The following is a 46,633-nucleotide window of genomic DNA, read 5'->3' on the forward strand; positions in this document are numbered from 1 at the left end:
GATAAAATATAGAAACACCTTACGGAAGAATATGGTTATGATAAAGATCTATTGTAAATCTTCCTGCCGTAATATTTTTAAACATGGAGAATACCACAAAGTTAAAAATCACCAAAAATATAATGAAACTATGGATGGCAGCTTTCATCCCTTTAGAAACCACAAACATGGTATTTGGAATTAGAATATAGGAAAATGCCAGAAAAGTTCCCGTTAATCTGGATGAAAAGATAGGGTTATTTCTAAAGATAAAATAAAAGCAGATTCCTATTACGGTATAATTCCGGTGATATTCGTAATAAGGATATTTTTCTTTCATTTTTGTATCAAAAACAAAGAGGAAGGCTGTACAAATAGCCAACATTACCTCCGGAATTCCAAACCCTCCGTTCAGCCTCTCTACAGATTCATTAACATAACCGTTGAAACCGTCTATCAAAGTATTCTCGGACGCTATACTTCCCAGTAAATCTCCAAAATAACGGTATACCTCAAATGGAGAAAGGAATACTGATATCAGAATAAAAATAAGCATCCACATTTTATTCAGTGGAATTCTGGCTACCCAATACATCGGAAGCATCAGATAACAAACATTATGAATACCTGCTGCAAGGTAAATCCATAAAAGATACATCCACAAATTCCGCTCTTTAATATACCGGATGGCCCAATATGCCATGAAACAGCCTAAATTTTGTCTGATCTGACCACTCTCTCCAATAAAGAATCCCGGAATAAAGACAAAAAGCAAAAAGGTGAAAGGATAGTGCGTATTCTCTTCAACAAATTTTGTTTTAAAAAATGTTACCAATGCTGCGATTACAAACGTTAACATGTAAAAGGGAGCATCAAAAATATTGAGAAGAATCTTATTAATCAACACATAGAGCCACTCCTGTTCCACAACCTGAGGACCTTTTATTGAAAGTGCCGAAAGAAAAATACTCAAATAATCTTTCGTATCCGAATACACATAAATTCCTACATAACTTCCATAATCCGGCCCTACATCATCACGAAACCCTGCAATAATAACAAGATAAACCGCCAAAATATAAAGCGCCCCTTTGTTCGTTTTCTCGGAATACACTTCGTGAAAACTGAAAATCAACATATAGATGATTGCAATGATATAATATGGGTGCAATAAACTCATTAGACGGATATGGTATTTTTAAATTGATATGAAGTAAAAATAAATCCCGTAAGAATCAAAGGGATAAATAATCTGACTTCCCAGAAAAGCCCTACCATGGCAATCATGACCAGGTAAGGAATGGCAAAGAACAGATATTTTCTGATCAATATTTTTCCTTCATCATTACACAACAGGTAACTGAAATATAAACTTAATGTTCCAAACAGAAGACCGCTTATATTAAAAGGGCTGCTGAAATTATCCAGGAAATAAATTCCTTCCACAAAAGACACATCCTGATGAATCATCATCCTAAGTCCTGCGTAAGGAATAATAAAAGCAACCACCAAAAATATAAGCTCTTTGATGAAAGTAAAATCCTTCTTTTTCAATTTTTCAAAATCAATACACATTGCAGCAAAAAAAGAAATGTTCAGGCATGAAGTTTCTCTTGCCAACGTAGAAATAAATACCACCGCACATAAAAGAATAAAATCTATGGTTTTCCGCTTCTGGAAATATTTCAACGTAAGTAATGCTCCTGAAAGATAAAAGAAAATTGCAATAGAATCACAATTAGTGGGAACATACTGTACAATAACAATAAAAAAAACAGCCAGCAAGTGAATCATTCTCCTGATATTCAAATGTAAAAGAACTCCTGTAGGACTTAATTTGAATAGTGAATGTAAAACAATTGAAGACAGCACAAAAAAGAAACTGTTAATCAAAAAAATACTGTGATAAAACAAAGTTCCTTGTTTTAAAAGAAAGTTCTTCAGAAAAGGAAGGTAATTATTTACGATGAGGGTTACCACCTCTGTAGCATGTACACTCAGATAATTGGGGATTACTCTGTAAGCATATACAGAGGAGAACATAAAGCCCGGAGCCTTCTCCATGGTTTTTAATCTTACATACGAAGATTCAAAGCCATAATAAGACATCGCAAACAGCAAAAACGGGAGTACTGCTACAAATAGAAATCCGTTTATTTTTTCATCATTTTTTGTCAACATATCAAAAACAGATTCTTATTTTTTTAATAATAATTTTGGTTTAAAATACATTTTATCAAAGGGGAACTTTTGCAAAAGTAGAATATTTTTTCATTCTGCCTAGAATATTTTGTTGATTTTCAGCCAAAACTTATCCCTAAACTATTTTGATGTAATCCTTAAAAATTTAAATTTGCAGACTTGATTCAAATGCAATGCATCGCTTTTTTATATTTTTATATTATCTGATTTCCAGAAACAAAATTCTTTCTGTTTTTACAGCATTGGGAATTGCTCTCTTATGTCTATTCTTTGCTTCTAAGATTAATTTTGAAGAAGATATCAATCAGATCATTCCTAAAAATGAAAAATCCGATCTTACGGCAAAGGTGCTTAAACAGCTTAATTTTTCGGACAAGATCATTGTTATCATAGAAAACAAATCCGGTGAAGACAGCTTTCAGCTTTCTGAAACGGCCGATACTTTTTTACAAAAAACAGAGACTTTACAAAAGTATATTGCCTCAATCCAGGGAAAAGTGAATGATAATGAGATTTCTGAAACCTTTGATTTCGTGAATCAAAACCTGCCTTTATTTCTCAATCAAAATGATTATCAAGAGATTGAAAGGAAACTTCAAAAAGATAGCATTGCCAAACAGGTAGAGGATAATTACATCTCTTTGGTTTCTCCTACAAGCCTTGTGACCAAAGAATTTATCAAAAAAGACCCTCTGGGATTAACCTTTCTGGGAATTAAAAAATTAAATGCACTCAATATCAGCAAGGATTTCAAATTGGAAGACAGCTATATTGTAACCAAGGATGGCAAAAACCTTTTGCTTTTTATTGAACCTAAAAATAAAAGTAATGATACAAAATCCAATGAAGCTTTTATTGACCAGCTTAATACCATAAAAGATAACCTGAATAAACAGTTCAAAGGAAAAACAGAGATCAGTTATTTTGGTTCTCCGGTGATTGCAGTGGCCAATGCCAAACAGATCAAAAAAGACATTCAGAATACGGTTGTGATTTCTATGACGGTACTGCTGATTCTGTTGATCTATTATTTCAGGAACTTGTTTACTCCAATTATAGTCTTCCTGCCAACAGTATTCTCTGTTTTACTGGCCTTATTGGTCTTGTATTTTATTAAAGATAAAATTTCGGCCATTTCATTAAGTGTTGGGGCCATCCTTATTGGGATTACCATAGACTATGCCCTGCATATTCTTACCCATTACAAGCATAATAACAATATTGAGGAGCTTTATAAAGAAATCACACAGCCAATTATTTTGAGTAGTGCTACTACAGCTGTTTCCTTTTTATGCTTGGTATTTGTACGCTCCGAAGCCTTAAAGGATCTGGGACTTTTCGCTGCCATCACGGTAATTTTATCCTCTATTACCGCATTGATTATTGTTCCACAGCTTTATAAACCTAAACATACCAAAGAGAAACTTAGCACCAATTTTATTGATACAATAGGCTCATATCCATACGAGAAAAATAAACCTTTGATTATTGGATGTTCCATAATCATTGTAGCATGCTTATTTGGATTCAGACATGTTGGGTTTAATGAAGACATTGGAGATCTGAATTACATTCCGAAAGAAATGAAAATCAGTGAAGCCAAACTCCAAAAACTATCGGATATTACTTCAAAATCCATTTATACGATTTCTTATGGAAACTCAGAAGAACAGGCTTTGGCGAGAAACTCCCAATTAAATACATTCCTGGAACAAGAGAAAAAAGAGGGTAAAATCCTCAGCTATAATTCTATTGGAAGTATTGTCCTGTCGGAAGAAGATCAGCAAAAGAAAATTGAGGAGTGGAAAAGTTTCTGGAATGATAACAAAAAGAATCAAACCGTTTCTGAGCTTATCAGCAATGGGAATAAATTTGGATTCAACAGTTCTGCTTTTGATAATTTTAATGAGGTTTTAAATAAAAACTATTCTACGTTAGGCATCAAAGACTATGAAAAAGTAAAAGCACTTCAGATTTCAGAATTCATGAGCAATGAAAACGGTTTTTATACAGTTTCCAATGTAGTGAAGGTAGATGAGAAAAAAAGAGATGCTTTCATCAAAGATATTGAAAAGAAACATGATGCTATTGCCATTGACCGCCAGCAGATGAATGAAAACTTTTTAGGGTTATTAAAAAGAGACTTCAATACCCTGATTAATTATTCTCTTCTTGCTATCGTCTTAACCATCATTATCTTCTTCAGAAATTTTGAGCTGACTGTTTTGACCATGTTCCCTATTGTACTGACCGGAGTGGTTACTGCCGGAATTCTTTATTTCTTAGGACTGGAATTAAATATTTTCAGTACGGTAGTCTGTACATTGGTCTTCGGAGTGGGTGATGATTTTAGTATTTTCCTTACCCAGGCCATGCAAAAGGAGCACACAACCGGAAAGAATGAGCTTCCTACTTATAGAACTTCAATTATTTTAGCAGTATTTACCACCATTTTATCCATAGGATCTCTGATTTTTGCCAAACATCCGGCTTTGCATTCATTAGCATTGGTTGCCTTGATCGGAATGTTCTCCGTGATTATCATCACTTCTACCCTATACCCATTCTGGTTCAGATTATTAATCACCAACAGAGCAAAAAAAGGACTTTCACCAATAACATTCAGATTATTGATCGTCTCCCTCTTCAGTTTTTTATATTATGGGCTTGGAGGCATGATATTTTCAGCCATAGGAAGTTTCTTTGTGAAAAATTCAAAGGGTAAAACGCTGAACATTATCAAAATTATTTTGGCTAAGTTTTTAACTTCTGTCCTTTATTCGAATCCATTTGTAAAGAAGAAGGTCATTAAAAATCCGAATGAGAACTTCAGTAAACCGGCAGTCATTATTGCTAATCATACCTCTTTCCTGGATACATTAGCTATTGCAATGGCCACTCATAAAATCATTTATTTAGTCAATGATTGGGTATACAAATCTCCGGTCTTCGGAAAACTGGTAAGGGCACTGGGCTTTTATCCGGTTTCCCAGGGTATTGAAAACGGAATGGATAAATTAAAGGAAAAAATAGCACAGGGATATTCTCTTGTTGTTTTTCCAGAGGCAGAACGCTCTTATACCAATGATGTGAAAAGATTTCATAAAGGAGCCTTTTATCTTGCAGAACAGTTTGAGCTGGATATTCTTCCTTTGTATATTCATGGAAATTCTGAAGTACTTCCGAAAGGAGATTTTATTATCTATGATGGCAGCATTATTGTAAAAGTAGGAAATAGAATCAGTAAAGATGATGTAAGCTTTGGTAAAAACTATTCTGAAAGAACGAAAAAGATTAATGCGTATTATAGAGAAGAATTTGCTCAACTGAGAGAAGAGATTGAAGACGAAAATTATTTTAAAAAGCAGTTATTATTAAGCTATCTATATAAAGACAATGAAGTTGTAACAGAAGTAAAGAAAGACTTCAACACCAATAAATCAGCTTATTTTGAACTGAATAAACACATTCCTGCCGATGCCAACATCCTGCATATTGCTGATGATTTTGGACAAAAAGATGCTTTACTCACCCTATATCAGGCCAGTAGAAGAATTTTTTCAAGGATTATAAATGAAGATAAAAGAGCAACTGCTTCTCATAATTATCTGGTAAAAAGGAGAAAGATCAACTATATAAAGGATGTGTCTGAAGTAACGAAAAGCATTGATGTTCTCCTGATTTCGGATGATAATTTTGATCTCAATGAAATTCAAAATCTTCCTGAAACGATCATTTTTATCAATACCACAAAAACAGTAATAGAAAATAAAAATTATATATTAGAATTTAGTTCTGAATCATTAAAAGTATTTAAAACTAAATAATAAATATGAAAAACATATTTTTGTAAACGCTAAAAAGATTCCATGAAAAAAAATATACTTGTCATATATTATTCTCAAACCGGTCAGCTGGAGGATATTATGAGAAATATTGCCAAGCCTTTTGAAGCTCAAAAGGAAGAATATGATATTAACTATTATAATATTAAGTTGAGGGAAGACTTCCCTTTTCCTTGGCCAGGTGATGTTTTTTTCAACACTTTTCCGGAATCTTATTTACAGATCCCCAAAGAAATTGTTCCCCCTTCAGAAGAAATACTGAACAAAAAGTATGACCTCATCCTGTTCGGATATCAGGTTTGGTATCTTACCCCCTCTATTCCGATCATTTCATTTTTGAAGAGCGGCTATGCAGAGCGCATCCTTAAAGACACGCCTGTAGTTACCGTTTCCGGAACAAGAAATATGTGGATGCTCTCACAGGAAAAGCTGAAAGTATATTTAAGAGATTTAAAAGCCCAACTTGTCGGAAACATTGCATTAGTAGACAGACATGACAATTATACCAGTGTACTGACTATTCTCCGCTGGCTGACTACAGGGCAAAAGGAAAAATCCGGACTGCTTCCGGCAGCAGGAGTTTCGGATGAAGAAATTTCAGGTTCGGTAAAATATGGAGAGATTATCAAAAAGCATTTTAAAAACAATGATCTGAACAATTTACAACCGGATCTTGTAAAAAATGGAGCCGTCGAAATCCGCCCGTTTTTAGTACGTGTAGAAAAGGTAGGGAACAAGATTTTCACAGTATGGTCTAATCTGATTATCAAGAAAAAAGAGAAACGTCCATTGCTGATAAAATTCTTTAAGGTATATTTGATGGCAGCGATATGGATTATCTCACCAATCGTTTTGGTATTACACCTGCTTACAACCCCTATATTTTGGTTTAAAAGACAAAAACAAAAAAGATATTTACAAGGAATTAATTTAAAATAGAATGTACGACGTATTTATAACAAAAGCTTCAAAATATTTACCCAATGAACCGGTATCAAATGAGGAAATGGAGACATATCTTGGGCTTATCAATGACGCACCTTCTAAAGCCAGATCACTTATTTTAAGAAATAATAAAATCACGACAAGATATTACGCTTTAGATAAAGAAGGAAACCCTACGCATTCCAATGCGCAGCTTACTGCCAAGGCAATTGAAGGACTTTTTGATGAGAATTTCAAGAAGGAAGATATGAAGTTACTATCCGTAGGCACTACTTCTCCTGACCAGATTCAGCCCTCACATGCTTCTATGGTTCATGGTGAACTGAACATCGGGAAATCTATTGAAATCAATACTGCCACCGGACTTTGCAACTCAGGAATGAATGCCCTTAACTACGGATTCCTCTCAGTACGAGCCGGTGTACAGGAAAGTGCTGTATGTGCGGGTTCTGAAAGAATGTCTGCATGGATGACGGCAGATAAATTCAACCATGAAGCTGAAAATTTAAAATTATTGGAAGAAAGACCTATTATCGCTTTCAAAAGAGAATTCCTTAGATGGATGCTCTCTGATGGAGCTGGTGCTTTCTTACTAGAAAATAAACCGAGAGAAAACGGGATCTCTTTAAGAGTGGAATTCATCGATTTCTATTCTTATGCCCACGAAATCGAGGCATGTATGTATGCAGGATGTGAAAAACAGGAAGACGGAAGCTTAAAATCATGGGCAGATTATCCATCTGATTCATGGTTGAAAGATTCTATTTTTGCCATTAAGCAGGATACGAAAATCCTTGATAAATATATTCTTGTAAAAGGGGCGGAAAGTTTAAGAGCTTCCTTTGACAAACACAATCTTGATCCTGAAAAAATAGACCACGTATTGGCTCACATCTCTTCAGGATATTTTAAAGATGGATTGAAAGAAGAATTTGCTAAAAAAGGAATGGACTTCCCTGCTGAAAAGTGGTTCTACAACCTTTCTGACATCGGAAATATCGGTGCCGGATCTATCTTTGTAGCATTAGAGGAACTCATGAACTCCGGAACATTGAAAAAAGGAGAAAAAATACTTCTTTGCGTTCCTGAGAGCGGAAGATTTGCCTATTCTTGTTCTTTATTAACAGTCTGCTAATGGAAAACAGACTCCCCACATCCGATCAGGGTTTTGTAGAAAGCCTTATTCCACAGCGTGCACCATTTGTTATGGTACATGAGCTATCAGAATATTCTGAAAGCCACCTTATTTCCGGATTTGAAGTAAAGGAAGACAATCTATTCATTCAGGATGGATTTTTTCAGGCTTCTGGATTGATTGAACATCAGGCACAAAGTGTAGCTCTTCATACAGGGTACAAGTATCATTTGCTTGGAAAAGATGCTCCTACCGGATACATTGGAGCCATCAAATCTTTTGAAGCCGCAATATTACCTAAAATTGGAGATCAACTGAAATCTGAAGTAACCATCCTCAATGAAGTAATGGGAGTAACCCTTGTAGACATCATTACTAAATTAAATGGTGAAGTGATTGCAAAATCTCAAATGAAAACCGCTGTAAAATAATTTTAATGGAGATCAGGGAAGAAAATATCATCAATATACACCACTTTTTACCGCATCGCGAGCCAATGCTGATGGCAGACTATATCCTGGAACTGACCAAGGAAAAAGTAGTGACTTCCTTTGAAATAAAAGAAAACAATATCTTTGTTCATAACAATGAATTTGTAGAAGCCGGCTTAATTGAAAATCTGGCCCAAACCTGCTCATCTATCCTTGGACAAAGCTTCTTCGAAAATCCGGAAGCAGATACCAAAGTGATAGGCTTTATCACCAATATCAAAAAGATTGAGATATTCGGACTTCCCAAAGTAAATGACAAAATCATTTCAAAAGCATCGTTGATTTCCCAGTTTGAAAATATCTGCCACATCTTCTGCGAGACCTTTAACAACGAAGAATTGTTGATCAGAGCAGAGATTAACCTGTTTATTCAGGAGGTAAAATCGTAAAAAGAAAGAAAAAGACTATAAAAGCTGTACATTTTGTGCAGCTTTTTTGTTTTACAAGGATTGATATATTCTTTATTACTTTTAATACTATGATCGCAAAGGAAGCACTGATTATTTTTGATTGAGGGTTGTTACCTATAAAACAATTAGGTTTTGGCTAAAGCCAAATGAATTTTATCTTTTTATTTAGGCGGGCTAAAGCCCACCTCTATTGAATTAAAACCCAATAAATTTATCCAAGGCTTCTCTTGCTGAGTGAAACGCCTTTGCGATCAAAAATCCCCATAATGAATGATTCTTTGCGAACTCTTGCGCTAAAAAATACAATCCTTTAAAAGACCCATAAATCATTGTGACTATTTGTGGAGTTATGGGTGACATTTGTGTTTAAAAAACGTCATATTTCACGTGAAACATTCTACAAATCCGTGGAACATTCACTATCAGACAAATACCTTATTCAAACAAAAAAGTGGAACATTTCTGCTCCACTTTACCTATTATTAAAACTAAAATATTAGTATCCGAAGATCTCTTCAAGTGATACCTCCTGGAATTGTCCCATTTTATTGATAGATTCCATATTCAGGTTTTCTTTCTTACCGATAATTGCGGTATTATATTGTACAGGTTTCACTTCTGTATTGTAGAATCCTGTCAACTGAGGCAATGTCAATCCCTGAATCTCAGCATACGTATCTTTTCTCAGGTCATAATCAACGCCTAATTTTTTCAAAGCTAACTGACTGAAGAAAATATTGGTTCTGTTGATCCTGTTGGAAGCAATCTGCTTCAGTGCAGAACCTCTTGCATTTTCAAACTGCGTTGGAATCTGTGGCAACTCAGCCATAAGCTCACTCATTGCATTTACAGCTAAAGGAAGTTTGTTAGACTGCGTTCCAATATAATTGGTAATATAGTTAGCATGTCCTTTTTCTGAAGCATTTGCATAAGAAACATACGCAGAATAAGCTAAAGACTTACTTTCTCTGATTTCCTGGAAAACGATAGAAGATAATCCTCTTCCGAAATACTCATTGAAAACATTGGCTTTACCGAAGTTGCTTAGATTTACAGGACTTCCTTTCGCTACTTTAGCCATTTCCATCTGTACCATGTCATAATTGGTGAAATATACATTCCCTGTTGTGGCAGGTTCTGCATATTCCTTAGCTTTTGCCGGTTGCAGACTTACATTGGTAATATAAGGTTTTACAGCACTCTCCATACCTGCCTGGTCTTGCCCGTAAAGCAATACCTGATAAGGATATTGGTTCAGTGTTTTTACCTTTTTCATTAATTCTGCAGCATCAATACTTTCAAGGCGGGCTTTAGAAATAACATCCGTCATTCTTGAGTCTTTCCCATATTTTGCATAGTTGGAAAGAGCACCCATAATTCTTACTTTATCCTTTTTAGCTACTTCTCTGGCTTCAAGAATTGTTTTTACAGTTTGGCTGTAAATAGCTTTATCCGCTTTTACGTTGGTCATCCAGTGATTCATTAGCTCCACTCCTTTCTTCATATTACTTTCAAGTCCTGATAAAGTAACAGTAGTTTGATCATTAGAGGTTCTGAAACTGTAAGAGATTCCTAACTTATAGAACTCTTCCTTCAATTGCTCCGGAGTATATTTATCTGTTCCAAGGTATTCGAAAAGAGTTCCCGCTAACGAAAGCTCCTTATCATGATCTGTTCCGAAAGGGAAAACATAGCTTACCTGGGCAATCTCATTGTATTTATTCTTTACAAAGCTTACCGTTTTATCTTTTACTTTTGAAGTCTGAATTGCTGTTTTATAATCGATAAATTCTGGTTTGATCTCAGTAACCTTAGTATTTAAAATATCTTTAAGGAAAGGTGATTGAGCCTCTCTGTTCAGCTTAATAGGAGTAATTCCTGGATTTTCTACACGAACAAGCTTATCATTCACTCCTTTTTCTTTGTAAACTACTACATAGTTATCCTTAAAGAAATCATTTGCAAACTTCACCACATCAGCTTTAGTGATCTTTTCATACTGGTTGATCTCATCTAACTCCTGTTCCCACGTTCTTCCTTTAATATAAGAATCATAAAGCTCAGTAGCCAATCCATCAGCGGTTTCCCAACCTTTCATACGCTGAACCTTTTTGTCATTGACAATAGCTTTCAGCATCCAGTCTGGGAATTGACCTTTTTTAACCAAATCAAGCTGATCCAGTAATAATTTCTTAGCCTCATCAAAACTTTGACCATCCTTAGGAGTCACGACTAATCCGAATGTTCCATACATTTTGAATGGAGATTCGTACGCCCCGGCACCTAACGTTTTCTGCTTTTGATTAATATTAAGATCAATTAAACCGGCATCACCTCTGTTGCTTAAAATCTCCGCAACAACATCTGCCAGTCTAGCCTCCTGGCTTCCATAAGAATCTGTTCTCCATGCCATAGTCATTCTTGGCGTAGATGGGCTTTTTACAGTTCTGGAAACAATCTGAGTCATTGGCTCCTCTGTGACCATCTTTTTCATTGGAAGCTCCTTGTATTTGAAAGTCCCGAAATATTGGTCAACTAATTTTATAGTTTTGTCAAAATCAAGATCTCCAACCAGTACAACCGCCATGTTGTTAGGTACATAATAAGTATCAAAATACTTGTGGATGGCTACCATTGAAGGACTTTTCAAATGCTCAGAAGTACCGATAGTCGTTTGCTGTCCGTTCGGATGCTTTGGAAAAAGAGCTTCCATTAATGCATAGTTTACCAAACGGCCGTCGTTATCCTGAGCTCTGTTGTACTCTTCGTACACTGCTTCCAATTCAGTATGGAAAAGGCGAAGGACTAATTCCGAAAAACGTTCTTTTTCAACCCTTAACCATTTTTCAAGTTCATTCGATGGAATATTGTTTTTGTAAACGGTTTCATCCAGCCAGGTATGAGCATTTGTTCCCGTAGCTCCCAGTGAAGAAATAGCTTTATCGTATTCATTCGCAATCGCAAATTTTGAAGCCTCCTGGGAAACCTCATCAATCTTTTTGTAAAGCTCTTTTTTCTTTGCCGGATCTTTTTCAGCTTTATGCTGCTCATAAAGATCAGAGATCTGTTGTAATAAAGCTTTTTCCTTTGCCCAATCCTGAGTTCCCAAGTGGGAAGTTCCTTTGAAAACCATATGCTCTAAGTAGTGGGCCAATCCCGTATTATCACTCGGATCATTATTGGATCCCGTTCTTACCGGAATATAAGTCTGGATTCTCGGAGCATCTTCATTTTTTGCCAGATAAACCTTTAATCCGTTTTTTAGGGTATATATTCTTACCCCTGCCTGGTCGTTCTTTACTGTTTCATAAGTATAGCCCTGGGCATCTGTTAGTTTTTGAGTATCGAATTTCTGAGCCATAGCACTAAGCATACAGAAAAGCGAAACAGAAATAAAAAATTTCTTCATAGTGGTTATTTAATTTTATATTCAAATTTCTAATCCATTAGTCTTATGATATGAGGTACTTGTTACAGTTTACCTAATTATAAACATCCTTCATAAGTATTAACAGTATTTCTTAAGATTTCATTACATCCTATTAGTTAAACATCCTTACCGTAAAAACAGAAAAAAACAAATATTTTTCTCAATATGTGAGATTACAAAACGATTTCACCCTTCATTAAAACGAAGAAAAACGGCAATCAGTTCTATCATTAAATTTTGAATAAAAACTTCATACAACCTTTATTTCAAAGTAATCTTATAATCAAATCAGGTATAATTTTCATATTATGTATTTTCACTATTTTAGCCACCTGATTAAAATAATCAAAAACAGATGAATCCTATTTCATCCGGAACCTAAAAAAATTAAACATTATTCAGATGAAAAAACAAAACCTGCCTCAAGACGAAAGTAATCTGAAATCCGCCAACATGACAGAAGTATTGTATGTAACGGATGAAAATGATAATTACACCACCGCAAACAGTACGGGCTGGGATGCAAAAAAGGCTGCTTTGGATGAATCTATGGAATTGATCTATGAAAGAATTGAAGAAGCAAAGCAAAACGTTGCCAATAATACAGTAAGCCCTATCGTTTATTTTATGGAATTTAATAAAATGGACTTAGGAGTACTGGCCTCTTATGTAGGAATGTGGCAATGGAGGGTAAAAAGACATTTTAAGCCCAACGTATTTAAAACACTAAGTAAAACTGCGCTGAAAAAATATGCCGATGCATTTGGAATTTCAGTCAATGAACTAAAAAACTTCGACGGGAAATAAATAAAGTGATTCGTTCCATTTTATTTACCTATGAAAAAGATATAAACTGCAAATGAAATTAAACTTTGAACACCATCAGACTGCGCATTGCGAAAACGGTGTTGCTTCTAATCTACTGCTTAACAGAGGACTAAAATTAAGTGAACCTATGATTTTCGGGATCGGTTCAGGATTATTTTTTGTCTACCTTCCCTTTTTAAAGGTGAATTTTGCTCCGGGCTTCAGCTATCGTCCGATGCCGGGTGCTATTTTCAGTAAAGCAGCGAAAAGATTAGGAATTAAAATCAAAAGAGAGAAATTCTCCAATCCTCTGGATGCCCAAAAAGCATTGGAAAGAAACTTAGAACAAAATATACCTACAGGACTTCAGGTAGGTGTTTTCAACCTCACCTATTTCCCTGAAGAATATAAATTCCATTTTAATGCCCATAATCTTGTTGTATATGGTAAAGAAGATGGAAAATTCCTTATCAGTGATCCGGTGATGGATTACACCACAACCCTTACGGAAGCAGAACTGGAAAAAGTAAGATATGCTAAGGGAGCGCTTCCTCCAAAAGGACACATGTACTATCCTATTTATATCCCAGAAGATGTTCATCTGGAAGAAGCTATAAAAAAAGGAATCAAAGACACCTGCAAAAATATGCTGGCTCCGGTACCATTGATTGGGGTAAAAGCCATGAGATGGGTGGCAAAAAGTATCCCGAAATGGGCAGAAAAGAAAGGAACAAAAGTAACCAACCATTATCTGGGTCAATTGATCAGAATGCAGGAAGAAATCGGAACAGGAGGTGGCGGATTCAGGTTTATTTATGGAGCATTTCTTCAGGAGGCAGCTGTTATCCTTAAAAATGACGAACTAAAAGAGCTTTCAAAAGAAATCACTTCTATTGGTGATCTTTGGAGAGATTTTGCGGTAGATATCGCCAGAGTGTATAAAAATAGAAACTCTAAAAGCAATATTTACAACGAATTATCGAAGACAATGCTTCATATTGCAGATTTAGAAGAAGCTTTCTATAAAAAACTGAGAAAAGCGATCTGATATGGCAGAGAATATGATTGAGATTAAAAATCTATATAAAAAATACAAAAATTCCGACGAATTTTCTGTGAATGATATCTCTTTGAATATCGACAAAAATGAGATCTATGGAATTCTTGGACCCAACGGAGCAGGGAAAACCACTTTGATTTCCATGCTTTCGGGATTAATTAAGCCTACTTCAGGACAATTCACAATCAATGGGCTGTCTCCACAAAAAGACAGTTTTAAGATCAGACAGATCACAGGAATTGTTCCCCAGGAATATGCTCTTTATCCCACCCTGACAGCCAAAGAAAACTTAATGTTTTTCGGAAGTTTATATGGTTTAAAACATAAGCAACTTACCAAGGCCATTGACGATTCCCTGGAAATTATGGGACTTTCAAAATTTGCCAATAAACAGGTAGGACAGTTCTCTGGAGGAATGAAACGCCGTTGCAACCTCATTGCCGGAACTCTTCACAATCCGAAAGTTTTATTTTTAGATGAACCTACCGTGGGAGTAGATGTACAGTCTAAAAAAGTAATCATTGATTTCCTTTTAGAACTGAATAAAAACGGAACATGCATCATCTATACTTCCCACCATCTTTCTGAAGCAGAAGAATTCTGTACCAAGATTGCTATTATTGACAGAGGGAGAATTCATGCCGTGGGAACTCCTGAAGAACTAGTTTCACAAATTGCCCATGCAGAAAACCTTGAAGATGTTTTCATTTCATTAACCGGAAAAGAATTAAGAGATGTTGTTGTATAAACTGTGGAGAAGTTTTATTAAAGAAATTCTTCTCCTGAAAAGAGATATCGGAGGAATTGTCATTATTTTTGTCATGCCATTGCTTTTGATTGTAACCATTACCCTGATTCAGGATTCTACCTTTAAAAACCTTGAAGGTTCTAAGATTCCAATCATTTTCATTGACAATGATAAATCCGAGGTTTCCAAAAATATAAAAGGCGAACTGGAAAACAGTAAAACATTCCAGCTGCTAACGAATTTCAATGAAAAATCAGCACAGGATGCGGTATTTTCTGGAGACTACCAGATGGCTATCGTTATCCCTGAAGATCTTACGAAAGATTTAAATTCCAATATCGATTCAAAAGTTCAGGCGATTGTAAGTTCATTTGGATTGGAAGGTGATTCTGCAAAAACGAAAATAGAAACTCCGAAAACCAAAGAGATTCATTTGTATTTTGACCCGGCGACCAATGCAGGGTTCAAAAACTCAGTGATGAACTCAGTGAACAAAATGGTTTTTGAGATCGAGAATAAAAAAATCTATAAAGCTTTCCAGGATCAGTTGGGAACAACGGAAAACCTTGAGGAAAATAAAAACCTCATCAGTTTCAAAGAAATCACTCCTAAAAAAGGAGAAATGGACGTTATACCGAATTCTGTTCAGCACAACGTCCCTGCCTGGACGCTTTTTGCTATCTTTTTCATCGTAGTCCCTTTATCCATCAATCTTGTAAAAGAAAAAAGCCAGGGAACAAGCGTAAGAGCGAGAATAAGCCCTACTCCTTACTTCGTTCATATCTTAGGAAAGACATTTACCTATCTTATTATCTGTCTTATTCAGTTCTTACTGATGGTGGCTGTAGGGATCTATCTTTTCCCCTATATGGATCTTCCGGCGTTTGATGTATCCGGAAAAATGTTCCAGCTTGTCACGGTAACCTTATTTGCAGGACTTGCAGCTATTGGATTTGGAGTATTGCTGGGAACCATTGCAGACACTCAGGAACAATCAGCGCCTTTTGGAGCTACATCTGTGGTAGTATTAGCCGCAATTGGAGGAATCTGGGTTCCGGTATTTTTAATGCCTGAATTTATGCAAACTGTAGCCAAGTTCTCTCCTATGAACTGGGGATTGAACGCATATTATGATATTATTTTAAGAAACAGTGGAATCGGCGGGATTGCCAAAGAGCTTGTATTCTTTTTTTTATTTTATTTTTTCACCGTAGCCATTTCTATTTTTTACGAAAGGAAGCTTCATAATATTTAATCTATTTATTACTAATATTGTCAGGAAGTTTCTGACATCCATAAAAACAACACTCAGGAAGAAAAGCATGCAGTCTAACGAAAATATATTAACCTGTACTGAAGAAGTAAGAGTACGATTCAACGAGACAGACCCGCTGGGAATTGTCTGGCATGGTCATTACATCGTTTATTTTGAAGATGGAAGAGAAGCCTTCGGACGCCAGCATGGCCTTACCTACCTTGATATTCAGAATGCGGGATATGTAACGCCTATTGTAAAAAGCACCTGCGAACATTTTCTGCCTTTAAAATATGGAGAAACCTTCAGAATTGTAACCACTTTTGTTAATTCTGTTTCTGCCAAGCTTATTTATAAATATGAGCTTTTCAATCAGGAAGACAAATTGGTATGCAGTGGAGAAACCATTCAGGTATTTTTAGACAGCAACGGAAGTTTATGTCTGTACAACCCGGAATTTTTTCAAGCCTGGAAAGATAAAATGGGACTATCATGAAGAAGGAAACTTATATCACAGACTACAATTGCGTCACTCCTCTTGGTTTTAATGTAGATTCTAACTGGAGGGCACTTTTAGCCGGAGAATCTGGAGTTGCTTTACATAAAATTATAGAAAGTCAGGATGCTTTTTATGCCTCCGGGATCAATTCTGAAAAACTGAATGAAGAATTTGGTAGAATTTTCGATCAAAATAGCCATCAGGAATTTACAAGGCTGGAAAAAATGCTCCTGCTAAGCATGAAACCACTTGTTGAAAAGCATAATATAACTGAAGACACCGCTCTTATTCTTTCTACAACAAAAGGAAATATAAGCTTATTAAAAAATCAAACTGAATTACCTGAAGGCGTTTATCTATCACAATTAGCACAAAAGATTGCGGACTTTTTCGGTTTTAAAACCCAACCTATTGTTGTTTCCAATGCTTGTGTTTCTGGCGTAATGGCTATTGCCGTAGCTAAGAATATGATTCAGGCAGGGAAATATAAAGATGCTTTTGTAATTGCAGGGGATGAAATCACAGAATTTGTAATTTCCGGCTTCAATTCATTTCAGGCTATTGGTTCAGAACCTTGCAAACCTTATGATAAAAACCGTAACGGAATCAATATTGGGGAAGCGGCAGCAGCAGTTTATATCACTACCGAATCTTCCGAGAATGAAAAATTCAGTTTTAAAGTATTGGGGGATTCAGCCATCAATGATGCCAACCACATTTCCGGACCTTCCAGAACGGGAGATGGTCTATACGGAAGTATCCGAAATGCAATGATAGAAGCGAATGTCTCTGCAGAACAAATTGATTTTATATCTGCTCATGGAACAGCAACATTATACAATGACGAAATGGAAAGTATCGCCTTCGGAAGAATGAATCTTCAAAACGTTCCTTTAAACAGTATGAAGGGCTATTATGGGCACTGCCTGGGTGCTTCCGGTCTTCTGGAAAGCATTATTTCTATGGAAAGTGCTCTTCAAAATATCTTGATCCCCTCTAAAAATTTTGAAGAAATGGGAGTCTCTCAACCGTTGAATATTATCAGAGAAAATCAGACTGCAACGATTAAATATATTTTGAAAACAGCTTCTGGCTTTGGTGGGTGTAATGCGGCGATTGTTTTGGAAAAATGCTAAAATGAATATGATGAAGAAAATAAGCAGCTGCACTATAGAACATTCAAAAATAACCGTTGATGGAAACCTTATTTTTGAAACTGAAAATAATACATTCCCGGAATTTGCTAAAGAAGCCTATAAAACTTTAGAACTCAGCTATCCGAAATTTCACAAAATGGATCATTTGAGTAAATTGGCCTTTCTAGCTGCCGAAATGATTTTAAAAGAGGAAGATCACAGCAGAACAGCGCTGATTTTTGCTAACAAATCATCGAGTCTGGATACTGATTTCAAGTATCAGGAAAGTATCAATTCTCAGGAAAACTACTTTCCCAGTCCGGCAGTCTTTGTTTATACCCTGCCTAACATTTGTGTAGGGGAAATCAGTATTAAACACAAAATGCAGACTGAAAATGCCTTTTTTGTTTTGGATGAATTTGATGAAAAATTTTTAACCGATTATAGCGAACAAATCCTTCAATCCGGAAAAGCGGATAAAGTATTATGTGGCTGGGTTGAATTATTTCAGGAAAATTACAAAGCTTTTGTATATTTGCTAACCTTGTAAAAATGTAACAATATAACAATGTAGAAATGTAACAATTTTAGATATTGGTAAACTGTTACAATGATACATTGGTAAATTAATTAAATTATGGAAAACTTAAAAACTGAATTGAAGCACAAAATTATCGAAGTTCTTAACCTTGAAGACGTTTCTGTAGAGGAAATCAAAGATACAGATCCTTTGTTTGGAGGTGGATTAGGATTAGATTCTATTGATGCTTTGGAATTAATCGTTCTTCTTGACAAAGATTACGGAATAAAATTAGCCGATCCTAAAAAAGGAAAGGAAATTTTCCAATCTATCGATACCATGGCTAAATTCATCGAAGACAACAGGACAAAATAAATTGATATAATAGTTTAACGGTGTATCAATGTAGTAATAATTGATAAACTGTTACATTGATACATTGTTACATTATTTAATAGAATGAGTCAAAAAATTGCCATAACAGGAATGGGCATCATTTCCTCCATCGGAAACAATGTGGAGGAAAATTTTATTTCATTACAATCCGGAAAACATGGTATTTCAGATATTCAAATGTTTGAAACCCGTCATGCCGGAGCTATTAAAACTGGTGAAATAAAATTATCTAATGAGGAACTTGTACAGAAACTTCAGCTTAGTGAAGATAACAACATAACAAGAACTTCTTTATTAGGAATGGTTGCTGCGCAAGAAGCTGTAGAAAGTGCCGGAATCTCAGACATCAACAGTTACAGAACCGGACTGATCTCCTCCACCAGTGTCGGAGGAATGGATATTACCGAAAAATACTTCTATTCTTACGAAGACTTTCCTGAAAAGCAAAAATACATTGACGCTCATGATGCCGGAAATTCTTCATTGGCTATTGCCGATCATTTAGGAATAAAAGGCATGGTTTCTACCATCAGTACAGCTTGTTCATCTGCAGCCAATGCCATTATGATGGGAGCCAAACTTATTAAAAACGGAGTCTTGGATCGTGTTATCGTTGGGGGAACAGATTCCCTTTCAAAGTTTACATTAAACGGTTTTAATACCCTAATGATCCTTACAGATTCTTACAATACTCCTTTCGATAATGATAGAAAAGGGTTAAACCTTGGTGAAGCAGCCGCTTTCTTAGTGCTTGAATCCGAAGAAGTTGTTAAAAAGGAAAACAAACAGGTACTTGCTTATCTTTCCGGATATGGAAACGCTAATGATGCTCATCACCAGACCGCATCTTCAGAAAACGGACAAGGCGCATTCTTAGCAATGCAACAAGCTTTAAAAATTTCAGGCTTGAAAAAAGAAGACATCGATTATATCAACGTTCATGGAACAGCAACTCCTAATAATGATTTATCTGAAGGAATTGCCATGATCAGAATATTTGGAGAAGATAATGTCCCTGAATTCAGCTCTACAAAAGCATTTACAGGACATACATTAGCTGCCGCTGCCGGAATTGAAGCTGTATTTTCAATTTTAGCAATGCAGCACAGTGTAATCTTCCCGAACCTGAATTTCAAAACGAAAATGGAAGAATTTAATCTGACACCTGTTACTGAACTGAAGGAGAAAAATATCCATCATGTTCTTTCCAATTCATTTGGATTTGGTGGAAACTGTTCAACCTTAATTTTCTCGAAATCATGAGTGCAGTATACATTAACAGTGCATCCTGTATCTCAGTTCAGGACACTTTAAATGAAAATATTCTTCAGAATCTTAAGCCGGAAAATTCGGTAAAGCTGGTTAAAGCCATAGAACCTAATTACAAAGAGTTCATTCCTCCAGCTATGATCAGGAGAATGTCCAAAACTGTAAAAATGAGCTCTGTAGCATCACATTACGCTTTAAAAGAAGCCGGAATTGAACAACCGGATGCTATTATTGTAGGAACCGGTATGGGATGTTCACAGGATTCTGAAAAGTTTCTGAAAAACGTAATTGATAATCATGAGGAGTTTTTAACCCCTACATTTTTTATCCAATCCACTCATAATACCGTGGCTGGTCAGATTGCGCTGGGATTACAGTGCCATGCCTACAACTTTACCTACGTTAACACCTCTTCATCACTGGAGTTTTCATTTTTGGATGCACAACTTCAGATCAATGACGGTGAAGCTGAAAATGTTCTGGTTGGATCTACTGATGAGCAAACTGACAGAACAATGGAACTTTACTGTCTGAATAATACAATTAAAAAAGAATCAGATTTTCCTGTGGATTATCTGCATTCTACTACCCATGGTGTTATCTGGGGAGAAGGAGCAAGCTTTTTTGTTATTGGAAAAGATAAAACAGAAAATTCCTATGCAAAACTGACTGATATTAAAATCAGTAATAGAGTGGAACTGCAAGAGACAACAGTTTTTATACAGGATTTTTTAACAAAGAATCATCTTTCAGCACAAGATATTGATGCTGTAATTTTAGGGTTCAGTGGTGATGCAGACTCTGATCTTTATTACAAAAAAGCTATGGACTTGTTTCCAGATTCTGCCTTATTGTATTACAAACACCTGAGTGGGGAATTCAATACGGCGAGTGGTTTTTCCACGTTTATGGCTTGTCATATCCTTAAAGAACAGCAAATTCCGGAAATAATGATGATTAACTCAGAGAGAAAAGAAGAAGTGAAAAATGTACTTCTTTACAATCATCTCGCAGGCAGCGATCATAGTTTGGTATTGCTGGAAAGAGCATAATTAAGATACTACCCTACAACATAATTGTTGTTCTGTCATTCTGACGAAGGAAGAATCTATACTTTTGTATTTCGGATTCCTTTCGTAGATATAGGTAACATCCTGAATGACAGTACGAATGTAGTTAGGAATCGTCAATCACGAACTCAAAAATAGTACATCATGAAACATTATTCATTCATCCTATTTTATCTCTTCTGTAACGTTTTTATCTATGCGTTTCAGGGAAGTTTTTGGGTGTATATTGCATGTTTCCTAGCCTTTTCTGCCGTAGTGGTTTGGGGATCCTTTGCTATTGAACTGGGATATTTTGTCAACAGTATTACTCATAAAAGAACAAAAATTAAGGAAGTTGCCCTCACTTTTGATGATGGTCCTACTGAATTCACTCCTAAGTTTTTAGACTTACTTAAAGAACATGAAATAAAGGCAACTTTTTTCTGTATTGGAAAACAGATTGAAAAATATCCTGAAACATTTCAGAGAATTATTAATGAAGGACATGCCATTGGAAATCATACTTTATCCCATTCCAATTCAACCGGCTTTTTATCGACTTCAAAAATGATTGCAGAGATTGAAAACTGTGATGAAGTTATGAGAAATATTGGGAACCTGCGAACAGATTTATACAGGCCTCCTTTCGGAGTTACCAATCCGAGCATTGCCAAAGCGATACAGCGAACTCATAAAATCAGCATCGGCTGGAACGTCCGTTCTCTGGACACCATTACTGATGATGAAAAGAAAATCTATAAAAGAATAACTAAAGGTCTTAGAAAAGGAAGCATTATTCTTCTTCACGACACCTCAGAAAAAACGTATCGTGTGCTGACAGATTTATTAGTATTTTTGGCGGATAAAAAGTATTCAACCTTTACCGTTGATTCCATTACAAATTCAAGAAAAAATGATTAAAAATATTGCTTTTGGAGCATTTTTATTAATTTCCGGTTTCTTTTTTGCCCAAAACACGGCAATGTCAGGAGCAGAGGCTAAAGCATTCGTATCGAAAGTTTCAGCAGACACCAAGGAAATTAAAACTTTGCAGAGTGATTTTACCCAGACTAAAAAAATGGATTTTCTGGATAAAAGCATTGTTACTTACGGAAAAATGTCTCTACAGACGCCCAATATGCTAAGCTGGAAATACACCAAGCCTTATCAGTACAGCATTGTTTTTAAAAGCAATAAGATCTACATCAATGATCAGGGGAAAAAATCATCTGTAGATGCTAAGAGTAAAACTTTTGAAAAGATCAACAAACTGATTGTTGGAAGTTCAAACGGAACCATGTTCAATGATCCGGAATTTACAGTAACGTATTTCAAAAACGGGAATTACAATGTGGCGAAGTTTGTTCCGAAGACTTCTCAGCTGCTCAAATATATTAAGCAGATTGAACTTTATTTCCCTAAAAACCAGTCTACGGTTTCCCAAGTGAATATGACCGAAGCGTCCGGGGATACTACCAATATTGTTTTTAAAAATACCAAGATCAATGCTTCGATTCCTGCGTCAGAATTTACTTTATAGCCTTATTCTGATATCGGCTATTTCTTGTAAGACCTATAAGCTTACTGATATAAAACCGGTACCATCAACGGAAAAAACTGTTGAAAATCTTTACTTTTCGTCAGCTGAAGATTATGTCTACAAATGTCAGATGGATATTTATAAAAATCATGTAAGTGGTATTCTAATTGTCAAAAAATTGAATGAAACAACACATCGTGTTGCATTAACTTCGGATTTTGGGAATAAACTGATTGATTTTGAAATCTCAGATAACGATTTTAAACTCAATTATGTACTTCCTGATCTGGATAAGAAAATTGTCATTAATTTCTTGAAAAATGATTTCCAACAGCTGTTAAAGAGACAATATCCGGTGAATGAAAGTTTTGAAAATGAAAATGCTAAAATCTTTCTCTCTAAGATTAATAATAAAAGCTATTATCTGTTCTTCAACAAAGAAAATAATTTGCTGAAACAGATCATTTACACGAAAAATAATAGGGAGAAAATCGATTTTACTTTTGATGCAAAAAAGCATATCTTCGCAGACAGCTTAAACTTACAACATAAGGATTTTAAGATCAATATAAAACTATTTCAAATAACCGAAACTGAATAAATTACACATGAAGAAAATATATTTCCTGTTTTTTGCATTACTATCAACTTTGTCTTTTGCACAAGTAACTTTCAATCCGGGAATCAGATTAGGAGCTAATATTTCGCACGTTTCTAACGGACCTGCATATGATTATTTTTATTACAATGACAACCAAGGATATCATTATGGAAGTAATGTTTATGATATCAAATCAAAGGTTGATTTTTATGTAGGCTTCCAGGCAAACATCCGGTTTGCTAAATTCTATGCTCTCCAGCCGGAAATTTATTATACACGCCAGGGAGCAAAATTTGAGAGCCAAAGCCCAACCGTAGCTTCTAAAACAGTCACTTTATCATATGTAGGAGCAGCTGTAGTGAATAAATTTTATTTTGATAAATTTAATATTCATTTTGGCCCAACTTTGGAATTGTTGACTGATCATAAGGATATTGACTCTCCTACAGAAGCTGATCTTGGATTATTATTCGGTACGGGTTATGATATTACTAAAAATATTGGTGTAGAAGCCCGAATTAAAAAAGGTTTTGTACACATTAATAATGACCATACCAATGTAACATTCCAGCTTGGTGTTTATTACACATTTAATCTTAAAAAATAAGATCATGCAAACCATTCTTACAGATTTTTATACACTTACATCATACGAAAAGGCAGACAACGGAAGTTTTATCGCTCATATCCATTTAAATAAGGATCATGATATTTTTAAGGGACATTTTCCAGGAAACCCTGTAACTCCGGGAGTTTGTATGATGCAGATCATTAAAGAACTGACCGAAGAATTTACAGGTTCAAAATTATTTTTAAAAACAGCCTCCAATGTAAAGTTTATGGCGATCATTAATCCTTTTGAAACTCCTGATCTGAAACTTCAGCTGGATATTACGGAAGATGATGAAGATGTTAAAGTAAAAAATGTAACCTCTTTTGGCGAGACTATTGCATTGAAATTGTCTGTAAACTATAAAAAATTAATGTCATGAAACTTATTTTATCCTTCGTAGCGGCATTTTTATTTTTCTTTCAGTCTGATCTTGAAGCACTGAGAAACAGCTATGCCAAGGCAAATGATTCCAGCACGAATACATCCAGTTTTATTGAAATTGCAGAAAAACAATCTGGTTCTGATCCGGTAACTTTAGGCTATAAAGCGGCAGCCAAAATTATGGAAGCCAAAGTCTCTAAAGGAAATAGAAAAGCTCTTGTAAAGACAGGAGCTACCAACCTTGAAGGAGTCATCAAAAGCAATCCCAATAATGCAGAACTTCGTCTGATCAGATTAAGCGTTCAGGAAAACATTCCTAAAATTGTAGGATACAGAGGAAGCTTAAAAGATGACAAAGCATTTCTTTTGAATAATTACAGTAAGCAGAATACCGCTTTAAAAAACTATATCAAAAGGTTTGCAATGCAGTCTAAAACCATGACCGAGGCGGAAAGAGCCAATTTAAAATAAAAACATGTCCCTTGCTGAAGTACAGAATGCAATTTCTGAAAGGAAAATCTGCGTTTTAATACCTACCTACAATAATGAAAAGACCTTAAAAAGGGTCATTGACGGTGTTCTGGATTACACCGAAAGTATTATTGTCGTGAATGACGGTTCTACCGATTCTACCCCTCAGATTCTGAGCCAATATCCTCAGGTCACAATAATCTCCTTACCTGAGAACAAAGGAAAGGGAAACGGGCTTAAAACAGGCTTCAGAAAGGCAAAAGAATTAGGTTATAACCATGCCATCACTATAGATTCTGATGGGCAGCATTATCCGGATGATATTCCTGTATTTGTAGAGGCTCTTCTTCAGGAAGATGAAGAGGTTATTTTGATTGGAAACAGAAATATGTCTCAGGATGGCATTCCAAAGAAAAGCAGTTTCGGAAATAGGTTTTCTAACTTCTGGTTTTGGTTTGAAACCGGAATTAAACTGGAAGACACGCAATCCGGGTATAGACTCTATCCTTTGCATAAAATTCCAAAAAAATATTTTACCCCTAAGTTTGAATTTGAAATTGAGATCATTGTAAGAACTGCCTGGAGACATGTTCCGGTAAAAAATGTTCCGATAAAAGTCTTATATGATCCTGCAGAACGTGTTTCTCACTTCAGACCGTTTAAAGATTTTACCAGAATCAGTATTCTGAATACTATTTTGGTAACCATCACCCTATTCTACATTATTCCGAGGAACTTCGTGAATAATTTCAAAAAAAAAAGCTTTAAAAGGTTCATAAAAGAAGATGTACTGGAAAGCGACGGAACTAACCGTACCAAAGCTTTTTCCATTGCACTTGGAGTTTTTATCGGACTTTCTCCTTTCTGGGGATTTCAGACTTTACTTGTGATCAGCTTATCTGTCCTTTTTAAACTGAATAAAGTGCTGGCATTTGTAGCTTCAAATGTGAGCCTTCCGCCCTTTATTCCTTTTATTATTGCCGCCTCTTTATTTCTGGGTGCTCCTTTTGTTGATGGAGACAGTAATTTCCTTAGCCAGGATCTTAATTTTGATTTGATTAAAAATAATTTGCTTCAATATGTGATTGGAAGCTTTATCCTGAGCACCACACTATCTGCTATCGCCGGAATAAGTACTTTTCTTTTCCTGAATAAATTGAATCCTGAGAATAATTAGCTTAAAAGAAAAGCCCCGAAAATATTCCGGGGCTATTTACTGATTTTTTTATTGGTTTTATTAAGATATTTTTCAATCATTTTCTGATCCGGAACAGTCGTTATTTCTTTAGTAAGAGCCTTTTCAAATTCTATTTTTGCTTTTGAATATTCTTTTTTGTGATAATAATATTTTCCACTCAAAAAATATCCTTTCCAGAAATCCGGATTTAAAGACTCATAAGAAGGAATAAAATCATCCGTTAATTCCATATTCTTCTTTTCTGTAGCCTCAATTATTTCTTTACTCAGCATTCTATACAATTCATAACTTTCAAATTCTTCAGAATCTACAAAAGGATCTCGCGGAATATTCAATTGTGACTTTGAGAATTTATCGGGCTGTAACGTTTTGCCTGAAAATATTTCATTGAGATCATAGCACACAAATTCTCCTAACTGATAGGGATTGGATGATACCCAAGCCAGTTTCTTTTCAGGTGAAAATATAACAGCATGATGAGCTAAAAGTTGATTTAAAGCTTTCTCATTTCCATAACCTATGCTTTTATCTGTTAAACCGGAACGGTTTCTTAAAATAGCAGCTATTTTTTCCGGATTCAACTGTTTTTCTTCCTGTAAAAGTTCCTGTAATTTTTCATAACGGTATGCCGAGTGGCTCTCTTCAATCTGCCTTTTATTTTTAGTATCCTCTTTATAAGTATCAGACTGAAAATGATTGGTGCAAAGCACTTTACTTGTGTTTTGAACTCTATATACTCCGAAGTTTTTCGGTGAGACTTCAATAATTATTGCATTTTTATCATGAGCACTTCCTACTAAAATGGATTCTGAAACAAATACATGTCTTTTTTTAGCAATAGCAATCGCTTCATCTATGTTTTTAGCATATTGCAGGATTTCTCTAGTCACCAGAGAAATAGGTGTTTTCGCCGTCAGAGGAATCCTTGATTTTCCAGCATTGATCGTTACGGTTATTCCCTCTTTATTCATTCCGGAAACTACACCGATCATTCCCGGCCAGCTTACTGACATATAAGGAAATCCGTCTTCCGGTTCTACAAATTCAACCAGCTTATTTTGGGCAAACTCGTCTCCTACGTAAAAATCGAAATTTCTTCCGATAAGCATATTCCCATCTTCCGTATTCTCGTTCCAGACCGCCAGAGAAGTACAACCTACCATTGCAAGATCCTGCATCGCATGCCCAATATCATGAGCTCCATGCAGATACAGATTTCTCAGATATCTTGGTGCAATAAAATCATACCGATCAGATGAATATTGTGACAACCCATACAATTCTGCCTGATAATCTTCTCTTACATTGAGATACATTTTACGATTGTACCACTTTAAGAAGGTATTTAAAAGTTTCTGCTTAAATTTTGAAGGAACAAAGCCTTCTACTTTGGAGAAGAAAATTTCCTCCTGCTTCTGCATCAGATCCTGAGTTAACGCTCCGTTGTTATACCCTAATTGCAATGGGTTTCCTTTAATATAAAGCTCCCAAAGCTGTTGTTTATTTTTGGTGAGAACATTTTGATTATAGCTAAAGGTACTGTCATTGATCCTGGTAACCTTCGGAATTTCCAATGCATATTGTTTGACATCAGGAAGGTGATGAATAGATTTTGATACTCCACAAGAGCTCAGGAGAAAGAAAAAAAGGAAGGAGATAAGAACCCTTTTATATGACAGATGTTGGATATTAGTTTTTTTCACGATTGTCTTAATTAAGTCATTGAGTGCAAGCGACTGTCAATCGTTTCTTTTCCCAGAATTTCAGCACAGGTATTGAATGCACCTATGGTTACTCCCAAAATTCCGTGCATATTCACAGATTGACCTGTAAGAAACAGATTATCAATTTTTGTACGGGGAGAAACCATGGTTTTCAGAGGATTCTCTGAATTTTTCATATACCCGTACATATTTCCTTCAAAACTTCCGATATAATCCCGGTAAGATAAGGGAGAAGAGGTATATATTCGTTGGATAGCATGTCTCAAACCCGGAATTTTCTTTTCCAGAGCGTCAATCATTTTTTCAGTCTTTTCCAGCTTGAAGCCTTCATACTGTTTTCCTCTTTCATGCTCATCAGCTACGGTATTGACCGTATTTTCCCATTGTTTAACCTCATCAAAATCCATATAAGAAATAGCTGTTAGACTTTCTGCAAAAACAGAATTTTGTTTTGAGGGGGTGGATGAAAGCATATAGGTCTCCGGCCAGGCTTTTTTATGATAACGATAGGCATTCCAAACCTGCTCTTCTGAGGAATAATGATAAATATTATAATTAAAATTCGGTAGACAATGAGGTTTTAAAACAATGTAAACACTGAAACATGAGGAAACCGGCTGCCAACTTAAAACTCTGTTCAGAAAAGATTTTTTCAGTCTTTCTTCTCCAATCAGCTTAATGGCAGAACGAATTTCAATATTGGAAATAAACTTCTTTGCGGCATATTCTTTCCCTGTCTTTGTCTTTACAGAAGTCAGTATATTATTTCCATTAAAAATAAATTCAGAAACTTCTGAATGTTTGTGAACTTCAGCCCCATACTGACGAAGTTTTCGAATGAGCAATCTGGATATCTGACTCCCTCCTTTTACACATTTATAGGCACTTTGTATGTAAGAATTCACCGTTAAAGCATGAACGTAAAAAGGAACGTTTTCCGAATCTCCGGCATACAGGAAATTAGATCCTAATAAGACTGCCTGGAGTTTTTTATTCTGGGTTACAGATTCAACGAATCTTTTGGTATTTAAATGCAGGATCTCCTCATTGTAATTATCCTTTCCTACTACATGATACCTTGGAAACTGGCTGCATACATATTGAATCTCTTCACAATAATTTTCAAGATTTTCTTTTTCCTCAGGAAAACAGACCGATAATTGTTCTACAAAGTTTTGATAGCCCTGAGCATGCGGATATTCAACAGCATCATCTCCAAAGGAAATTCTGTCATACCCGTCCTCATCCATTTGCTGAAGTTCCAGATCATCCATAATCTCAAGATAGGAGAAAAAACGGTGCAGGTTCTGCCCTTTTGAAAGGCCACCCAAATAATGCACTCCTGTATCAAAAATAAGCTTATCTCTTGAAAAAGTCTGAAGATTACCTCCATACTGATTGTTTTTTTCCAGCACGCAAACCTTCAGGCCTTCTTTCGCTAAAACAAGAGCTGAAACAAGACCTCCCAATCCGCTGCCGATTACAAGTATGTCATATTCTTTTTTCAAAGGAGGATGTGCTTTTTTTAAATTAAGAAATTTGGATATTATTTTATGATTATTGTACAGGAAAATCCTATTTGAACAATATCATTTTTGAATTTCACTTCCTTAATATTTTTGAGTTTTTATTAGTTTTTAGGGAATAAAAATAGAAAAATTAATCAACATCATCCCAAAAATCAAAATAATTAAACCATTGAAGCGGATATTTTTTAAGCATGGTTTCAAGATTCTGAACGTAAGACTGTAAAAGCCCCTGAGAATCCCGGTTCTTGATATTCTGTGCTACTCGTGCATACAAATGGTAATGAAGGTTCTTTTCTTTCATCACATAAACATATACCACAGGTACTCCCAAACGGGAAGCAATGAGGAATGGTCCGGCCGGAAATTTGGCACTTTTTCCTAATAATTCGGCTTCCAGAAATTTTGATCCTTCAAAGTAACGGTCTCCCGTAAAACAGATCAGTTCATTATTGGACAAAGCCTGATTGATCTCAAAGATATGCGACATATCTTCTTTGACATAGATGAATTTAATAGTACTCTTTTTTACAGAAACACTCTCCAGATATTCCTTGATGACGGTAACTTCCTGATCTGTAGTGACCAGGTTAATTTGACAGTCAAAATCAATGTCTGCAAAGAAATGTTCTGCTACTTCAAAATTTCCGATGTGAGCACTGATAAGAACTCCACCTTTCTTAGCAGCCAAAAGATTTCTCAGGTTTTCAATACCGTCAAATTCATAGGTATATTTCTCTCTCAAACCTGCAGAAATAGCCGTTTTATCGATCAGAACCTGTCCAAAGGTGAAATAGCTTTTAAAAATAGAGCGCTTAGCCTTCCAATAGCTGAAATTCAGTCTTTTTTGGAAATAATAGAGAATGTATTGGTTGCTTTTTTTCTGAAACAGAACGTAATAAGCAGCCACAAGGTACAATACGAGATATGAACTTCTGATTCCGATATTTCTAATACACCAGACGAATATCCTGTAGCCCAGCACCGTCCCTTTAGATTTACCTTTCCACTTGTTCATACATACAGTTTGCTAATATAAAAGAGTACCAATGTAACAATATCTCTGAGTATCCTCTTCTATTATTACATTGGTACATTGTAAGGAATATAGATTATTTAATAACTATGCCTTTTTTGCAACGATCTTATTTTCAATCGTTGTGTAGAAATCATCAAATGTTACCATTTTCTTGAAGTCTGCTTCTCCTAATTTCACTCCGAAATTGGATTCAATCACTACGACCATGTCAATATAATCCAAGCTGTCTAGTCCTAGTGTATTTTTAAGGTTGGCATCATTACTGATTTCATCTCCGTCAACTTCAAATTCGTTAACCAGAAAATCATTAACAATAGCAACAATTTTTTCCCTTTCCATGTTTTTAATCAAATTTTTTAACTATTAATGCAGAATTAGTTCCCCCGAACCCAAAAGAATTCGACAAAAATACATCAATTTTTTGATTTTTTGTTTTGGAGACTAAATTTATATTTTGAGCCTCATTATCAGGGTTTTCCAGGTTAATATTCGGAGCTACAAAATCATTCTGCATCATCAGAATTGAGTAAATAACTTCACTTGCACCAGCCATCCAGCACTCGTGTCCCGTCATGGATTTCGTAGAGCTTACAGGAACTTCGCTTCCAAAAATCTCATAGATAGCTTTCGCTTCATTGGCGTCACCAATTGGAGTAGAAGTAGCATGAGCGTTAATATAATCGATGTCTGAAGCTTTCAATCCGGACTGTTTCAAAGCTCTATCCATCGCTAAAGCCGGTCCGTCAACATTTGGAGTTGAAATATGTCCGCCATTGGATGAAAAACCATATCCTATGATTTCAGCAATGATAGGAGCTCCTCTTCTTTGGGCAGATTCCAGACTCTCAACGATTAAAGAAGCGGCTCCTCCACTCGGAATCAAGCCGTCTCTTCCGGCATCAAAAGGTCTTGATGCTTTTGTAGGGTCTTCCTCTCTTGCTGAAAAAACACCTAATCCATCAAAGCTTGCCATAGAGTATTTGTTGGTTTCCTGAGCCCCACCACAAATGATCATATCCTGAAAACCGTTCTTAATCATCATGTAAGCAAGCCCTAAGGAATGTGAACCACTTGCACAGGCTGCACTGATGGTAAGATTGATCCCTTTTAGTTTAAAGATCGTAGAAAGGTTCATCGTTACTGTTGAGTTCATTGATTTAAAGATCGCTCCTGATCCCATCAATGTAGTATCTTTCTTTTCCCTTGCAATGTCGATAGATTCTACCACTGCTTGGGAAACACTGTCATTTCCATATAAAATCCCCACTTCATGGGCATCTAAAAAAGTTTCATCAAGATTGGCCTGTTTCAGGGCATCAAGGGTAGCAAGATAAGCATATTCACTTTCTTCTCCCATGCTTACACGCTGGCGTCTGTTCAGGAGATTCTTTAAATCAGGTTTTGGAACTACTCCTGTAAGTCCTGATCTGAAACCGAACTCTTTTCTATCCTGATCTAAAACAATACCGGATTTTCCTTGATATAGGGATTCCCTGACCTCTTCTAAAGACGTCCCGATGCAGGAATAAATTCCCATTCCGGTAATTACAACCCTATTTTCCATTTGTATATATTGAATTTAACAATGTATCAGTCTAGCAATGTAACAATATTTTCATTGGGATCCAATCAACATTGGTACACTGGTACATTGGTATATTGTTAGATTATTTACGAGTAAATTCCGCCGTTAATATTAATCACTTCTCCTGTGATGTATGAAGATTTCCTGGAAGCTAAAAATGCGACAAGATCTGCAACCTCTTCTGCTTCTCCAAACCGGTTGGCAGGAATCATTGCCTTCAATTCATCTTCACTAAACTCCTGAGTCATATCTGTTCTGATAAATCCTGGAGCGACTGCATTTACCGTAATATTTCTCTTAGCAACTTCCTGAGCAAGAGCTTTTGTAGCGCCCACCAATGCTCCTTTAGCCGCAGAATAATTGGTCTGGCCGGCTGTTCCTTTTACTCCGGATACTGAAACCATATTGATGATTCTTCCGTATTTGTTGCGAAGCAGCTTTTGAATAAAGAAATTAGTAACATTGAAGAAACCATCTAAACTTGTATTGATTACGGTATTCCAGTCTTCTTTCTGCATCCACATAAATAAACCGTCTCTTGTAATTCCAGCGTTGTTAACGATAACTTCTACCAAAGCTTCAGGATTATTGTCCTGCCATGCTGTTAATATCTGCCGTACTTCTTCGGTATTTCCTACATCAAATTTAAGAATTTCTCCTGTCGCCCCCAATTCTTCTACTTGAGCCAAAGTTTCCTTTGCCGCAGCTTCATTGGAAGTGTAGTTAATGAGTATGTGGTAAGTCTTCTCTTCAGCCAGTTTTATACAGATTGCTCTCCCGATTCCTCTGGAGCCACCTGTTACAATTGCACATTTCATGCGTTAGTGTTTATTTTGTTTTAGTTTTTTTAAGTTACCTTGTTTTTCTTTTTTATAGACAATCTACTATTGTTAATAGTTACATTGCTTTTAAATATTTCTTTACTTCCTCCAGATACGGATACATTACCATATCATCTGAGAATGCAGGAATTATTTTTCTGATCTCATCGTATAATTCTTTTGTAGACGATGAAATTTCATTCTGAAAACCAAGATATTCTATAGCCTGAACAATGGTAATCGCTTCAATCGCCAGTACTTCAAAAGCATTTTCAATTACTTTTCTGCAGATTACTGCAGCATTGGTTCCCATACTAACCACATCCTGATTGTCATTATTATTTGGAATGCTGTGAACATACATGGGATTTGACAACATTTGACTTTCTGCTGTAGTAGATGTTGCTGTAAACTGAACGCCCTGCATTCCGAAATTGAACCCTAATTTACCTAAATTTACAAAAGGAGGCAAAATTTCATTGATTTTAGCATTCAAAAGATAGTTTAACTGTCTTTCTGCAAGCATTGTAAGTTTTGTAACCACAATTTTTAATTTGTCCATTTCCAGAGAAATGTAGTCTCCATGGAAATTTCCTCCGTGGTAAACATGCTGATCTTCTACATTAATAATCGGGTTATCATTGGCAGAATTGATCTCATTTTCAAGAACTTTCTCCGTATATTCTAATGTATCTAATACCGGACCTAAAATCTGTGGTACACATCTTAAAGAATAATACTCCTGTACTTTTTCCTTGAATACCTTTTCCTGTTCTTCAAAATGGGTATACAGATGATCTGCTCTTTTTCTGATCAATTTACTGTCAGCCAGGTGAGCACGCATCTTTTCTGCTACTTTCTGCTGACCGTAGTGTCTTTTTGTTCCGTTTAATGCTTCTGATAAATGATCGTCATAAGCCTGAACAATTTCATTAATGGCGCAAGAAAGCTTAATAGAAATATCTGTTAACTGATTTGCTTTATAAGCATTTACAATACCAATTCCTGACATTACGGAAGTTCCGTTCATCAGGGCAAGTCCTTCACGGATCTCCACCTGAATTGGTTTCAGCTCTTCGATTTCAAAAACCTCTTTGGTCAGTTTTCTTTCTCCTTTATAGAAAACTTCTCCTTCGCCTATTAGCACCAAAGCAAGGTGAGCCAGCTGGACAAGGTCACCACTTGCTCCTACTCCTCCATGTTCAAAAATTAATGGAGTAATATCTCTGTTGATTAATTCCTGAAGAAGATAAATAACAGATTCATGCACTCCTGAATTTCCTAATGATAAAGTATTCATTCTGGCCAGCATACAAGCTTTCACTTCCTGGGCAGGCAAAGGGTTTCCGATTCCGGAAGAGTGGCTTCTTATCAGGTTATACTGAAGCTGGTGAGTATCCTCATCACTGATCTTGAATTGTGCCATTGGCCCAAAACCGGTATTCACTCCGTATATTACTTTATTTTTTGAAAATTCCTTTAAAAACTGAAAACTTGCATTCACTCTTGACAAAAGTGATTCATCCAGTTCTATTTTTTCATTTTCAATGATAATTTTTTGAAAGTCTTTCAGTTCTAAAAAGTTATTTATTTTCATCAATTAAAAGTAATAGTTGATAATTTTGTAAAATATTAATTATTTGTCACTAATTTTGCGGCAAAGATAAAAGTTATTATTAAAATAAAAAATCAAAGATGAGCAAAGAATTTGTTGACGTTCTTGTAATCGGAGCCGGACCTTCTGGATGCGTATCTTCTTCTTACTTAAAGAACAATAACGTCAGCGTGAAAGTGGTGGAAAAAACAAAATTCCCAAGACTGGTAGTCGGTGAAAGCTTAATCCCAAGGGTGATGGACCACTTTGATGAGGCCGGACTGTTCCCTGCTTTGGATAAAATGGGCTTTGAAAAAAAACTGGGTGCCCGTTTCCTTCGTGGTGACGAAGTCTGCATTTTTGATTTCAGCAATAAATTTGGAGAAGGCTGGGATTGGACCTGGCAGGTTCCGAGAGCTGATTTTGATAATACTTTAGCTCAGGAGGTCATTAATAAAGGGGTTGATCTTGAATTTGAAACAGAAGTGATCGACATCAAGTTTGAGGGAACAGATTCCATAACAACAGTACGAACTAAAGAGGGTGAAACTAAGGAAATCCACGCAAAATTTGTAATTGATTCAAGTGGTTACGGAAGAGTACTACCTCGTTTGCTTGATCTTGAAAAACCATCCAAATTATCTCCACATTCTGCTATTTTCTCTCATGTAAAAGATCTTAACAGAGAACCTGGTGAAGAAGGAACTTTAATTTCTTTTGATATTATTGAAACCGAAGTATGGCTTTGGGTCATTCCTTTTTCTAACGGAAACACAAGTTTAGGAATTGTAGGACCTACCGGATATATTGAAAAACTATCTGAAAATGGGGATACTGCTGAAGCTTTAAGAAAAGCAATTTCCCTTTCTGATTATTATATGAAACGTTTTGGGGATGTAGAGTTTCTCTTTGAGCCAAGACATCTGAAAGATTATTCATGTTCTGTTAAAAGTTTATTCGGAGACGGATTTGCCTTAACTGGTAATGCTTCTGAATTCCTTGATCCTGTTTTTTCATCAGGAATGGCTTTCGCTACAGAATCCGGAATGCTGGCTGCTAAACTGGCATTAAGACAGCTAAATGGTGAGAAAATCGACTGGCAGACAGAATACACAGATTATATTTTATACGGTGTAGATGTATTCACCACTTATGTAAAAGAATGGTATACCGGAAATCTTCAGGAATTATTCTTCCACCAACCGGAAAATCCGGATGTAAAGAAAAAGATTTGTGCGGTTCTCGCCGGATATGTCTGGAATAAAGACAATCCTTTTGTGAAAAAGCATGATACGGTGATTAAGAATCTTGCGAACCTCATCAAACTTGAAAAAGAACAAACTCAAGAATAAAAAAACGGTCTGAAAATTCAGACCGTTTTTTTTTTATTTCATCGATTTTTTGATTTCTTTTCCCAGATACCTTCCTGCTGATTCATATACTGTGGCAATTCTTCCATATTCCATAACCTCATCCTTACTTTGAATAAATTTATCAAATTTATTCAAAGCCACTTCAGCTAAAACCACTGAAGGATTACTAGCTTCCACCAACTTAATTGTGCCGCTTACCTGTGCTTCCATCACTACAAGTCCAGCATGCCATCCCGGTAAAAGCCATTTTGTATCCAGTATCAATGTGTATTTTGCAGAGCCATCCTTTTTAAATGTGACTTCTTTATAGTATTTGCCTAAACCTTTTGCAAAATGGTTAATATACTCTTCTTTTTTATACCGTTCCCATTCTCCAATCCATTGTTTCCATCCTTCTTTTCCTCTTTTAGGATTAGACAGAACATCTTCTTTCCTATTTTCCAGATATTGAGCTTCCGTAAAGTTTTCTTTCATAAACAATACATTATCAAATCTAAGCTCTATATTCACTTCTTTCTGATCTTTTAAAGCTTGAAAATTTCCTGAAATGAGTTCCATTTTCTCCTGTCCGAACACCATTGTCACCAAGATCAGTAATGTCAGTAATAATATTTTTTTCATGGGTCTTAGTTTTACTATTTAAGTTCAGCATCTAATATATTACATTTATCTCAAATCAATAAAAGTAATTGGTTTTCTGCTGTTTGGATTAAAAACGGTTTTAGACAGAATATCAAAATCAATGATTTCAATTTTCGGACTTACTCTTAATTTTGCACGGAAATGGTCTCTTACCTCATTCACAAAGTTTTCATTTTCCTGATCTGTACTTAATTTGATGATGATTTCATCCAGTCCGATCTCATTAGCCTGAATCACGATCTGGTAACAGAGAATATTATTAAAATCATTCAGAATATCGTTCATTGCAGGTGGATAGAGGGTTGTTCCTTTATACTTTATCATCTGCTGTTTTCTTCCAATTACAGGCCCCAATCGCATGGTATTTCTTTCACATTGACAGGGTTCATAATGGGCTTTTACAATATCTCCGGTTTTAAATCTTAGCAAAGGAATGGCTTCCACTCCTAAAGTAGTGATGGTCAGCTCTCCACTTTCGCCTTCTTTCACTACATTTTCATCTTCATCCAGAATTTCTGTAATAATCAGCTCTGGGTGATGGTGCCCTCCGATCTGAAACTTGCACTCTGTAAAAGCAGTGCTCATTTCTGTAGAAGCATAAGTAGAAAAAAGTTTGATATCCCATTTCTCTTTGATCTTCTGGGAAAGAATATTATCTGTAAAATCCTGATTTTTGATACTCTCTCCGATACATACTGCTCCATAAACACTTGAATTTTTATAATCCAGACCATGTTTTTCAGCATAATCGATCATCTTCAATAAAAATGAAGGAACTGTAATCAGGTATTTCGGTTTGTATCTGAAAATAGAATCCCATTGTAATTCTGGAATTCCAGGGCCCATTCTGACCACACTGGCACCCATTTTTCTTAATCCTAAAAAATAAGCAAGCCCCGCCATGAAACGTTTATCAATCGTAGTGATCATCTGTACTACATCTCCCTTCTGAATTCCGGCACAGGCAAAGGATATGGCCTCATTGTAAGCCAATCTTTCAAGGTCTCCATCAGACAATCCAAAGGTTACCGGATCTCCTAACGTTCCGGAAGTCGTGCTGTAGTCTACAATCTTATCTGGTGTAATACAGAAAAAATCATGATTATGCTGCTGCAAATCATTCTTTGTTGTAACAGGAATCTTTTGCAGATCTTCCAATGTCCGGATTTCTCCAATATTGATATTCTTTTCCTTAAACAACCTCTGATAAAAAGGTGAATTTCCTTCAAGATAAGCCAGAAGCTGCTGAAGTTTTTCTTCCTGAAACGCCTTTATTTCCTGAGTACTCGATTTTTCGATGAACGGATGAAATTCCAATGATTTTAATTTTTAAAGGACAAATGTATTTAAAATTACATGATTGTAGGATGTATTCATGTAAAATGTATTCACGATTTCAACTACAGTTTTATCTACGGAATGTAAAAGTCTGTGTGTTTATATTTCCCGCGGTATTGATTGTGGTTATTTTTAAACTATGTTCTCCCGAAGTTTTTGGACACTTTTCATCAAAAATGTAGATAAAATCATTTTTCACACGGGCAAATCGCAGCCATTTCCCATCCAGTTCTGCCCGGAATGAAACAATATCCCCGATTTTTGTACTTCCTTTTAAGCGTAAAGAACTTCCGCTTACAACAGCTCCATCTTTCCATCCTGAAGAAACTGATGGTAAACCGTTATCCAGTATAAGTTCTGCTGTACCCAATCTATTGAACTGTGCTTCTGCCTGGTCGCCGTTCCATTTTGCTTTTACGGCATCCTTATCACTTCCATAATTGAACAAAACCACTACTTTATCTTTTTCATCTTTGGATAATTTTCTGTTGGGTTTTATTTTCAAGGTGTAATAATCATGAACCGGGATGTATGGATTCTGTAGAACAATGGTATTGGAAATGGCATTTCCATCACTACTGTTTTTTTCATACATACTAAAATTCACGGCATCATACATTGCATTTTTACTGAAGTTGATTTCTGCATTTTCAGTGGTTAGCGTTTTCCCTTCATTAGGCAAAATCACTTTCTCAGAAGGAGAAATTCCGCTACCTGCATTAGCTAACTGAACCTTTGTAGTCAACCTGCTGGTATTTCCTTTTACATCTTTTAGAATAATTTCAATAGTGTGAATTTCCTGATCCTGAAGATTGATGACTCCTGAAAGATTGGAAGTACTATAATTAGCTAATTTCATTCCCGGCAATGTAGACAGATGCTGAATTCCCACTTTATCTCTGATGAATTTGGTATAATCTATACAGCCATTCAGATAGCGGGTATCATCATAGCTCACTTTATCAATGCTAAAGCCGTAGATCAGTTTTCCATCCATCAATAATTCTGCTTTATAAATCCCCAGATTAAATCCCTGGTTGGCTTTATCTACTGCTTTAATTCCAAAACTTATCATCGGAGAATTAACTCTGACAACATCTGCTGTATAAGCATTTCTTATTTTCTTAACAGCAATTCCATTAGCTCCCGGTTCATACGTACTGAATCTGCGGTCATACCAATACAATCCACTGATAATAGGCGCTACAGAATCCGGGATATTAAATCCAAACAGCAACGGATTAAGACATTCTTCTGTTTTGGTATCTCTTATCTCAAAATGTAGATGAGGTCCCGCTGAACCTCCGGTATTTCCACTCAGGGCAATGAGCTGACCTTTCGTAACCGGAAACTGTCCCGGCTGGAAAGTAATATCCTGTTCCCACTTTTCATCTTTGTACTGCTTCTCCTTCAGATATTCATCAAGCTTATCAAAATATTTATTCAAATGGGCATACACTGTTGTAAAACCATTCGGGTGGATAATATATATGGCATTTCCAAAGCCATAACGCTCCACTTTTATTCTGCTTACATAACCGTCTGCTGCAGCCAGTACAGATAAATTTTCCTGACTGTTCGTCCTCAGATCCAATCCCATGTGAAAATGATTGGTTCTTACCGCTCCAAAATTAGCGGCCAGCTGCATGGGAATATTCAACGGGTTGCGGAAATAGTTTTGGGGATAGTTATTTTGGGCTTGTGTGAGGATGGCAGTAATCAAACAGATAGCCGCCATCAGTTTAGAGAAGATTTTCATACAGCATTTGGGTTTAGTTCTACTTAAATATACGAGATTTCAAGCAATGATCGTGCTACTTTGACACTGCTTGTTCAGAGTTTTTTATTTTTCCCCACGGATGACAAGGATTTCCACAGATGATTGTTGATAACATCTGCGAAATCTGTGTGATTTGCGAGAGATTATATTAAGTTTTGGCTAAAGCCAATGGTTTGATTTTTATTTTTCAAGCGGGCTAAATCCTACTTCTATTGAATTTTTCTTTGAATCGAAAGAGTTAAAAACGTTCAAGAAAGCTTATGATAAGAGAGGTGAAATATTCACGTATTTAAGGCTCATCATTGGCTTTTTAGATGCTTCTTCATTTATATTTCTGAGATTGAAGTTTTTAATAGAAATTACCTGCATAAAACATATCTTATAAACCGACAAAATTCACTAAATTTGCAGACTTAATTAATCAACGAATTGAGATATTTACAATGAGCCAATTTAAAGAATACAAAAACCTCAACCTTATTGACGTAGCAGAGAATGTAGCGGAGTTTTGGAAACAAAATAAAACTTTCAATAAGAGTGTTGAGATTCGTCAGGGAAATCCTGAGTTTGTTTTTTATGAAGGTCCGCCTTCAGCAAATGGTATGCCTGGAATTCACCACGTAATGGCAAGAGCATTGAAGGATATTTTCTGCCGTTACCAGACTCAAAACGGGAAACAGGTTTTCCGTAAAGCAGGCTGGGATACGCATGGTCTTCCTGTGGAACTAGGTGTAGAAAAAGAATTAGGAATTACAAAAGAAGATATTGGCAAAAAAATCTCTATTGAAGATTATAATAAAGCTTGTCGTGAAGCTGTAATGCGTTATACCGATGTGTGGAATAACCTTACAGAGAAAATCGGATATTGGGTAGACCTTGATGATCCGTACATTACCTACAAGTCAAAATATATGGAAACTGTTTGGTGGTTGTTGAAGCAATTATATGACAAAAGCTTGTTGTATAAAGGATATACGATCCAGCCTTACTCTCCAAAAGCAGGTACAGGACTTTCTTCTCATGAATTGAACCAGCCCGGAACGTATCGTGATGTTTCAGATACAACAGTGGTTGCTCAGTTTAAAGTAAAGAAAGATTCATCTGCTTTATTCAACGATGTTGATGGAGACGTACATATCCTTGCATGGACGACAACTCCTTGGACGTTGCCATCCAACACCGCATTGACAGTAGGTAGAGATATTGAATATGTTGTGGTTAAAACATTTAATCAATATACATTTGAACCGGTAACCGTTGTATTAGCCAGCGTTCTTTTACCTAAAGTATTCGGTAAGAAATATGCTGAAGGTACAGACGAAGATTTTGCCAACTATACTCCGGAAACGAAAGTAATTCCGTTCAGAATTTTAAAAGAATTCACAGGAGAACAACTTGTTGATACAAGATATGAGCAATTAGTTCCTTGGTTTACGCCAAACGACAACCCTGAAAATGCTTTCAGAGTAATTTTAGGTGATTTCGTAACCACTGAAGACGGTACAGGTATCGTACACACAGCTCCTACTTTTGGTGCTGATGATGCAAGAGTCTCTAAAATGGCTCAGCCTGAGATCCCACCTATGTTGGTAAAGGATGAAAACGACAATCTTGTTCCTTTGGTAGATTTACAAGGTAAATTTATCCAGGGTGAGAATGTTCCTGAAGTATTTTCAGGAAAATATATCAAGAACGAATATTACGATGAAGGAACTGCGCCAGAGAAATCTTGGGATGTAGAGCTTGCAATCTTGTTGAAAACAGAGAACAAAGCTTTCAAAGTAGAAAAATATGTTCACTCCTACCCACACTGTTGGAGAACTGACAAACCGGTATTATACTATCCTTTGGATTCATGGTTTGTGAAGATGACTGCTGTAAAAGACAGATTGGTTAATCTGAACAAGGAAATCAACTGGAAACCAAAAGCTACCGGGGAAGGACGTTTTGCCAACTGGTTGGAAAATGTAAACGACTGGAATCTGTCCCGTTCAAGATATTGGGGTATTCCGTTGCCTATCTGGAGAACAGATGACCTGAAAGAAGAAAAGATCATCGGTTCTGTAGAAGAACTTTACAACGAAATTGAGAAATCAATTGCTGCAGGATTAATGACTGAAAATCCATTCAAAGGTTTTGAGATAGGCAATATGTCTGAATCAAACTACGAATTGGTTGATCTTCACAAAAATGTTGTAGATAAAGTTGTATTGGTTTCTGATTCAGGAAAAGCAATGAAGCGTGAAAGTGACTTGATCGACGTTTGGTTCGATTCAGGTTCTATGCCCTATGCACAATTGCACTATCCTTTCGAGAATAAAGAAATGATCGATAACAACAAGGCATTCCCTGCGGACTTCATCGCGGAAGGTGTTGACCAGACTCGTGGATGGTTCTATACGCTTCATGCAATCGGAACAGCTGTTTTTGATTCTGTTGCGTATAAAAACGTAATGAGTAACGGTCTTGTTTTGGATAAAAACGGACAAAAAATGTCAAAACGTTTAGGAAATGCAGTAGATCCGTTTGAAACCCTTTCTGTATACGGACCGGATGCTACCCGTTGGTACATGATTTCCAATGCAAATCCTTGGGAGAACCTGAAGTTTGATATCGAAGGAATTGATGAAGTAAGAAGAAAGTTCTTCGGAACCCTTTATAATACGTATTCATTCTTTGCATTATATGCGAATGTTGACGGATTCAATTATTCAGAAAAAGAAGTGGAGAACCGTCCTGAAATTGACAGATGGATCCTTTCTGAGCTGAACTTACTGATCAAAGAAGTAAAGGCATTCTATGAAGATTATGAACCGACAAGAGTAGCAAGAGCGATCAGTACATTTGTAAATGATAACTTGAGTAACTGGTATGTAAGATTATGCAGAAGACGTTTCTGGAAAGGAGATTATTCTGATGATAAGATCTCTGCTTACCAGACTTTATATACTTGTCTTGAAGTAGTAGCTAAACTATCTGCTCCTATTGCTCCATTCTTCATGGATCAGTTGTATCAGGACTTAAATAAAGTAACAGGTAAAGAAAACTGTGAATCTGTACACTTAACAGACTTCCCGGTTGCTGACGAAAGTTTAATCGATCAGGATCTGGTTGAAAAAACACACTTAGCACAAAACATTACAAGTATGGTTTTCTCTTTAAGAAAGAAAGAAAACGTAAAAGTTCGTCAGCCGTTACAAAAAGTATTGGTTCCTGTATTGGATGCTAAAACAGAAGAACAGATTCTTGCTGTTGCAGATCTTATCAAGCAGGAAGTCAACGTGAAAGAATTACAGTTAATTAATGCTGAAGAAGCCTCTCACTTAATTGTAAAACAGATAAAACCGAACTTCAAAGCTCTTGGTCCTAAACTAGGAAAAGACATGAAGGTGGTGGGTGCCGAGATTACCAATCTTACCACAGAACAGATTGCCGCTCTTGAAAAAGAAGGAAAACTGGATGTTCAAGGCTATGAGATTACGCTTGAAGACGTGGAAATCTCTACTAAAGATATCCCGGGATGGACAGTAACTTCTGATGGTAAAACAACTGTGGCATTAGATTTGACGTTAACCGATGAGTTAAAATCTGAAGGAATCGCAAGAGAATTCATCAACAGAATTCAGAACTTGAGAAAAGAGAAAGATTTCGAACTTACAGACAGAATTAATATCTCCATTGAAGAGAATTCACCATTCCTTGAAGATATTAAGAAAAATGAAGAATATATTTCTTCCGAGGTCTTGTCAAGTAAAATAGAAATTGTATCTTCACTTTCAAATTTTAACGAAATCGAAATAGATGAGGTTAATTTTAAGATAAATGTTGAAAAAAATTAACATGTAGTTATTATATTTCAAATTCCATTTCATAATTTTATTAAAAAAGAGAAAGAATATGTCAGACGAAAGAGTTAGATACAGCGATGCTGATTTACAGGAATTTAGAGCGATCATAAAAGAAAAAATAGAAAAGGCGGAGAAAGATCTTCAGCTTATCAGAGAAAGTTTTATCAATGACCAGAATAATGGGACGGATGATACTTCACCAACATTCAAAGCATTTGAAGAAGGTGCAGAGACTTTGAGCAAAGAGCAGAACTCTATTCTTGCAGGAAGACAGGAAAAATTCGTTCGTGATCTTAAGAATGCATTAATCAGAATCGAAAACAAGACTTACGGTGTTTGTAGAGTAACAGGAAAGTTAATTCCTAAGGAAAGACTTTTAGCCGTTCCTCATGCTACACTAAGCATTGAAGCGAAAAACATGCAGAAATAGCCGTAAGGTTTGTAAAATAATATTGGGTTTATATGGTATCTCCGGATACCTTATAAACCTAATTTTTAATGTATACCCATGAGCGAAGTATTAATATTGGTAATCATTGTGGCAGCAGTGCTGGTTTTTTTCAACAGAGAATGGATCAGAAGCAGATTCTTTCCTCCAAAGCACACAAACTACACTATTGATGATCAGTTTAATTCTGATAAACGTGACCGGGAGAAAGAAATAGACAGACTATTGAGTAAGATGGGCAAAAACGGAGTCAACGATCTATCTGAAAAAGATAGAAAAAGGCTTGACGAGTTGTCCAAAATGTAAAATTAAAATACTAAGAAATGGAATCAATCATAGTACATCCTAAAAATTCTATGGAATTGAGCGCATTAAAAAGCGTTTTGAAAGAAATGAACATTAAATTTGAGAAAGCTCATGTGAAAAGTTCATATAACGGACAAAAAGTGGTTAAGAAAGCAAGCGATAATAAAAACGCAAGACCTGCTTCAAAACCTTCAAAACCTAAAGGAGAGTAATGAAAAAGATCTTAGCTATCACTTTTTTGGTATTATTGATAGACCAGGCTTCAAAAATTTACATCAAAACTCATTTTGAGCTGAATGAAAGCATTCCTGTTATAGAAGGTTTCTTCAATAAAACTTTTGTTGAAAACCCAGGAATGGCTTATGGATTTCATTTTGGTGGTATTATTGGAAAATATTTTCTTGTCATCCTAAGGATTTTCCTGATTGGAGGAATGGTTTACATGTTTAAAAAATGGATCAAAGAAGGTGCCTCCAACTACCTTTTAATTCCAATGGCGATCATCTTTGCAGGAGCTATCGGAAACCTTATTGATGGGATGTTTTATGGAATGATCTTCGATAGCGGAACGGTGTATGATGCCAGTACAGACCGATGGATTGGTTATGGCGGGGTTTCAAAATTTGTTCCTTTCGGACAGGGATACTCTACTTTTATGAAAGGATGCGTTGTAGATATGCTTCACTTTCCGGTAGTGGACTGGTATGTTCCCGATAGCTGGCCTATCATTGGCGGAAAACATATTGAATTCTTTAAATATATTTTCAATGTTGCCGATTCAGCCATTACCGTAGGAGCTGCTTTCTTATTAATATTCAGAAAAAAAGCTTTCCCAAACGGACTTGAATTCTAACAGATGTATTTCGAATGAGAAAAACAATCAAAAATATTTTTAAATTTTTCCTGCTTCTTCTGGTAGCAGGAATTATTTTTATTGCCTGGGCTAATTATAGCATTAAAAAGGAAAGTGCAGCTTATGTATCTTACAATATCGCCGATGTACCAACCGCAAAAACCGCTTTACTCTTAGGAACAGGAAAAATCTTAAACAATGGAATGCCCAATGCTTATTTCTATAACAGAATTAAAGCAGCTACAGATCTTTTTAAAAGTGGAAAGATTCAATACATTATTGTAAGTGGTGACAACAGCAGCAAAGACTATAATGAACCGGAAGATATGCAGATTGCATTGGTTCAGCAGGGGATTCCACAGGATAAAATCATTTTAGACCATGCAGGATTTCGTACTTTGGATTCCGTAGTAAGAGCAAAGGATATTTTCGGACAAACCAAGATTATTATTATCTCTCAGAAATTCCACAACGAAAGAGCAGTATTTCTAGCTCAGAAAAACGGAATACAGGCTTTTGGGTATAATGCAGAAGATGTAAATAAATACGCAGGTTTAAAGACTAATTTGAGAGAGTATCTGGCAAAGGCCAAAGTATATTGGGATCTTATCTTTGGAGTAGAACCTAAATTTGGAGGAGAAAAGATTTTGATTCCTTAGTATTAAAAAACCAATACAATCACAAAAAATGAGTGTCTTCTCGTATCATTTAGTAAAAACGGATTACTTTTCTGCACTCAGAATTCTTTTTTCTTCACCGAAGTCGAGAAATATCTCAGGGTTAATTCACGCAGAAATTATGACGGTGATGACCTTAGGCTCTCCTATTTTTTCACCCTCCCGAATGTTGATAAGACAAATCGCTGTATTTGCACAATGGGAAGATGAAAGGGATATTGAAAATTTCTTAGCTAAAGACCGTTTAGGAAAAATTTTATCTGAAGGTTGGCACACAAGATTAACTTTTATGAGAAAATGGGGGAAATTCAACAAGTTTGAAATTCCTGATGAAACCCTAGAATTTGAAAATCCGAATTCGCCAGTCGTTGCAGTAACCATTGCCAGAATGAAATTTTTGGAAATTCCCAGATTTATTCATTGGGGAAGGCCGGTTGAAAAATTGGTTCGGGATCATCCGGCAACCACTTTGTCTTTAGCTTCCATCAAATTTCCTAATACCGTTTCCACTTTTTCAATTTGGAAAAATCAAAAAGAAATGACTGATATGGTTCATGGACATAGCAAAGTTCAAAAACCAGAAAGGCACGCCGATGCAATGAAAGAAAGAGATCGAAAAGATTTTCATTTTGAATTTACAACGTTGCGCTTTAAACCAATTTCAGAATTTGGGGAATGGAATGGGCAACGCAACATTATTCCAAATCTTAAAAACAACTAAAATGAGATTGGCTTATCCGATACAGAAGTTCCAGGATTGGTTTACTCAACAATGGGTAATTCTGCGTGGAAGAAAAATTAAGCCTGAAAATTCTCTCTGGCTGATGGGGCCTTTTGGGAGTTTGACTGCAATGAGCGAGGATTTTATTCATCAATTTGCAGAAAAAGAGAATTTAATTGTAGAAAAAGGATCAAAAGTAAAAGGTATTATTCCTTCAATGCTAAAGCTTAACTTATCTGAAACTGAGTTCTCCAATTTATCCAAAAATGTGATTGACTTCTATGAAAACACCTCAAATTATAACTTAAATTTTTCTATAGAATGGAATCCATTTTTCAAATTTTTTGGAATTTTAATTAATAAATTATTCAGTAATAG

Annotated in this window: 43 protein-coding genes and 1 pseudogene; 31 read left to right on the top strand and 13 right to left on the bottom strand. The window is 35.9% G+C overall.

Annotated elements, in window-relative coordinates; translation table 11 throughout:
• Nucleotides 1–19 precede the first annotated feature (19 nt).
• Together NBX25_RS24145 and NBX25_RS24150 are read right to left on the bottom strand one after the other, a co-directional pair.
• The gene (locus tag NBX25_RS24145) at nt 20–1,159 is read right to left on the bottom strand and encodes an EpsG family protein (protein ID WP_123909806.1); all 1,140 of its coding nucleotides are present in this window, start codon (nt 1,157–1,159) and stop codon (nt 20–22) included.
• On the bottom strand, nt 1,159–2,160 hold the full coding sequence (locus NBX25_RS24150) for a hypothetical protein (protein WP_250255771.1): 1,002 nt from the start codon (nt 2,158–2,160) through the stop codon (nt 1,159–1,161). The genes NBX25_RS24145 and NBX25_RS24150 overlap by 1 nt, the downstream gene beginning before the upstream one ends.
• A gap of 194 nt (nt 2,161–2,354) precedes the next feature.
• Between NBX25_RS24150 and NBX25_RS24155 the strand changes: the two genes are divergently transcribed.
• The 5 genes from NBX25_RS24155 to NBX25_RS24175 are packed head-to-tail and all read left to right on the top strand — an operon-like array spanning nt 2,355 to nt 8,986.
• A complete protein-coding gene (locus NBX25_RS24155) occupies nt 2,355–6,008 on the top strand; it encodes an MMPL family transporter (RefSeq protein WP_250255772.1) in 3,654 nt (1,217 codons plus the stop codon).
• 42 nt (nt 6,009–6,050) lie between these two features.
• Nucleotides 6,051–6,965 (top strand): dialkylrecorsinol condensing enzyme DarA, encoded by a 915-nt coding sequence (locus NBX25_RS24160; protein ID WP_250255773.1) that lies wholly within the window; start codon nt 6,051–6,053, stop codon nt 6,963–6,965.
• A gap of 1 nt (nt 6,966) precedes the next feature.
• Nucleotides 6,967–8,106, top strand: a complete 1,140-nt coding sequence (darB, locus tag NBX25_RS24165) for a dialkylresorcinol biosynthesis protein DarB (protein WP_123909802.1) — start codon at nt 6,967–6,969, stop codon at nt 8,104–8,106.
• Nucleotides 8,106–8,537, top strand: a complete 432-nt coding sequence (locus NBX25_RS24170; protein ID WP_123909801.1) for a hotdog family protein — start codon at nt 8,106–8,108, stop codon at nt 8,535–8,537. The genes darB and NBX25_RS24170 overlap by 1 nt, the downstream gene beginning before the upstream one ends.
• 5 nt (nt 8,538–8,542) lie before the next feature.
• Nucleotides 8,543–8,986 (top strand): hotdog family protein, encoded by a 444-nt coding sequence (locus NBX25_RS24175; RefSeq protein WP_123858108.1) that lies wholly within the window; start codon nt 8,543–8,545, stop codon nt 8,984–8,986.
• Nucleotides 8,987–9,503: 517 nt separating this feature from the next.
• On the opposite strand, the gene NBX25_RS24180 is transcribed toward NBX25_RS24175, so the two are convergent.
• Entirely contained in the window at nt 9,504–12,416 is a 2,913-nt protein-coding gene (locus tag NBX25_RS24180) for an insulinase family protein (RefSeq protein WP_250255774.1), read from the bottom strand.
• A gap of 423 nt (nt 12,417–12,839) precedes the next feature.
• Here NBX25_RS24180 and DarG point away from each other — a divergent pair, with 423 nt between their 5' ends.
• The 17 genes from DarG to NBX25_RS24265 all read left to right on the top strand — a co-directional run bounded on the left by DarG (nt 12,840) and on the right by NBX25_RS24265 (nt 25,959).
• The gene (DarG, locus tag NBX25_RS24185; protein WP_250255775.1) at nt 12,840–13,244 is read left to right on the top strand and encodes a flexirubin biosynthesis protein DarG; all 405 of its coding nucleotides are present in this window, start codon (nt 12,840–12,842) and stop codon (nt 13,242–13,244) included.
• Nucleotides 13,245–13,296: 52 nt separating this feature from the next.
• On the top strand, nt 13,297–14,292 hold the full coding sequence (gene darH, locus NBX25_RS24190) for a BtrH-related acyltransferase DarH (protein WP_123858111.1): 996 nt from the start codon (nt 13,297–13,299) through the stop codon (nt 14,290–14,292).
• 1 nt (nt 14,293) lies between these two features.
• Nucleotides 14,294–15,052: an ABC transporter ATP-binding protein gene (locus tag NBX25_RS24195; RefSeq protein WP_123909797.1), complete on the top strand. Its 759-nt coding sequence runs from the start codon at nt 14,294–14,296 to the stop codon at nt 15,050–15,052.
• Nucleotides 15,039–16,307, top strand: a complete 1,269-nt coding sequence (locus tag NBX25_RS24200; RefSeq protein WP_250255776.1) for an ABC transporter permease — start codon at nt 15,039–15,041, stop codon at nt 16,305–16,307. Before NBX25_RS24195 ends, NBX25_RS24200 begins: the two co-directional genes overlap by 14 nt.
• Before the next feature lie 67 nt (nt 16,308–16,374).
• A complete protein-coding gene (locus NBX25_RS24205; protein WP_123858114.1) occupies nt 16,375–16,803 on the top strand; it encodes an acyl-CoA thioesterase in 429 nt (142 codons plus the stop codon).
• Entirely contained in the window at nt 16,800–17,942 is a 1,143-nt protein-coding gene (locus tag NBX25_RS24210) for a beta-ketoacyl synthase N-terminal-like domain-containing protein (RefSeq protein WP_250255777.1), read from the top strand. Before NBX25_RS24205 ends, NBX25_RS24210 begins: the two co-directional genes overlap by 4 nt.
• A 7-nt stretch (nt 17,943–17,949) precedes the next feature.
• Entirely contained in the window at nt 17,950–18,492 is a 543-nt protein-coding gene (locus NBX25_RS24215; protein WP_410493974.1) for a 3-oxoacyl-ACP synthase, read from the top strand.
• Between the two features lie 87 nt (nt 18,493–18,579).
• A complete protein-coding gene (locus NBX25_RS24220) occupies nt 18,580–18,837 on the top strand; it encodes a phosphopantetheine-binding protein (RefSeq protein WP_034692439.1) in 258 nt (85 codons plus the stop codon).
• An 84-nt stretch (nt 18,838–18,921) separates the two neighbouring features.
• Nucleotides 18,922–20,121 carry a beta-ketoacyl-[acyl-carrier-protein] synthase family protein gene (locus NBX25_RS24225; RefSeq protein WP_250255778.1) on the top strand — a complete coding sequence of 400 codons (1,200 nt, stop codon included), beginning with the start codon at nt 18,922–18,924 and terminating at the stop codon, nt 20,119–20,121.
• The gene (locus tag NBX25_RS24230; protein WP_250255779.1) at nt 20,118–21,179 is read left to right on the top strand and encodes a beta-ketoacyl synthase N-terminal-like domain-containing protein; all 1,062 of its coding nucleotides are present in this window, start codon (nt 20,118–20,120) and stop codon (nt 21,177–21,179) included. Before NBX25_RS24225 ends, NBX25_RS24230 begins: the two co-directional genes overlap by 4 nt.
• A gap of 162 nt (nt 21,180–21,341) precedes the next feature.
• Complete coding sequence (locus NBX25_RS24235; RefSeq protein ID WP_250255780.1) at nt 21,342–22,097, top strand: polysaccharide deacetylase family protein; 756 nt, start codon at nt 21,342–21,344, stop codon at nt 22,095–22,097.
• On the top strand, nt 22,090–22,716 hold the full coding sequence (gene lolA2 / locus NBX25_RS24240) for a flexirubin biosynthesis/transport protein LolA2 (RefSeq protein WP_123858119.1): 627 nt from the start codon (nt 22,090–22,092) through the stop codon (nt 22,714–22,716). Before NBX25_RS24235 ends, lolA2 begins: the two co-directional genes overlap by 8 nt.
• Nucleotides 22,682–23,317, top strand: coding sequence for a flexirubin biosynthesis protein LolB2 (gene lolB2 / locus NBX25_RS24245; RefSeq protein ID WP_250255781.1), 636 nt, complete (start codon nt 22,682–22,684; stop codon nt 23,315–23,317). The genes lolA2 and lolB2 overlap by 35 nt, the downstream gene beginning before the upstream one ends.
• 7 nt (nt 23,318–23,324) lie before the next feature.
• The gene (locus NBX25_RS24250) at nt 23,325–23,924 is read left to right on the top strand and encodes an outer membrane beta-barrel protein (RefSeq protein WP_250255782.1); all 600 of its coding nucleotides are present in this window, start codon (nt 23,325–23,327) and stop codon (nt 23,922–23,924) included.
• Nucleotides 23,925–23,928: 4 nt separating this feature from the next.
• On the top strand, nt 23,929–24,309 hold the full coding sequence (locus NBX25_RS24255) for an ApeI family dehydratase (RefSeq protein ID WP_250255783.1): 381 nt from the start codon (nt 23,929–23,931) through the stop codon (nt 24,307–24,309).
• Nucleotides 24,306–24,782 carry a hypothetical protein gene (locus tag NBX25_RS24260; protein ID WP_250255784.1) on the top strand — a complete coding sequence of 159 codons (477 nt, stop codon included), beginning with the start codon at nt 24,306–24,308 and terminating at the stop codon, nt 24,780–24,782. Before NBX25_RS24255 ends, NBX25_RS24260 begins: the two co-directional genes overlap by 4 nt.
• Nucleotides 24,783–24,786: 4 nt before the next feature.
• Entirely contained in the window at nt 24,787–25,959 is a 1,173-nt protein-coding gene (locus NBX25_RS24265; protein ID WP_250255785.1) for a DUF2062 domain-containing protein, read from the top strand.
• A gap of 32 nt (nt 25,960–25,991) precedes the next feature.
• Here NBX25_RS24265 and NBX25_RS24270 read toward each other — a convergent pair whose 3' ends face one another.
• The 7 genes from NBX25_RS24270 to flxA all read right to left on the bottom strand — a co-directional run bounded on the left by NBX25_RS24270 (nt 25,992) and on the right by flxA (nt 34,272).
• Nucleotides 25,992–27,683: a C45 family autoproteolytic acyltransferase/hydrolase gene (locus tag NBX25_RS24270; RefSeq protein WP_502799813.1), complete on the bottom strand. Its 1,692-nt coding sequence runs from the start codon at nt 27,681–27,683 to the stop codon at nt 25,992–25,994.
• A gap of 11 nt (nt 27,684–27,694) precedes the next feature.
• Entirely contained in the window at nt 27,695–29,212 is a 1,518-nt protein-coding gene (locus tag NBX25_RS24275) for a phytoene desaturase family protein (RefSeq protein ID WP_250255786.1), read from the bottom strand.
• A 151-nt stretch (nt 29,213–29,363) separates the two neighbouring features.
• Nucleotides 29,364–30,248, bottom strand: coding sequence for a lysophospholipid acyltransferase family protein (locus NBX25_RS24280; RefSeq protein ID WP_123909785.1), 885 nt, complete (start codon nt 30,246–30,248; stop codon nt 29,364–29,366).
• 105 nt (nt 30,249–30,353) lie between these two features.
• Nucleotides 30,354–30,608, bottom strand: coding sequence for an acyl carrier protein (locus NBX25_RS24285; protein WP_250255787.1), 255 nt, complete (start codon nt 30,606–30,608; stop codon nt 30,354–30,356).
• 4 nt (nt 30,609–30,612) lie between these two features.
• Complete coding sequence (locus NBX25_RS24290; protein WP_250255788.1) at nt 30,613–31,833, bottom strand: beta-ketoacyl-[acyl-carrier-protein] synthase family protein; 1,221 nt, start codon at nt 31,831–31,833, stop codon at nt 30,613–30,615.
• Between the two features lie 107 nt (nt 31,834–31,940).
• Nucleotides 31,941–32,672, bottom strand: coding sequence for a flexirubin biosynthesis SDR family reductase FlxB (flxB, locus tag NBX25_RS24295; protein ID WP_250255789.1), 732 nt, complete (start codon nt 32,670–32,672; stop codon nt 31,941–31,943).
• 79 nt (nt 32,673–32,751) lie between these two features.
• Complete coding sequence (flxA, locus tag NBX25_RS24300; RefSeq protein ID WP_250255790.1) at nt 32,752–34,272, bottom strand: flexirubin biosynthesis tyrosine ammonia-lyase FlxA; 1,521 nt, start codon at nt 34,270–34,272, stop codon at nt 32,752–32,754.
• 98 nt (nt 34,273–34,370) lie between these two features.
• Between flxA and NBX25_RS24305 the strand changes: the two genes are divergently transcribed.
• A complete protein-coding gene (locus NBX25_RS24305) occupies nt 34,371–35,621 on the top strand; it encodes an NAD(P)/FAD-dependent oxidoreductase (RefSeq protein ID WP_250255791.1) in 1,251 nt (416 codons plus the stop codon).
• 33 nt (nt 35,622–35,654) lie between these two features.
• On the opposite strand, the gene NBX25_RS24310 is transcribed toward NBX25_RS24305, so the two are convergent.
• The 3 genes from NBX25_RS24310 to NBX25_RS24745 all read right to left on the bottom strand — a co-directional run bounded on the left by NBX25_RS24310 (nt 35,655) and on the right by NBX25_RS24745 (nt 39,381).
• Entirely contained in the window at nt 35,655–36,263 is a 609-nt protein-coding gene (locus NBX25_RS24310; RefSeq protein WP_123909780.1) for a hypothetical protein, read from the bottom strand.
• Nucleotides 36,264–36,308: 45 nt separating this feature from the next.
• Entirely contained in the window at nt 36,309–37,601 is a 1,293-nt protein-coding gene (gene flxY, locus NBX25_RS24315; protein WP_250255792.1) for a flexirubin biosynthesis putative acyl-CoA ligase FlxY, read from the bottom strand.
• 91 nt (nt 37,602–37,692) lie between these two features.
• Nucleotides 37,693–39,381: a M23 family metallopeptidase gene (locus NBX25_RS24745; protein WP_284346245.1), complete on the bottom strand. Its 1,689-nt coding sequence runs from the start codon at nt 39,379–39,381 to the stop codon at nt 37,693–37,695.
• Nucleotides 39,382–39,845: 464 nt separating this feature from the next.
• On the opposite strand from NBX25_RS24745, the gene ileS reads away from it, so the two are divergent.
• The 8 genes and pseudogenes from ileS to NBX25_RS24360 form a co-directional block, all read left to right on the top strand.
• Nucleotides 39,846–43,241 carry an isoleucine--tRNA ligase gene (ileS, locus tag NBX25_RS24325; protein WP_123909777.1) on the top strand — a complete coding sequence of 1,132 codons (3,396 nt, stop codon included), beginning with the start codon at nt 39,846–39,848 and terminating at the stop codon, nt 43,239–43,241.
• Nucleotides 43,242–43,299: 58 nt separating this feature from the next.
• Entirely contained in the window at nt 43,300–43,680 is a 381-nt protein-coding gene (locus NBX25_RS24330; protein WP_045501318.1) for a TraR/DksA family transcriptional regulator, read from the top strand.
• Nucleotides 43,681–43,758: 78 nt separating this feature from the next.
• Nucleotides 43,759–44,004, top strand: a complete 246-nt coding sequence (locus NBX25_RS24335; protein WP_123909776.1) for a DUF6576 domain-containing protein — start codon at nt 43,759–43,761, stop codon at nt 44,002–44,004.
• A 17-nt stretch (nt 44,005–44,021) separates the two neighbouring features.
• Entirely contained in the window at nt 44,022–44,216 is a 195-nt protein-coding gene (locus NBX25_RS24340) for a DUF2683 family protein (RefSeq protein ID WP_123909775.1), read from the top strand.
• Complete coding sequence (locus NBX25_RS24345; protein WP_123858138.1) at nt 44,216–44,857, top strand: lipoprotein signal peptidase; 642 nt, start codon at nt 44,216–44,218, stop codon at nt 44,855–44,857. The genes NBX25_RS24340 and NBX25_RS24345 overlap by 1 nt, the downstream gene beginning before the upstream one ends.
• Before the next feature lie 14 nt (nt 44,858–44,871).
• On the top strand, nt 44,872–45,516 hold the full coding sequence (locus tag NBX25_RS24350; protein WP_250255793.1) for a SanA/YdcF family protein: 645 nt from the start codon (nt 44,872–44,874) through the stop codon (nt 45,514–45,516).
• A gap of 28 nt (nt 45,517–45,544) precedes the next feature.
• Nucleotides 45,545–46,255, top strand: coding sequence for a hypothetical protein (locus NBX25_RS24355; protein WP_250255794.1), 711 nt, complete (start codon nt 45,545–45,547; stop codon nt 46,253–46,255).
• A 1-nt stretch (nt 46,256) separates the two neighbouring features.
• Nucleotides 46,257–46,633, top strand: a pseudogene (locus tag NBX25_RS24360) (hypothetical protein); the annotation flags it as partial.

This window comes from Chryseobacterium sp. Marseille-Q3244, assembly GCF_940807095.1.
Classification (GTDB): domain Bacteria; phylum Bacteroidota; class Bacteroidia; order Flavobacteriales; family Weeksellaceae; genus Chryseobacterium.

Coding starts and splice junctions, on each gene's coding strand:
- NBX25_RS24145 (WP_123909806.1), bottom strand. CDS start 1,159: ATGAGTTTATTGCACCCATATTATATCATTGCAATCATCTATATGTTG.
- NBX25_RS24150 (WP_250255771.1), bottom strand. CDS start 2,160: ATGTTGACAAAAAATGATGAAAAAATAAACGGATTTCTATTTGTAGCA.
- NBX25_RS24155 (WP_250255772.1), top strand. CDS start 2,355: ATGCATCGCTTTTTTATATTTTTATATTATCTGATTTCCAGAAACAAA.
- NBX25_RS24160 (WP_250255773.1), top strand. CDS start 6,051: ATGAAAAAAAATATACTTGTCATATATTATTCTCAAACCGGTCAGCTG.
- darB (WP_123909802.1), top strand. CDS start 6,967: ATGTACGACGTATTTATAACAAAAGCTTCAAAATATTTACCCAATGAA.
- NBX25_RS24170 (WP_123909801.1), top strand. CDS start 8,106: ATGGAAAACAGACTCCCCACATCCGATCAGGGTTTTGTAGAAAGCCTT.
- NBX25_RS24175 (WP_123858108.1), top strand. CDS start 8,543: ATGGAGATCAGGGAAGAAAATATCATCAATATACACCACTTTTTACCG.
- NBX25_RS24180 (WP_250255774.1), bottom strand. CDS start 12,416: ATGAAGAAATTTTTTATTTCTGTTTCGCTTTTCTGTATGCTTAGTGCT.
- DarG (WP_250255775.1), top strand. CDS start 12,840: ATGAAAAAACAAAACCTGCCTCAAGACGAAAGTAATCTGAAATCCGCC.
- darH (WP_123858111.1), top strand. CDS start 13,297: ATGAAATTAAACTTTGAACACCATCAGACTGCGCATTGCGAAAACGGT.
- NBX25_RS24195 (WP_123909797.1), top strand. CDS start 14,294: ATGGCAGAGAATATGATTGAGATTAAAAATCTATATAAAAAATACAAA.
- NBX25_RS24200 (WP_250255776.1), top strand. CDS start 15,039: ATGTTGTTGTATAAACTGTGGAGAAGTTTTATTAAAGAAATTCTTCTC.
- NBX25_RS24205 (WP_123858114.1), top strand. CDS start 16,375: ATGCAGTCTAACGAAAATATATTAACCTGTACTGAAGAAGTAAGAGTA.
- NBX25_RS24210 (WP_250255777.1), top strand. CDS start 16,800: ATGAAGAAGGAAACTTATATCACAGACTACAATTGCGTCACTCCTCTT.
- NBX25_RS24215 (WP_410493974.1), top strand. CDS start 17,950: ATGATGAAGAAAATAAGCAGCTGCACTATAGAACATTCAAAAATAACC.
- NBX25_RS24220 (WP_034692439.1), top strand. CDS start 18,580: ATGGAAAACTTAAAAACTGAATTGAAGCACAAAATTATCGAAGTTCTT.
- NBX25_RS24225 (WP_250255778.1), top strand. CDS start 18,922: ATGAGTCAAAAAATTGCCATAACAGGAATGGGCATCATTTCCTCCATC.
- NBX25_RS24230 (WP_250255779.1), top strand. CDS start 20,118: ATGAGTGCAGTATACATTAACAGTGCATCCTGTATCTCAGTTCAGGAC.
- NBX25_RS24235 (WP_250255780.1), top strand. CDS start 21,342: ATGAAACATTATTCATTCATCCTATTTTATCTCTTCTGTAACGTTTTT.
- lolA2 (WP_123858119.1), top strand. CDS start 22,090: ATGATTAAAAATATTGCTTTTGGAGCATTTTTATTAATTTCCGGTTTC.
- lolB2 (WP_250255781.1), top strand. CDS start 22,682: ATGCTTCGATTCCTGCGTCAGAATTTACTTTATAGCCTTATTCTGATA.
- NBX25_RS24250 (WP_250255782.1), top strand. CDS start 23,325: ATGAAGAAAATATATTTCCTGTTTTTTGCATTACTATCAACTTTGTCT.
- NBX25_RS24255 (WP_250255783.1), top strand. CDS start 23,929: ATGCAAACCATTCTTACAGATTTTTATACACTTACATCATACGAAAAG.
- NBX25_RS24260 (WP_250255784.1), top strand. CDS start 24,306: ATGAAACTTATTTTATCCTTCGTAGCGGCATTTTTATTTTTCTTTCAG.
- NBX25_RS24265 (WP_250255785.1), top strand. CDS start 24,787: ATGTCCCTTGCTGAAGTACAGAATGCAATTTCTGAAAGGAAAATCTGC.
- NBX25_RS24280 (WP_123909785.1), bottom strand. CDS start 30,248: ATGAACAAGTGGAAAGGTAAATCTAAAGGGACGGTGCTGGGCTACAGG.
- NBX25_RS24285 (WP_250255787.1), bottom strand. CDS start 30,608: ATGGAAAGGGAAAAAATTGTTGCTATTGTTAATGATTTTCTGGTTAAC.
- NBX25_RS24290 (WP_250255788.1), bottom strand. CDS start 31,833: ATGGAAAATAGGGTTGTAATTACCGGAATGGGAATTTATTCCTGCATC.
- flxB (WP_250255789.1), bottom strand. CDS start 32,672: ATGAAATGTGCAATTGTAACAGGTGGCTCCAGAGGAATCGGGAGAGCA.
- flxA (WP_250255790.1), bottom strand. CDS start 34,272: ATGAAAATAAATAACTTTTTAGAACTGAAAGACTTTCAAAAAATTATC.
- NBX25_RS24305 (WP_250255791.1), top strand. CDS start 34,371: ATGAGCAAAGAATTTGTTGACGTTCTTGTAATCGGAGCCGGACCTTCT.
- NBX25_RS24310 (WP_123909780.1), bottom strand. CDS start 36,263: ATGAAAAAAATATTATTACTGACATTACTGATCTTGGTGACAATGGTG.
- NBX25_RS24745 (WP_284346245.1), bottom strand. CDS start 39,381: ATGAAAATCTTCTCTAAACTGATGGCGGCTATCTGTTTGATTACTGCC.
- ileS (WP_123909777.1), top strand. CDS start 39,846: ATGAGCCAATTTAAAGAATACAAAAACCTCAACCTTATTGACGTAGCA.
- NBX25_RS24330 (WP_045501318.1), top strand. CDS start 43,300: ATGTCAGACGAAAGAGTTAGATACAGCGATGCTGATTTACAGGAATTT.
- NBX25_RS24335 (WP_123909776.1), top strand. CDS start 43,759: ATGAGCGAAGTATTAATATTGGTAATCATTGTGGCAGCAGTGCTGGTT.
- NBX25_RS24340 (WP_123909775.1), top strand. CDS start 44,022: ATGGAATCAATCATAGTACATCCTAAAAATTCTATGGAATTGAGCGCA.
- NBX25_RS24345 (WP_123858138.1), top strand. CDS start 44,216: ATGAAAAAGATCTTAGCTATCACTTTTTTGGTATTATTGATAGACCAG.
- NBX25_RS24350 (WP_250255793.1), top strand. CDS start 44,872: ATGAGAAAAACAATCAAAAATATTTTTAAATTTTTCCTGCTTCTTCTG.
- NBX25_RS24355 (WP_250255794.1), top strand. CDS start 45,545: ATGAGTGTCTTCTCGTATCATTTAGTAAAAACGGATTACTTTTCTGCA.